This window comes from Streptomyces lancefieldiae (genome assembly GCF_031845825.1).
Classification (GTDB): Bacteria; Actinomycetota; Actinomycetes; order Streptomycetales; family Streptomycetaceae; genus Streptomyces; species Streptomyces lancefieldiae.
The window spans coordinates 1-46,245 of sequence record NZ_JAVRFH010000056.1 but is presented as its reverse complement, the minus strand read 5'-3'; the positions used below and the strand labels follow the sequence as shown (position 1 = coordinate 46,245).

General features: G+C 71.7%; 44 protein-coding genes and 3 pseudogenes. 29 read left to right on the top strand and 18 right to left on the bottom strand.

The features are described from left to right. Window positions 1–254 precede the first annotated feature (254 nt). Window positions 255–461, bottom strand: coding sequence for a hypothetical protein (locus RM812_RS34500; RefSeq protein ID WP_311582178.1), 207 nt, complete (start codon window positions 459–461; stop codon window positions 255–257). Window positions 462–758: 297 nt separating this feature from the next. Here RM812_RS34500 and RM812_RS34495 point away from each other — a divergent pair, with 297 nt between their 5' ends. Continuing rightward, entirely contained in the window at window positions 759–1,349 is a 591-nt protein-coding gene (locus RM812_RS34495; RefSeq protein ID WP_311582175.1) for a hypothetical protein, read from the top strand. 77 nt (window positions 1,350–1,426) lie between these two features. Here RM812_RS34495 and RM812_RS34490 read toward each other — a convergent pair whose 3' ends face one another. Then, entirely contained in the window at window positions 1,427–2,380 is a 954-nt protein-coding gene (locus RM812_RS34490; protein ID WP_311582180.1) for an endonuclease/exonuclease/phosphatase family protein, read from the bottom strand. 179 nt (window positions 2,381–2,559) lie between these two features. Next, window positions 2,560–3,042 (bottom strand): M15 family metallopeptidase domain-containing protein, encoded by a 483-nt coding sequence (locus RM812_RS34485; RefSeq protein WP_311582172.1) that lies wholly within the window; start codon window positions 3,040–3,042, stop codon window positions 2,560–2,562. A 165-nt stretch (window positions 3,043–3,207) separates the two neighbouring features. Between RM812_RS34485 and RM812_RS34480 the strand changes: the two genes are divergently transcribed. Together RM812_RS34480 and RM812_RS34475 are read left to right on the top strand one after the other, a co-directional pair. Continuing rightward, entirely contained in the window at window positions 3,208–3,885 is a 678-nt protein-coding gene (locus RM812_RS34480; RefSeq protein WP_311582168.1) for a response regulator transcription factor, read from the top strand. Between the two features lie 11 nt (window positions 3,886–3,896). Beyond that, window positions 3,897–4,988: a sensor histidine kinase gene (locus RM812_RS34475; RefSeq protein WP_311582165.1), complete on the top strand. Its 1,092-nt coding sequence runs from the start codon at window positions 3,897–3,899 to the stop codon at window positions 4,986–4,988. 201 nt (window positions 4,989–5,189) lie between these two features. Here the strand turns inward: RM812_RS34475 and RM812_RS34470 are convergent, their stop codons facing one another. Continuing rightward, window positions 5,190–5,651: a hypothetical protein gene (locus tag RM812_RS34470; protein ID WP_311582162.1), complete on the bottom strand. Its 462-nt coding sequence runs from the start codon at window positions 5,649–5,651 to the stop codon at window positions 5,190–5,192. 183 nt (window positions 5,652–5,834) lie between these two features. Next, complete coding sequence (locus tag RM812_RS34465; RefSeq protein ID WP_311582159.1) at window positions 5,835–6,599, bottom strand: SDR family oxidoreductase; 765 nt, start codon at window positions 6,597–6,599, stop codon at window positions 5,835–5,837. A gap of 238 nt (window positions 6,600–6,837) precedes the next feature. Between RM812_RS34465 and RM812_RS34460 the strand changes: the two genes are divergently transcribed. Beyond that, window positions 6,838–7,785, top strand: coding sequence for an RNA polymerase sigma-70 factor (locus tag RM812_RS34460; RefSeq protein WP_311582156.1), 948 nt, complete (start codon window positions 6,838–6,840; stop codon window positions 7,783–7,785). 271 nt (window positions 7,786–8,056) lie between these two features. On the opposite strand, the gene RM812_RS34450 is transcribed toward RM812_RS34460, so the two are convergent. Then, complete coding sequence (locus RM812_RS34450) at window positions 8,057–8,701, bottom strand: TetR/AcrR family transcriptional regulator (RefSeq protein WP_311582153.1); 645 nt, start codon at window positions 8,699–8,701, stop codon at window positions 8,057–8,059. Between the two features lie 170 nt (window positions 8,702–8,871). Between RM812_RS34450 and RM812_RS34445 the strand changes: the two genes are divergently transcribed. The 6 genes from RM812_RS34445 to RM812_RS34420 all read left to right on the top strand — a co-directional run bounded on the left by RM812_RS34445 (window position 8,872) and on the right by RM812_RS34420 (window position 14,182). Further along, the gene (locus tag RM812_RS34445) at window positions 8,872–9,834 is read left to right on the top strand and encodes a zinc-dependent alcohol dehydrogenase family protein (RefSeq protein ID WP_311582150.1); all 963 of its coding nucleotides are present in this window, start codon (window positions 8,872–8,874) and stop codon (window positions 9,832–9,834) included. Between the two features lie 826 nt (window positions 9,835–10,660). Beyond that, window positions 10,661–11,671, top strand: coding sequence for an NAD-dependent epimerase/dehydratase family protein (locus tag RM812_RS34440; protein WP_311582147.1), 1,011 nt, complete (start codon window positions 10,661–10,663; stop codon window positions 11,669–11,671). Then, window positions 11,668–12,015: a hypothetical protein gene (locus RM812_RS34435; RefSeq protein ID WP_311582144.1), complete on the top strand. Its 348-nt coding sequence runs from the start codon at window positions 11,668–11,670 to the stop codon at window positions 12,013–12,015. The genes RM812_RS34440 and RM812_RS34435 overlap by 4 nt, the downstream gene beginning before the upstream one ends. A gap of 37 nt (window positions 12,016–12,052) precedes the next feature. After that, window positions 12,053–12,259 carry a hypothetical protein gene (locus RM812_RS34430; RefSeq protein ID WP_311582141.1) on the top strand — a complete coding sequence of 69 codons (207 nt, stop codon included), beginning with the start codon at window positions 12,053–12,055 and terminating at the stop codon, window positions 12,257–12,259. 286 nt (window positions 12,260–12,545) lie between these two features. Continuing rightward, the gene (locus RM812_RS34425; RefSeq protein WP_311582139.1) at window positions 12,546–13,124 is read left to right on the top strand and encodes a TetR/AcrR family transcriptional regulator; all 579 of its coding nucleotides are present in this window, start codon (window positions 12,546–12,548) and stop codon (window positions 13,122–13,124) included. Between the two features lie 176 nt (window positions 13,125–13,300). Beyond that, window positions 13,301–14,182 (top strand): alpha/beta fold hydrolase, encoded by an 882-nt coding sequence (locus RM812_RS34420; RefSeq protein WP_311582136.1) that lies wholly within the window; start codon window positions 13,301–13,303, stop codon window positions 14,180–14,182. 275 nt (window positions 14,183–14,457) lie between these two features. Here RM812_RS34420 and RM812_RS34415 read toward each other — a convergent pair whose 3' ends face one another. Further along, a complete protein-coding gene (locus RM812_RS34415) occupies window positions 14,458–15,150 on the bottom strand; it encodes an SDR family oxidoreductase (protein WP_311582133.1) in 693 nt (230 codons plus the stop codon). Between the two features lie 174 nt (window positions 15,151–15,324). Between RM812_RS34415 and RM812_RS34410 the strand changes: the two genes are divergently transcribed. Beyond that, window positions 15,325–16,245 carry a helix-turn-helix transcriptional regulator gene (locus RM812_RS34410; RefSeq protein WP_311582130.1) on the top strand — a complete coding sequence of 307 codons (921 nt, stop codon included), beginning with the start codon at window positions 15,325–15,327 and terminating at the stop codon, window positions 16,243–16,245. A 26-nt stretch (window positions 16,246–16,271) separates the two neighbouring features. Here the strand turns inward: RM812_RS34410 and RM812_RS34405 are convergent. After that, window positions 16,272–16,572: pseudogene (locus tag RM812_RS34405) on the bottom strand (transposase); the annotation flags it as partial. 138 nt (window positions 16,573–16,710) lie between these two features. Between RM812_RS34405 and RM812_RS34400 the strand changes: the two are divergent. Further along, window positions 16,711–16,843, top strand: a pseudogene (locus tag RM812_RS34400) (transcriptional regulator); the annotation flags it as partial. A 102-nt stretch (window positions 16,844–16,945) separates the two neighbouring features. On the opposite strand, the gene RM812_RS34395 reads toward RM812_RS34400, so the two are convergent. Further along, complete coding sequence (locus RM812_RS34395) at window positions 16,946–17,767, bottom strand: alpha/beta fold hydrolase (RefSeq protein WP_311582127.1); 822 nt, start codon at window positions 17,765–17,767, stop codon at window positions 16,946–16,948. Between the two features lie 1,008 nt (window positions 17,768–18,775). On the opposite strand from RM812_RS34395, the gene RM812_RS34390 reads away from it, so the two are divergent. From RM812_RS34390 to RM812_RS34365, 6 genes are all read left to right on the top strand, one after another. Then, on the top strand, window positions 18,776–19,234 hold the full coding sequence (locus RM812_RS34390; RefSeq protein ID WP_311582125.1) for a hypothetical protein: 459 nt from the start codon (window positions 18,776–18,778) through the stop codon (window positions 19,232–19,234). Window positions 19,235–19,278: 44 nt separating this feature from the next. After that, on the top strand, window positions 19,279–19,677 hold the full coding sequence (locus RM812_RS34385; protein WP_311582122.1) for a hypothetical protein: 399 nt from the start codon (window positions 19,279–19,281) through the stop codon (window positions 19,675–19,677). A 397-nt stretch (window positions 19,678–20,074) separates the two neighbouring features. Further along, window positions 20,075–20,737, top strand: a complete 663-nt coding sequence (locus RM812_RS34380; RefSeq protein ID WP_311582119.1) for an RICIN domain-containing protein — start codon at window positions 20,075–20,077, stop codon at window positions 20,735–20,737. 308 nt (window positions 20,738–21,045) lie between these two features. Then, complete coding sequence (locus RM812_RS34375; RefSeq protein ID WP_311582115.1) at window positions 21,046–22,674, top strand: Hsp70 family protein; 1,629 nt, start codon at window positions 21,046–21,048, stop codon at window positions 22,672–22,674. Between the two features lie 29 nt (window positions 22,675–22,703). Further along, the gene (locus RM812_RS34370) at window positions 22,704–23,840 is read left to right on the top strand and encodes a tetratricopeptide repeat protein (protein WP_311582111.1); all 1,137 of its coding nucleotides are present in this window, start codon (window positions 22,704–22,706) and stop codon (window positions 23,838–23,840) included. Window positions 23,841–23,974: 134 nt separating this feature from the next. Beyond that, window positions 23,975–24,400 (top strand): nucleotide exchange factor GrpE, encoded by a 426-nt coding sequence (locus RM812_RS34365; RefSeq protein ID WP_311582109.1) that lies wholly within the window; start codon window positions 23,975–23,977, stop codon window positions 24,398–24,400. A gap of 281 nt (window positions 24,401–24,681) precedes the next feature. Here the strand turns inward: RM812_RS34365 and RM812_RS34360 are convergent, their stop codons facing one another. From RM812_RS34360 to RM812_RS43140, 3 genes are all read right to left on the bottom strand, one after another. Further along, window positions 24,682–25,062, bottom strand: coding sequence for a GntR family transcriptional regulator (locus tag RM812_RS34360; RefSeq protein WP_311582105.1), 381 nt, complete (start codon window positions 25,060–25,062; stop codon window positions 24,682–24,684). 6 nt (window positions 25,063–25,068) lie between these two features. Beyond that, window positions 25,069–26,013, bottom strand: a complete 945-nt coding sequence (locus tag RM812_RS34355) for a DUF1648 domain-containing protein (RefSeq protein ID WP_311582102.1) — start codon at window positions 26,011–26,013, stop codon at window positions 25,069–25,071. A 533-nt stretch (window positions 26,014–26,546) separates the two neighbouring features. Beyond that, the gene (locus tag RM812_RS43140; RefSeq protein WP_394816559.1) at window positions 26,547–26,750 is read right to left on the bottom strand and encodes a hypothetical protein; all 204 of its coding nucleotides are present in this window, start codon (window positions 26,748–26,750) and stop codon (window positions 26,547–26,549) included. Between the two features lie 38 nt (window positions 26,751–26,788). Here RM812_RS43140 and RM812_RS43390 point away from each other — a divergent pair. After that, window positions 26,789–26,875: pseudogene (locus RM812_RS43390) on the top strand (IS110 family transposase); the annotation flags it as partial. Window positions 26,876–26,941: 66 nt separating this feature from the next. Here RM812_RS43390 and RM812_RS34345 read toward each other — a convergent pair. The 3 genes from RM812_RS34345 to RM812_RS34335 all read right to left on the bottom strand — a co-directional run bounded on the left by RM812_RS34345 (window position 26,942) and on the right by RM812_RS34335 (window position 28,673). After that, window positions 26,942–27,172 (bottom strand): hypothetical protein, encoded by a 231-nt coding sequence (locus tag RM812_RS34345; protein ID WP_311582099.1) that lies wholly within the window; start codon window positions 27,170–27,172, stop codon window positions 26,942–26,944. Window positions 27,173–27,269: 97 nt separating this feature from the next. After that, the gene (locus RM812_RS34340; RefSeq protein ID WP_311582097.1) at window positions 27,270–28,247 is read right to left on the bottom strand and encodes a trypsin-like serine peptidase; all 978 of its coding nucleotides are present in this window, start codon (window positions 28,245–28,247) and stop codon (window positions 27,270–27,272) included. Between the two features lie 219 nt (window positions 28,248–28,466). Beyond that, window positions 28,467–28,673, bottom strand: a complete 207-nt coding sequence (locus tag RM812_RS34335) for a hypothetical protein (RefSeq protein WP_311582095.1) — start codon at window positions 28,671–28,673, stop codon at window positions 28,467–28,469. On the opposite strand from RM812_RS34335, the gene RM812_RS34330 reads away from it, so the two are divergent. Next, window positions 28,666–28,812, top strand: coding sequence for a hypothetical protein (locus tag RM812_RS34330; RefSeq protein WP_311582092.1), 147 nt, complete (start codon window positions 28,666–28,668; stop codon window positions 28,810–28,812). The genes RM812_RS34335 and RM812_RS34330 overlap by 8 nt on opposite strands. A 647-nt stretch (window positions 28,813–29,459) precedes the next feature. Here RM812_RS34330 and RM812_RS34325 read toward each other — a convergent pair. From RM812_RS34325 to RM812_RS34315, 3 genes are all read right to left on the bottom strand, one after another. Continuing rightward, window positions 29,460–32,381 (bottom strand): helix-turn-helix transcriptional regulator, encoded by a 2,922-nt coding sequence (locus tag RM812_RS34325; protein ID WP_311582089.1) that lies wholly within the window; start codon window positions 32,379–32,381, stop codon window positions 29,460–29,462. 192 nt (window positions 32,382–32,573) lie between these two features. Further along, the gene (locus RM812_RS34320) at window positions 32,574–32,807 is read right to left on the bottom strand and encodes a hypothetical protein (protein WP_311582087.1); all 234 of its coding nucleotides are present in this window, start codon (window positions 32,805–32,807) and stop codon (window positions 32,574–32,576) included. Between the two features lie 64 nt (window positions 32,808–32,871). Then, window positions 32,872–36,093 (bottom strand): type 2 lanthipeptide synthetase LanM family protein, encoded by a 3,222-nt coding sequence (locus RM812_RS34315; protein WP_311582084.1) that lies wholly within the window; start codon window positions 36,091–36,093, stop codon window positions 32,872–32,874. A gap of 314 nt (window positions 36,094–36,407) precedes the next feature. On the opposite strand from RM812_RS34315, the gene RM812_RS34310 reads away from it, so the two are divergent. The 9 genes from RM812_RS34310 to RM812_RS34270 all read left to right on the top strand — a co-directional run. Further along, window positions 36,408–37,718, top strand: coding sequence for a helix-turn-helix transcriptional regulator (locus RM812_RS34310; RefSeq protein ID WP_311582081.1), 1,311 nt, complete (start codon window positions 36,408–36,410; stop codon window positions 37,716–37,718). Between the two features lie 324 nt (window positions 37,719–38,042). After that, complete coding sequence (locus tag RM812_RS34305; RefSeq protein WP_394816558.1) at window positions 38,043–38,519, top strand: cobalamin B12-binding domain-containing protein; 477 nt, start codon at window positions 38,043–38,045, stop codon at window positions 38,517–38,519. Further along, entirely contained in the window at window positions 38,516–40,003 is a 1,488-nt protein-coding gene (locus tag RM812_RS34300; RefSeq protein WP_311582075.1) for a methylaspartate mutase, read from the top strand. Before RM812_RS34305 ends, RM812_RS34300 begins: the two co-directional genes overlap by 4 nt. A 7-nt stretch (window positions 40,004–40,010) precedes the next feature. Then, window positions 40,011–41,030 (top strand): asparagine synthetase A, encoded by a 1,020-nt coding sequence (locus RM812_RS34295; RefSeq protein ID WP_311582072.1) that lies wholly within the window; start codon window positions 40,011–40,013, stop codon window positions 41,028–41,030. Further along, a complete protein-coding gene (locus tag RM812_RS34290) occupies window positions 41,027–42,370 on the top strand; it encodes a glutamate synthase-related protein (protein WP_311582069.1) in 1,344 nt (447 codons plus the stop codon). The genes RM812_RS34295 and RM812_RS34290 overlap by 4 nt, the downstream gene beginning before the upstream one ends. After that, the gene (locus RM812_RS34285) at window positions 42,367–43,914 is read left to right on the top strand and encodes an MFS transporter (protein ID WP_311582066.1); all 1,548 of its coding nucleotides are present in this window, start codon (window positions 42,367–42,369) and stop codon (window positions 43,912–43,914) included. Before RM812_RS34290 ends, RM812_RS34285 begins: the two co-directional genes overlap by 4 nt. After that, window positions 43,907–45,385 carry an amidase family protein gene (locus tag RM812_RS34280; RefSeq protein ID WP_311582063.1) on the top strand — a complete coding sequence of 493 codons (1,479 nt, stop codon included), beginning with the start codon at window positions 43,907–43,909 and terminating at the stop codon, window positions 45,383–45,385. Before RM812_RS34285 ends, RM812_RS34280 begins: the two co-directional genes overlap by 8 nt. Before the next feature lie 172 nt (window positions 45,386–45,557). Then, entirely contained in the window at window positions 45,558–45,773 is a 216-nt protein-coding gene (locus tag RM812_RS34275) for an MbtH family protein (RefSeq protein ID WP_311582060.1), read from the top strand. Window positions 45,774–45,845: 72 nt separating this feature from the next. Next, the coding region (locus tag RM812_RS34270; protein WP_311582057.1) for an AMP-binding protein at window positions 45,846–46,245 on the top strand (400 nt) is incomplete at its 3' end.

Below are 46,245 nucleotides of genomic sequence, written 5' to 3'. Positions count from 1 at the left end.
GAGGGCGGGGAGGTCCGGGTCGGGCGGGCGGGTGCTGTGACACGGTCAGGCAGGCGAGCACCGTACTGGCCGTCCCGGCCACGACGAAGGCAGAGACGGTAGGGCGCCGTACCGCGGTGAAGCGGTCGGGCACGAAGGGGGCCGGTTGACGCGTGGGCGGCAGTGCTGAGGCGTTTGCCTGACCCTTGGCGCCGAGCCCGGCTTCTGCTTGGTGGGCGGGTGCGGAACGCGACGCGTCCGTCGTGAACGCCCTCTCAGTGAAAGGCCAGCCAGCCGATACCCAGGGCACAAGTGAGGCCGGCGGCGGCCACGGCGGCGGGCCGATTGCGATGCAGCGCCAACCAGAGCAACGCGGCGGTGACCAGTACGGCGCCCGTGCCGATCGCGGCACGCCACAGCCCCTCGCTGTAGCCGTATTCACCGAAATGCTTCGCCAGCCAGGCGAACCAGGTGATCCTCATGACGCTCCCCGTGTCTCTCGCAGCCGTCCAACGGAGAGCAAATCAAACATGCTGAGTCTCTGCGAGCAGTGTGTGGCCCCTAGTTGGGCCTTTTCTCCCCTGAGACCGCCCCGGCGCGCCCTCCGGCCACGGCCGTGGGCACGGTCTCGTTCGCGCAGGACGACGTGGCGCTCCGCACCGGGCAGAGCGCCGTCCTGGGCGACCATGCGCGCGTCGAGCTCATCGACGGCCGTGATGTCCGGGTGACCGGGGGACACGGGAGGTGCCGCCTCCGCGACTCGCCACTCCGTCGCTTCGGTGGACGGCACCGGGTCCGTGCGGTCCGCAGGGAAGTCCGCGGCGGCCGACCGTTCGGGTGCGAAGCTCCGCCTGACGGCGCGAGCCGAGGACACCCGGGGCGCTCCGACGACGGCGCGCGCCGCCGTGGTGACGTACTCGGTGATCGAGCCGATCAGCACGCATGCCGACGTCCAGTCGAAATCCTTCTACATCTGGGACCGCAGGACCTGGATACCGTACGCCGTCGACAGCGACACCGCCCGGAGCGTCGTCGACCGTGCAGGCCGTCGCCCCGGAGGGATCGGCGTTCCTCGACGTCCCCGCCAAACCGGGGAGACGGTCACCCTCGACAGCCCCGGACGCCTGAAGACCACGGCGGCGGCACCCGCGGACGGCTACGGGCGGTACACCATGGCCGGCCCGTCGACCACCACACCCGTCATCGCCCCGGACGACTGCATCGACGTTCGCCGGCCCGCCTCCTACCGGGCCCCGGCCGAGACTCCGTTTTCGGCCCTTGGCCGAGTGGTGCTCGCCCCAGGCCGTGTTCGAGGGGAAGGCCGGCGGCACCTGGCTCTCGCGCACGCGCACCGGACTCGGCGCCCCTGACCGGAAACCGGGACCGGGGCCGGGGGCCGGGGACCGGTGGACGGGGGCGCCAGGAAGCCATGTACCTGTCCTGGTGTTCACCAACTGATCCCGGCCGCCACCGGCAGGTGATCGCTGCCGGTCTCCGGCAGCAGCCACGAACTCTTCGGCTCGACGCCGCGGACCAGGATCTGGTCGATCCGCACCATCGGGAAGGACGTCGGCCAGCTGAAGCCGAAGCCGTCACCGGCCGTGTCCTGGGCCGAGGTCAATTGCGAGGTGATACCGGCGAACGCGCGGTCGTCCATCGTGCCGTTCAGGTCACCGAGCAGTACGACCCGTTCGTTTCGCTCGGCGGCGAGGGCCTTGCCGAGCGCCTGCGCGTTTCTGTCCCGTGAGTCCGTCCAGAAGCCTGCCCGGGGATTAACCCGTACAGACCCCAGGTGGGCCACATACACCGCCAGCGGCCCCTTGGCCGTGGCCACCGTGGTACGCAGCGCCCGGTTGTCGGCCATCTTGACCTCCGTCGGCTTGGTGTCCCCCAGCGGCCCGACGTCCTGCTTGATGTCGACCGGCTGGGTGTCGGACAGCGGCAGCTTGCTCCACAGCCCGACCGTGCCCTGCACCGTGTGGTGCGGGTACGCCTTCGCCAGCCCCTTCTCGTACGTGCCCCTGGCCTCCGCGGTCAGCTCCTCCAGGGCCAGCACGTCCGCACCGGAGGCAGCCAGGTCGCGGGCGGTGCCGGCCGGGTCCGGATTCTCGGCGCCGACGTTGTGGCTCACCACGGTGAGGTCACCGCCCGACCGGGACTTGTCGTCGAGCAGCCCGCCGAAGAGGCTCAGCCACACCGTGACCGGCAACAGCAGCGCGACCACCGCCGAGGCGGATCGGCGCCACAACGCGGCGGCAAGCAGCACAGGGACGAACAGGCCGAACCACGGCAGGAAGGTCTCCACCAGACTGCCGAGGCCACCACGGTCCGTGATCTGCGCGTGCGACAGCATGAGCAGGCCCAGCACGAGGGCCAGCGCCGCGAGCACCGAGCCGCGCATCCACGGTCCCGGGCCGGACAGGGCGCGGATCGCCGGACGAATGCGTGCAAGCCGGGTCCCGCCGGTCCCGGCCGCCGGGGCACCTGTCCCGGTGCCCGGCGCATCGGTATCCGCCGGGCTGCCCTGCCCGGTCTCCGCCGTGTCCACCTGCGTCATCGTCTCTCCTCGCGCACTGTCGCTCACTGCTGCATCCTCGGGTCCTGGGCGGGGTCGGCGTACATCCGGGGGCAGCCACGGTCGAGTGCCTCGGTGCGCCGTGCGTAGTGCCAGGGTTCGTTCCGGTAGACCTGGCACAGCCCGTACTCGGCACCGTGCCCGGACTGTCGAGCCGTCGCACGGGAGTCCCCGCTGTCGACCGCGTCCCCCGACGCATGAGAAGACGTCGTCGCGGTGGCCACCCGTCGGGCGGCCTCGCGTTCGGCCCCGTACTCGGAGACCGCCTCGCGAAGAGGCTGCTTCTGGTACTCCGGGGAACGCCAACCGCTGTTGACCGCGATGACGATGATCAGGCCGACGACGACCAGCCGGCGAACCCGGCGGGGCCTAGTGCCGCAACAGGCAACGTTCGCCCCGTCGCGACGCCCGGCACGCACTCTCGCCGCACCGGCCGAAAGCCCGAGTACGTCCAGTACGAGGGCTTCCGGCCGGCACGCCGAGAGCACGCACCGGACGCCGCTCCTTACCGGGCAAACGTTGCCTGCCGCGGCACTAGTTCGTGCTGATGCCGGGGTCCGAGTCATGGCGCCAGTGAAGACAACGCGATGTTGTCGGCACGTATGCGGTTTTTGATACGCCGACGATATGTGCGGGCTCGTAGCCTTGAGAGCATGCGTGTCTTGATCGTCGAGGACGAGCCCTATATGGCGGAAGCCATTCGCGATGGCCTGCGCCTGGAAGCGATCGCGGCCGACATCGCGGGTGACGGCGACACCGCTCTGGAACTGCTCCGCATCAACACCTACGACATCACCGTCCTCGACCGCGACATCCCCGGCCCGTCCGGCGACGAGGTCGCCGAACACATCGTCGCCTCCGGCAGTGGCATGCCGATCCTCATGCTCACCGCCGCGGACCGTCTCGACGACAAGGCCTCCGGGTTCGGACTCGGCGCCGACGACTACCTCACGAAACCCTTCGAGCTGCGGGAGCTCGTGCTCCGTCTCAGAGCACTCGACCGCCGGCGTGCGCACACCAGGCCTCCCGTGCGTGAGATCGCAGGCCTGCGCCTGGATCCGTTCCGCCGCGAGGTCTACCGCGACGACCGCTACATCGCGCTCACCCGGAAACAGTTCGCCGTCCTCGAAGTCCTCGTCACCGCCGAAGGCGGTGTCGTCAGCGCCGAAGAACTCCTGGAACGGGCATGGGACGAGAACGCCGACCCGTTCACCAACGCCGTGCGCATCACCGTCTCGGCCCTGCGCAAGCGCCTCGGCGAACCCTGGCTCATCGCCACCGTGCCAGGCGTCGGCTACCGCATCGACACAGCGCCCGGCCACCAGACGTGAGGGAGGGGGCCATGGACAGGCGGCCGGGGCCGAGCGTCCGCCTCAAACTCACCCTCAGCTACACCGGGTTCCTCATGCTGGCCGGCACCCTGATGCTCATCGCCGGGTGGCTGTTCCTGACTCGTGTGAAGCACGTCGGGCTCGTCTTCGTGCCCGACTACCGCCTCTCCGTCGCGCGCGACTTCGCTCCGATGGCGGCCGTCACGATGATGTTCCTACTGGTGTTCGGTCTCGGGGGAGGATGGTTCCTCGCCGGCCGCATGCTCGCCCCGCTGAACCGCATCACGCACGCCACCCGCATGGCCGCGAACGGATCACTCTCCCACCGCGTCCAGCTGCCGGGCCGCAAGGACGAGTTCCGTGAACTCGCCGACGCCTTCGACACGATGCTCGTACGGCTCGAAGCGCACGTCGCCGAACAGCAGAGATTCGCAGCCAACGCCTCTCACGAGCTGCGCACACCGCTGGCGATCTCGAAGTCACTTCTCGACGTGGCCCGCACCGATCCCCACCACGACACAGGCGAACTCATCGACCGCCTCCGCGCCGTCAACACCCGAGCCGTCGACCTCACCGAGGCACTGCTCCTGCTCAGTCGCGCCGAGCAGAGGTCCTTCACCCGAGAACCCGTCGACTTGTCCCTCATGGCGGAAGAAGCCACCGAAACACTCTTCCTCCTCGCGGAAAAGCACGGCGTCACCCTCGAGAACAGTGGCGATGTCGCCCCCACGACCGGATCGCCGGCGCTCCTGCTCCAGCTGACCACGAACCTCGTACAGAACGCGATCGTCCACAACCTGCCCGAACACGGCAACGTATGGGTCCACACAAGCGTCCGCCGCGACACAGTGGTACTCACTGTGGAAAACACCGGCGAGCGGATCACCCCCCAGCTGGTCTCGACCCTCACCGAACCCTTCCAACGCGGCACCGAGCGCGTCCACACCGATCACACAGGCCACGCAGGTGTCGGCCTCGGCCTGGCCATCGTCAAGACCATCACCCAGGCACACGACGGAACACTCATCCTCACCCCGCGTTCTGCCGGCGGGATCCGCATCACGGTGGAACTGCCCGCGATCTCCCCGCACGTCGGCGGGTGAAGCATCGGGGAACTCGCGCATCAGCCGGGCGACGGTGCAGCGGGCCACCGGGGCGCCCTCGTGGTGCAACTGCCGCCAAATGCCGTGGCTGGTCAGGACCCGGCCGATCGGCTCGACTCCGCACACCTGGCGGTGTGCGTCGACGAACGCTACGAGTGCTTCCCGTACCTTCTCCGCCAAACCGACGCCCAGCTCGGCGGTTCAGGCGGGCGTGGCTGGGCTGTCCGCGCGGAGTGCGAGAGCCCGCACGACGAACACCGTCTCCATCGCGCACAACGCCACGCCGAGGGTGACGTGCGCGGCGAGCGAGCTCACCAGACCCAGCGCGGTCTGGGCGAACGTGGCCGCCAGGATGCCGACGGCGGCCTTCAACGGCCACGTCAGCCAGCGGTTGCTGCGCCACAACAGGACGGCTGCCGCGACCTGCAGGAACGCCAGCAGCTCGAAGACGTAGGCGTTGAAGCCGTGCGGGTCGATGGAATCGACGTCGCCGTTCAGCAGCATCCCGGCGAGCAGGCCCTGTACCAGGGTCTCAAGACAGGCGACGGCGGCCACGACCCGCAGCAGCGTGACCGTGCCACGACCGTTCACCACCCGGGCCGTCGTGACCGCAGTGCCCGCCCGGGCCTGGGAAGGCTCACCCCGGGAAGAGCTGTCGTGCATGGAAGACCCCATTTCTTTCGAACAGGTGGCCGTGCGTCACATACGGCGGCCGTCGTGCTGTGAGTGGCTTGCTCCCGGGCGCTCTCGACCTGGTATCCGGCGCCGTCGTGCTCTGGAGAACCCGGACGCCGGCGCGGCGGTCCCGGGCCACGCGCCGAAGGACGCCAGATCCGCCCGGCCTGGTCAGGACCGGGTGTCGAGCCATTCCCGGAACGTGGGGCCGGCGAGCTTGGCGTGCGGGCCGGGCAGGAACCCGCCGGCCGCCGCGATCCCGGCGTCGGGCATGCCGGAGCCGTCGACCGCGACCACCTTGATGCCTCGGCGGGCGCCGAGAAGTTCGGCCGCCTCGGACATGGTCTCCCTGCGCGGGCCGGCGATCTCGGGGATCGGTTCACCGGGACCCGGCTGTGCGGCGTCGGGGTCGACGGCCAGGTCGACCAGCGCTTCTGCCACGGTGCGGCAGGCCACGAGCTGGGTGGGCAGGGCGGGGATGTGGGCGACGTCGCCATGCCGCCAGTCCAGGAGCTGGCCGACGAATTCGTGGAACTGCGCGGCCCGCAGGATGCGGGCGGGCAGGGGGCCGGACAGGTTGGCTTCCTCGTGCACCTGCTGGGCGGCGACGAAACCGGCGGTGGCCTTGTCCGCGCCGATGATCGACACGGCGACGATCCGGTCGACTCCCGCACGTCGGCCGGCCTCGTGCAGGTTACCGGTGGCGGTACGGAAGAACTCCGTGGCGGCCTCCTGCTCGGAGGCGTGCCATGAGGCGACGTCGATGATGACGTCGACACCGGTGAGCGCGTCGGCCAGGCCCGCACCGGTGATGATGTCCACGCCGGTGGCGCGGGACATCGGTACGACCCGGTGCCCCCGTTCGGTGAGGACGTCCACGACGTGGCGTCCCAGCCGTCCGGTTGCTCCCGCCACGGCGAACTTGCTGATGCTCATGTTCCAAGCCCTTTCTCAGGTGCCAGGGTGTCTGAGTGGGGACGCCGGCACACGAAACTCTCGGTGCGTTCGCGCGGCGTCCTGACGTACACCAGACACCGGCCCTCCACCACCCGTAACAGCCGCGGACGCGTGACGTGGGCCACACGTCGCGGGTGTTGCACAACAGCGCCGTCCGGTGTCCAGTGCACGGACCATGGCTGGGCACAGCGGGGAAACGAACAGGTGGGAGCCGGGAATGAGCGAGCGCAGCGGACGAACCACGGACACACCCGAGCCGCCGGACCGTGCCGCCCGGGTGGAGGTACCGGACGGCGCCACCGACGTGTTCGTGGCCCACCGCAACCTGCTGTTCACCGTCGCCTACGAGATCCTCGGTTCGGCCGCCGACGCCGAGGACGTCCTGCAGGAGACCTGGCTGCGGTGGACGGCCGTCGATCCGGCGACGGTGCGCAAGGAACGCGCGTACCTGGTGCAGATCACCACCCGGCAGGCACTCAACCGGGTGCGCGCACTCGGCCGGCGCAAGGAGTCCTACGTGGGACCGTGGCTGCCCGAACCGCTGCTGACCGCGCCGGACGTGGCCGAGGACGTCGCACTGGCCGACAGCGTCTCGATGGCGATGCTGCTGGTGCTGGAGACGCTCGCGCCGGTCGAACGGGCCGTGTTCGTGCTCCGCGAGGTGTTCGACCTCGCGTACGACGAGATCGCCGACGCCGTCGGCAGGAGCCCGGCCGCGGTCCGCCAACTCGCCTATCGGGCCCGGGCACACGTCGCCGCGCGTCGACCACGAGGCACCGTCTCCCCGGCCCAGACCAAGGCCGCGCTCCACGCCTTCCGGAAAGCGGTCGAAACCGGCGAACTGCAGAGCCTGCTCGACATCCTCGCACCCGACGTCGTCGCCCTCAGCGACGGCGGCGGAGTCCGACACGCCCTGCTACGGCCCATCGTGGGCGCGGACAAGGTCGCCCGCCTCCTGGCAGGCGGCTGGTGGAAACGCGACGCCCCGAGGTCGCTCGAACCGGTACAGATCAACGGCGGCCCTGCCCTCCTCGTCCGGGTCGACGGACAGGTCGACGGCGTGCTGGCCGTGCGCGTCGAGGACGGCTGCGTCACCGGCGCCTACCACGTCCGCAACCCCGACAAGCTGTCGTACGTGGTGCACGAGACAGCCATCAGCCGCTGATCTTGGAAGCCGGTGCTGGCGTGCAGAGCACTGGCCAAGCACCGCAACGGGCACACTGCCACCGGGACCGCGGGCCACCAGGGTCCCGCGGCGGGCGTTCGCGGGCACGATGCCGCGATCGACGGATCTGATCGCGGCAGACGCCGTGGTCGTAGCCGCGGTCAGCGAAGAGCGAGTCCGGCTTGCGGCGCGGACGCCGAGGCGGCCACGGGCCGGCTGGACCGCGTCGACCGGCGACGGCGGCAAGGGTTGACGAACTCCCAGGTGACGATCACGGCGTGCCGGGCGAGTGTGTGAGCTGCAGGCGTGGTGCCGGCGGCAGCGGTGTAGGCGCTCCCCTCTCCGGTGCGGCGCGGAACGCCTCGATCACGTAGGCGGCGAAGCGGCGGGACGCCGTGACGCGGGCGTCGTGCGGCGTGTCCTGGAGGCCCCGGTGGGCCATGAGCATGAGGATCAGGTCGTCGACGACGAAGCCGGGGCGCAGCCGGCCGGTCTCCTGGGCGCGGCGAGCCAGTTCGCCGACCGCGCGCAGCGTCTGCTCCCGGTCGGCGGCGAAGTCCATGGCCTCAGGAAAGGCCGTCATGAAGGCGTCGGTGAATCCCCGGCTGTGCGCGTGGAGTTCGCAGATCAGCTCGACCAGGCTCCGGAATCCGTGCCACGGGTCCGAGTCCGCAAGGGCGTCACGGACGGCGGCATGGCAGGCCCGCCGCTGCTCGGCGAAGGTCTCCACGATCAGTGCCTGCTTGGTCGGGAAGTGCCGGTACAGCGTGGCCGGGCCGACGCCTGCATGCCGGGCGACCTCGCGCATGGGCGCGCTCAGCCCCTCCTCGCCGAACACCGCGCGGGCGGCGTCCAGGATGCGGACCCGGTTGTCACGGGCGTCGGAGCGCGCGGTCTGAGGCAAATGGTTGGTCATCGTTTCTCACTTTAGCCAAACGGACGGGGGCGTCCGTTACGGTCCGATGGCGGTGCTGCCGCCCCCCCCCATCCCGGCACTTCGCCGGTGGTGACCCTGCTGTGGGGGCCGGCTCGACACCCACGGCCGGGCCGTTGCGATCCGTCCCCCTACCGACCGGAGGAGCAGATATGAAAGCCGTCGTGATCAGGACGTTCGGAGGCCCCGATGGCCTGGAGGTCGTCGATGTGCCGGCGCCCGTTCCTGCCCCGGGGCAGGTGCAGATCGCCACGGAGGCGATCGGGGTGGGCGGCGTGGACGCCGTGATCCGCCGGGGAACGTTCGCCGCCTACGGCTTCCGGGAGGGCCATCTGCTCGGCAGCGAGGTCGCGGGAAGGGTCACCGCGGTGGGAGAGGGCGTGGACGCCTCGTGGATCGGGCGGCGGGTGTGGGCGTTCACCGGCCTGTCCGGTGGGTACGCCGAGCAGGCCGTCGCCGCGATCGAGGACGTCCTGGCGCTGCCCGACGGCCTGACCGCCGCCGCCGCGGTGACCCTCGGCGGCTCTGGCGTGGTCGCCCACTTCGCCCTGGACCGGGCCCGTTTCACCCCCGGCGACACGGTGCTCGTGCGCGGTGCGGCGGGCAGTATCGGAATCACAGCGGTCCAGCTCGCAGCCAGGGAGGGTGCGAGCGCGGTGGCGGTGACCACCTCGTCGGTGGAGCGCGGCGCCCGCCTGCGAGACCTGGGCGCGACCCATGTCCTTGACCGTTCCGGCGAGGGCGGCCCGGACGCACCCGCGGGGTTCGACGTGGTGATCGATGTAGTGGGGGGCCGACAACTCCCCTTCTTTTTGGACAAGTTGAACTCCAACGGGAGGTACATCGCTGTCGGTGTGGTCGGTGGGCAGCCGCCGGCGGACTTCGGCATGCGGTTGATGGACGCCTTCCGCAGGTCGTTGTCGTTCGCCACTTTCAGCTCTGACACCGTGCCCCGCGCCGACCGTCAGGCCGTGCGGTCGTCCCAGTTCGCCGATGCCGCGCACGGGGACCTGCGCACGGTCGTGCACGAAGTGTTGTCTCTGGACCAGGCGGTGCGGGCCCACCGCGAGATGGACGCGGGGGAGGTGTTCGGCAGGGTGGTGCTGGCACCCTGAGCCGGGCAGCGGCGGAGGCCGTGCTCTTGCTGGAACAGCGGAGCCGTCGGGCCGTCACCAGCCGGCCCTGACCTGCCCGGACACAGCCTTGTGCGACACGCTTTGGGCGCCTGCCTCACCACAAGGCCCTTCGAGTACTCGGGATTTCCTCATGCCGTACTCCGCGCTGGAGAGGTGAAGGGCGATTGCCTGCACCGAGCCATGACCAAGAGACTTTGCCATCACCCTGAGATGAGCCCTTGCCCGGTAGCCGTCCCATGGGCTCTACTTGTCCAGCGTCAAAAGCCGTCGCACCGGGTTGGGGCACGCTTGAGCCGCTCGCCAGCGCGGCGTGAGGGGGCACCTGGATGCAAACTCCACGCCCTGGTCGGGGGACGAGTCCTCGCCCGCATGCCCGGGGAGTGACGGCCGACCTGATCTTCGGAATGGAGCACTCCGGCCGGACCGGCTGCGCGTTCGAGCGGCAGGATCACCGCGAGGTGATCACACTGTCGACGGATGACCAGTTCGGCAACACCGTGCGGTACTTCGCGAATGCGGTGCTGACGAGATCGGACATGCGCGATCAAGCAGCGGCGGGCCGACGCCAGGCCCGACTGGTCGACGACGTGGAACGCCTCGCCGTACGGATCGAGGTCACTCAGCGGCGCCCGTTCGGATCGAAGGGGATGGAGAAAGTGACGCTGGGCTCCGGGAGTAGAACGACATTAAGTTCCCCGAGACGAACGCGTATCCTCGAGCCCTGGACAACGGGCTGCCGAGCGCGATCGTCCTGTCCTCCTCCCGTAGCACGTGACGGTGGCAGCCGGCGCGTTCGGGAGTGGCCATGACCTCGGAGTCCCTCGTCGCGACCCGGCACACCAAAGTCCTCCTGGTCGGTGGCGCCGGATTCCTCGGTCGGCACGTCCTCCACAGGCTGTCCGCGGCGGGCATGGAGGTCACCGTGGTGAGCAGGCGGCCGGCCGCTGTGCCCGCCGGGTGCAGAGTGGTCGCACTGGACGGCAGCGCTCCGCGGCGGCCTCAATTCGCCTCGATGATCAACCGGTTCACCCCGGATGCCGTGGTCAACACCGTCGGTGAGATCTGGCGGAATGACGTTTCCCTACTGGAGGCAGCCAACGCCGAACTGCCGGAGCAACTGGCGCTGGCGATGGCCGACCTGGGCAGCACCGCCCGGTTGGTACACCTCGGCTCATCGTTGGAGTACGGGCCGCTGCCCCACCCCCGTGCGACCGACGAAGGGTGCCCGGAGTCGCCGCGGTCGGAGTACGGGCGGACCAAGTTGCGGGGCACTCGCAGGATCCTCGAAGTCGCCCGGGAGGCGTCGCTGGACATTGTGGTCCTCCGCATCTTCAACGCCGTCGGATCGGGCATGTCGCCGGAGAGCCTGCTCGGCAGGACCCTGCGGACACTCAACCGAGCACGGTGGGACGGACGCCCGGCGAGGCTCGCCCTGTTCGACCTGAAACAGCACCGCGACTACGCCGACGCCCGTGACCTGGCCGAGGCGGTCCTCCGCTCGACCGTGTCGCGGCGACTCGCGGGCGTGCCGGTGCTCAACATCGGCACCGGGCGGGCCAGCAGCGCCTACGAGTTGGTCCGAGGGCTCGCGTCGGCCAGCGGAGTGGAGTTCACGATCGACGTGATCCCGCCGCCCGAGGGCGGCTGGCGGTCTGCGGCTGTCGGCTGGCAGATCGCGGATCCCACTCTGGCTCGGCGTCACCTGGACTGGTCGGCTGCTCGAACGCTACCGGAGACCCTGCGCTGGATCTGGCGGACCGCCGGACAGAGCCAGGCTCCACCCCTCGCGGGCCGCCCCGCGGACGGTATCCGATGAACGAAAGCCTCAAGGACGAGGTCCTCGGACTGGTCGACGAGTACGACCAAACGGCCGGGTCCGCGGCGTACACCTGGGTGGCCGACGAAAGCCGGGTGCTGGCCTCGGGCACCGTACTGACGGCGGAAGACCGGATGGCACTGGTCGAAGCGGCGCTGGACCTGCGGATCGCGTCCGGGCATGATCCGGCTGCTGTCACGCGTCCGGGCCGCAGTGTGACAGGCTGTGCGACAGGGGCCGCGACACTCCGACCGTCACGTTCAGGAGCCCGCGCACGGGTGGCGTTCCAGCACATCCGTGACGGCGTCGACGGACTGACGCGGGACGACTGGGACCGGCCCTGACCGGCACACCTTCGAGCTGCGGGGCCTGCCGCTGTGGATGGACTGCAGCGCCCGCGTCAGCCCGGCCCGGATCCGTTCCCACATCAAGTCCGTCACCCACGCCCCCCGTTGGGCTCCGCTGCTGGTGGACTGCCCCCAGCCCATGCGGACCGGCCAAGGCAACGCCCGCCAGTCGTCCTGTGCGCGGGTCACCGAGATCAGCCGGGGACTCGAGGTCCTGTCGACGACACCTGCCGTCGGCTGACAGAGGACGCGGCCGTCACCCAGCCGCGCGCGGAGAGCCACGCCATCAAGGACGAGGATGTGGCCGGCTCTCCCCGCTCGAGGACCGGCCCGTCGACTTCCTGGGCCGCTACCTGTTCGATGTCAGATCCAGCGGCCGCGGGGCATGGCATACGCCCGCTGCGCGCCCCGGACACCGCCGAGGACGCCGGCGGTGAGTAGCGGTGAGGCCGGCCGGCGAGTCAGCGCACGGTCAGGCCGCAGCCTCCTTTCTTGAGCGAGCGATCCAGATAAGTTATGGTGGAGGCATGGCAAGGACCCGGGAATTCGACACTGAGGCGGCAGTGAGCCGCGCCATGGAACTGTTCTGGGCGCGCGGCTACGAGGCGACCTCGGTGCGCGACCTGACTCAGCACCTGGGGATCGGGCAGGGGTCCCTGTACGCCGCGTTCGGTGACAAGGACGGCCTGTACCGGGCCGCACTGGAGCACTACCGCACCACCCTCGCGGCGGACGCCCTGCGCAGTCTGGAGGAGGGGGCGGACGCCCGCTCGGCGATCCGCACGCTGCTCACGGAGCGGATCCGCATCGCCGTCGGGGACGGCGGCCAGGGCTGTCTGGCCGTCAACGCCGTCTGCGAGCGGCTGCCTCAGGACGCGGCGACCCGGCGCAGTGTGCGCGACATGCAGGACGCGAGCCGGGAGGTGTTGACCGAGGTGCTGCGGGCCGCGATGGAGCGGGGCGAGATCGCGGCGCGGCACGACCCGCACACGGTCGCCGCGTTCCTGGTCACCTTCCTCAACGGGCTGCTGGTCTCCTCGAAGATCACACCGGACGCGTCCGCCCTCGAACCCCTCGTGGAGGTCGCGCTGACCGCTCTCGACTGAGGGCTCCCGCGGCCTCGGTCGGGCGCTTTTCATGCCCCGATTCCGTAACGTTCGATCAAGAAAATGCTTGTCCGTCCCGGCCGCGACGACAGCGGCCCCCATCAGCGCCGCCGGTCCGCGCCGCCTGCCGGCCTCATCGACCCACCACACCCACCCAAGACAGGAAGCACCACGTCATGATGTACGACCACACCACGACGCCCCTGCGCACCGGCCGTGCCACCGTCAACGGAACGAGCCTGCACTACCGGACGGCCGGGTCCGGCCCCGCCGTGGTGCTGCTGCACGGCGTGCCCAAGACCGGCTACCACTGGCGTCACCTCGTCCCGAAGCTGACACCCCACCACACCGTCGTCGTGCCCGACCTGCGCGGTCTCGGCGACTCCGCCCGCCCCGCGGACGGCTATGACTCCGCGACGATGAGTGACGACATCGCCGAGCTGATGGCCCGCCTCGGACACGAGACCTACGCCGTGATCGGCGAGGACTGGGGAGCGGTGATCGGCTATCAGCTCGCCGCCCGCCACCGCGACCACGCCACCGCCCTGGTCTTCGCCGAGGCCCTGTTCCCCGGCTTCGGCTTCGAGGACCACACGGCCCTCACCCCCGAGAACGTCTCCAGTGGCATGCACCTGTGGCACCTGGGCTTCTACTTCCAGCCCGATGTTCCCGAGATGCTGATCGCCGGGCACGAACGCGAACTGATCACCTACATGATCAAGAACGAGCGCAGCCACCCCGACACCGCCACCCCCGACGCGATCGAGGAGTACGTGCGCTGCTACTCCATGCCCGGCGGCATCCGCGCGATGCTCGCCGTCTACCGGGCGATGCTGACCGACGCCGGACAGAACCGGCAGGCCGCCCGGAAGAAGCTGGACATCCCGGTCCTTGCGCTCGGCGGTTCAGCCTTCATCGGCGAACGCAACGAGTCCCAGGCACGGCTCGTGGCCCACCACGTCACCGGACACGTCTTCGACGCGGGCCACGACCTCGCGGAGGAAGTACCCGACGAGATGGCCGACGTCGTCCTGCCGTTCCTGGCTGCGCACCGGTAGCCGACGTCCGTCCGCCGGGGCCCGAGGGCCCCGGCGGACCGAACCGGTCACCGCACGTGGCGGGGAAGTTCGGTGCGACGGTTGGCGCTGAGAGCGATCATGGCCCACGAGTTCGCTCGTATTCCTACGGCCAGGAGTGCGACAGCGAAGGCGAGCATGTCGTCGTCGATGACCTTGGGACGCCCGCCGTGGGTGTCCTTGGCCGCACGGGGAGGACATCTTGCGCAAGGAAAGCTCCGAGAAAGTGAGCGGCGTGGTGTGACAACCGAGCGTGGTCAGACGGGCTGGCCCATGGGCCGGACGGTCAGGGTGTTGAGGTCGACGCCTGCCGGTTGGTCGAGGGCGAAGCAGATGGCCTCGGCGATGGGCTGGGGAGGCAGGGCGAAGGGGGGAACGCCGGCGCCTTGCCAGAACGGGGTGTCGATCATGCCGGGGTTCACAAGAGTGACACCGATGCCGCGGGTCGTGGCGTGCAGGCGCAGGTTCTCGGCGAGTCCGGTGGTAGCCCACTTGGTGGCCGAGTAGAGGTTGGCGGGAGAGTTCTTCAGCCCGGCGACGCTGCCGATGAGCACCAGCCGTCCGGCAGTGGCCTCGAGGTGGGGCAGGGAGGCATGGGCCAGCAGGGCGGGGCCGAGGACGTTGGTGAGAACCATCGGCGCCCACGACGTCGGGTCACCGGCCCCGATGGAGTCACCGGACATGAATCCGGCGTTGGCCACCGCTGCGTCAAGGGCACCGAAATGCTCCACGGTGCGGGTCACGACCGTCTCGGTGGCCTGCCAGTCCGCAGCGTCCGCGACCAGACCCAGCAGCCGGTCGGGGTGACCGGCCTCGTCGAGGAAGGTCTTCAGTTTGCTCTCGTCGCGGCCGGTGATCGCCACACGGTGGCCGCGGTCGAGGAGCAACCGCGCGGTGTGGGCGCCGATACCGCTGGTCGCGCCGGTGATCAGTACGGTCTTGCTGGTCATGGTCATGCTCCTGAGGTGTGGATGGGGGACGGCGGCCGGCGGCCCGCGATGAAGGAGCGCCGTTCAAGTCCGCCGACCTCACGAAACCTGCGCCGTCGAAGGCAGGCAAGGTCGCGTTTATGGGGGGTATAAACACAACCTCCCTATCGGCCGGACCATGGGTACGGTGGACGAATGGAACCTCCGTCCGTACACCACGCCGACGATCCCACCGACAACCGCTCGGACATCCGCGACTTCCTCATCAGCCGACGCGCCAAGCTCGCCCCGGAGCGGGTCGGACTGCCCACCAGCCGACGTCGACGGGTTCCTGGACTACGGCGCGAGGAGGTCGCGGCCCTCGCCGGCGTGAGCACCGAGTGGTATACGCGGCTGGAGAAGGGCCACATCAGCGGCGTCTCCGAGGACGTGCTGGAAGCGGTCGCTCAGGCATTGCTCCTCAACGAGGACGAGCGCGCCTATCTGCTCGATCTGGCCAGAGCGGCTCGCCCCGCCCGCCGCAGGTCGCACCGCTGCAAGGACGTCAGGATCCCGTCTCCCGTCCAATGGATGGTGGACTCCATGACCATGGCCCCCGCCTTCGTGCGCAGCGGCCGTCTGGACATCGTCGCGAGCAACGCGCTGTGCAGGGCCCTGTATGCACCGATGTTCGACAGCGACACCACCAGCGACCGGGGCTGCGCCAATTTCCCCCGTTACTTCTTCCTCGACCCCGGCTCCCCCGACTTCTTCGTCGACTGGGAGGAAGGCGCGAGGGCCACGGTCGCAGTGCTCCGCGCCGAAGCCGGACGGGAACCCCACGACCGGGCCCTGCGTGAGCTCGTCGGCGAACTGTCCACGCTCAGCCCTGACTTCCGTACCATGTGGGCCAGTCACGACGTCCGAATCCGTCACGAAGGCACCAAACGGCTGAACCATCCCGAAGTCGGCCGCCTGGAGATGACCTTCCGCCACCTGAACCTGCCCCTGCCTCAACGGGCCGTCCACGACCTGATCATCTACACGGCCGAGCCGGGCACCCCCTCGGAGGACCGCCTCAAACTCCTCTCCAGTTGGACAGCACCGCAGACCTCACCCACGGAAGGGTCTGTGTAGGGAACGGCGGAACTCGGTCGGTTTGTTCAGCGGTGTACGGCGGTGAGCCGGTCGCCGAAGGTGATGTCGAAGGCTTGGAGTGCGGCCTTCCCGCGCATGGTCCAGCGTTTGCGTCCGGTGCCGGTCGGGTTCAGGCCCATGACCGCCGAGTAGACGCACTTGGGGGCGGCCCGGTCGGTGGGAAGGTGCCCCGGGCCCTCACGGCCTTTCGGTTCCGGGCGTTGATGCTCTCTCGATCGCGTTGGTGGTGCAGACGTTCTTGCGGATCTCCACGTCGAACTGGAGAAAGGGCACGAACTCCGCCCAGGCCGCCTCCCGGAGCCGGACGCGCCCGCAGATTCCACGACGAGATCGACCCGCTCCACGCGGACGACGTGACGGGCCACCGCACCTTCCGTACGGTGCGTCGGCCTCACGGGAGGACGAGCAGGCCGGCCGCGGCGGAGAAGAGGACGAGGGTGTGCACGGACGGCGCCGGGTGAGCAACTCGTCGCCCACCACGCCGAACCGGGCAGCCCGTCTGTCCAGGCCCCTGGCTCTCCTCGGCTCCCTACATGCCAGCGGGAGACGGACCCCGTCCGGCTTTGCCGGACAGTGAGTCTCACGACCGGCCCCGCACAGGGGAGAGCTTTGCACTGGACTGCGTGTGCTTTCGGGACGAACCGCCCGCTCAGCTGAGGACCGCCGCGCGCAGCGCAGCTCAGGCCGAGGGGAAACAGGATGTCAGGCAGGCCAGCAGCTGGCCCGGTGCGTCTTCCTGGAGCAGGTGGCCGGCCTCCTCGATCCAGTGCAACTCCGCGTGCGGAATGCGTTCGTGCAACCACTCGGCGTACTGCGGAGGGAGAATGCGGTCCTCCCGGCCCCAGACGATCCGTACCGGAAGCGACATGCCGCCCAGCAAGTGCTCGTACGCGAGGGTGTCCGCCTGCCTGATCTGGCTGTACTGACGGTAGAACGCTGCTCGCCCTGAGTCCCCCCGCCACGGTGCGAGGAACGCGTCGAGGATTCCCGGCCGGAAACCGACGTGCGTCGCGTGCCGCAGGTGGCTGGCGACCAGCGATTCGTGCGCGTAGCCCGGAAGCCTCTGGAATACGTCCTTGTGCTCCAGGAAGAGCTGGAAGAGCCCTCGTTCCCACTCGCCGCCGCTCACCGCGTCGAAGAGGATCAGGTCCCGGTAGCTCCTCTCCTCCAACAGCAGTGTCCGAAGAGCCACCGCCCCGCCGATGTCGTGGGCGACAACGCTGGGGCCGGACAGCTCCCAGTGGTCGAGGAGCCGGGCGAAGTTCCTCGCGTGAGCCGCCAGGCTGAGGTCCTGGCCCTCATGCTGGTCCGACTGGCCGAAACCGAGATGGTCGAAGAAGTAGACCTTGCGGGTATGGGCGAGCGCCGGAGCGATGTCCCGCCACAGGAAGGAGGAATACGGCGTGCCGTGCAGCAGCACGATCGGGTCTCCGCTCCCCAGGGTCCCCCACCGCACCACCCCTTCAGGCGTCTCGAATTGCTCGCCAAGTGTCCAGTCCATCACTGGCCCTCTCTCCTGTCTGATGAACAACGCCTTCCACTTGGCTTGTCGTTTATGCAGTTCGACGTGGTGTGGTGTCGATTCTGTGGTGGGCAGGACGGCTGAACGTCTCGCCGGTCGCGAGGTCTCCGCCCACGTCGGACGGCAGGTTCCTAAACCCTCAGTGGACGCGGGCGGGTGGCAGTTTGTTCGGCTCCGTCTGCTCCGTCGGCTCCTCCCGGGGCCGTCGAAGACCGGTGGCCGGCGGGTGGGCGAGCCGAATCTGGGCATAGACGGTGATCGCCAACCACCCTCTGGAACAGTCACGCACCTCGGGGCGCGTGAAACCATGGCCCGCAGCTACACCGGAACGTCGTCGGCCGGACCGTAGGCATGGATCATCGACGCCCGGTCGATGCTCTCCAGATCGTTGATCATGGACGGCACTGTGCCGAGGGCACTGGCACCGCCTGAGCGCGGTCGCCTCCCGCGGACAACGCACTCGCCGAGTCCTTCAACGCGACCTGCGCACGAGAGATCCTCCAAGGCCGCCGAGCCTGGGACACCGAGCACAAGGCCCGCCTGGACCTCTTCCGCCGGCCGCACCGCTGTGCCAGTGGCTGGTTCTACGCGCCCGCGCCTGTTCCTCGCAGGTCCCGTGCCACCACTCGCTATTTCCTGGCGCGGCTGTCCCGGACATCGGTCCAGGCGTCGTTCACCCGTTGTCAGTCCGCCGGCGCCCTACGTGGCCGCGTCCGCGCGCCCCGGCATCCGCCGACTGTCCGGGACACGCACCGAAGGAGGCGTTGACCAGGCCGGACAGCACGGACCTGTCCGGGACGGCCCGCCGGTGTTGTGCTCGTCCTCCCCACCCAGCAGCCTCGGTGGTGGTCGGCCGGGCGGCGAGGGCGTCGTGCTGACAGGGGGAAGGCGACCCCGGAACCGCCCGGCCGGTCGATGCAGCGAATGTCTCCCCGCCACTGATGCATGCAGAGGCGCATCCATCCACGCGAACAAGGAGCTCATGACGTGCGAATGCGAACGGCTTGTGCGGGCGCGGTCCTCGGCACGGCACTGGCTGTCGGCACCACCGCGGCGCCCGCCCAGGCAGCGGGAACGGCTCGTGCGGCCGCAGGGTGCGAGACCCTGCGGGCAACCGTCGCCAACTCCCAGGGCCTCAGCGGCGGAACCGTACAGGCGACCGTCTGCATCTACTCCCTCGGCACCGCCGAACTCGACACCTCCTACTACAACTACGTTCAGGACCATCAGGCCGACGGCGTCGCGGCCCGTGCCTACATCCGCGACAGCTGGGGCCTGTACGGGCCGCTGGCCGTGGACGACACCTCCACCTCGGGCGGTCAGGACCTGGGCTACTGGGACTCCACGACCACCGGCAACACCTCCGTCCGCGTCTACGTCTGCCTCGGCACCAAGTACCCCGGCGACTCCGGGGCGCGCTGCGCCTCGGATGTCATGTACGCGTGAACCTGTACCGGCCCGCAGGGGCGGAGCGCTCGAGAGGATGCATCATGAAGACAGGCAGACACCTCGCTGGTGCCGCGGCCACGGCCGCGCTGCTCACCGGGGCCCTGACCGTCGCGCCGGCCGCTCAAGCCGACGCGGGAACGGCTGCGTCCTGCTACGGGAGCGCGATCAACTACTCCAAGCCTGAGGGCGATGTCGATCTCCCGGCGGGCCGGCTGTTCGTGACGTCGGGCAACTGCGCCGACATCAACATCAAGCCCAGGACCAACCGTTACATCATGGTGTGCCTGGAGACGGCCTCCGGAGGCAGCTCCTGCCCCTCGGCCTACACCCTCGCCGAGGGCGGGGTGTGGAACGTGCTCAGGTCCAACGTCCCCGACGGCACGCAGTTCTACTTCAGGTTCCGCTCGGCGGCGTTGTCCAACGGGAGCTGGGCGGCCTGACAGCGCGCGGGCGGTCGGCACGCCGTACGTGAGACGTGCAGTCCGCCGGCTGCGGGATCCGTCCACTCAGTACTCAGCGACGGGCGTGGCGGATCTCGCCGCTGTCCTCCGTGCAACGCCTGGAGCATGACGGCGGGCACGCGGGCCCCGCATATCCCGCCTCACGTACCGCGAGCTGGAGGAGGGGGGGGCGGAACGGCGACGTACTGGCGCGAGCACGGTGGCCCAGGGCCCTGGGGCTTGCCTACCGGCCTGCCGCAGCCCGGCGGGCCGGCTGTGTTCGTGCGCGCCTGCGGGGGCGGAGCAGCGGTCGGCGTCCGGTTGAACACCAGGGAGTGGATCGCCGCCCCGGGGCGCGGCCGTGGACTACCCGGCACCGTCGAATGGAGCACCCGAGGTGACGAGACCAGACAGCGGACCGCGGTCGGAGCCGGCCGGGGAGCCCACCTCCCCGCGGCGACGATGGGGCCGGGGCCTCGTGCTCGCCGCCGTACTCGTCGCCCTCCTGCTGGCCGTCGGCCTCTGGGGGATCCCGGCCGCCGACCCCGACCACTCCAGCCGCTCCGCCCGCCCGGGCACCGCACCGGCCGCGTCGCCGACCGCCCTGCGGGCCCCCACCGACGGCTGGGTCACCATCCGCCCCGCCCGCGGGAGGGACCTCTGCCTCACCGACGGGCGGGACCGCGGTGGCGCCTACGGCAGCGCGGTGGCCGTCCAACTGCCCTGTGCCGGTGCTCCCGTGCCGCGCACCTTCCTCGAGCCGATCGGCGCGGGCCTGTACCGCATCCAGTGGCACCACCCTCAGCAGGGCAAGGGGTGCCTGACCGTCATGCACGGCGGGCCCGTCGACGGCATGCTCGAACCGCGCGACGACTGCACCCAGGCGACCTTGTTCCGCGTGGAGCCCGCCCCGGGCAGCTCCGCCGATGTCCGGTTCCGCCCGGCCGGCGGCGGCCTGTGCCTCGGTATCGCCGACGACGACACCGATGCGGGAGCCGAGGCGGTCCAAGAACCCTGCACAGGTGCCGCAGACCAGAGGTTCGTCGTCCGAGCGGGCTGAACCGGCCGGCTGCCGCGTACCGGTGTGCGGGTTTCTCCCACGCGGACACCTGCCGGTGGCTGTCGTGAGTACGTCGTGGCGGAGCTGCCGCAGGTCCGCCCGGCCGTTGCCCGGCGCTGCGGGACTGGTCACGCGTGCAGGAAGCGGAGCTTCCCGAGCGCTTCCGCCGCCGGCTGCCCAGCCCGTGTGGGAGTTCCGGCGGTACGCCGAAATCCCGAAGGGACAGCTCGCCGGGCGGCTATCAATTCTTCTTGAAATGGGCATGATTGCTGCTGTCGGCGGCTCCGCGTAAAGAGGGGGAATCAGCGGTGACACATGTGGTGGGCATAGACCTGGGGACGACGTACTGCGCGGTGGCGGTCGCCGACCGATCGGGAAGCCCCTCCATCGTCCGCAACCGGGAGGGCGAGAACATCACACCGTCCGTGGTGATGTTCCAAGGCGACACCGTGGTCGTCGGCTCCCAGGCGAAGCGGTCTGCGGCCACGGCTCCCGACCACGTGGTGCAGTTCGTCAAGCGGTACATGGGGGAGACCAAGCCCGTCTACCACTCGGAGACCGGCACGCCGTACCGCCCCGAGGAGATCTCCGCTCTGCTGCTCAAACGCCTCAAGGAAGACGCCGAGATCATGTTGGGCGAGCCCGTCGAGCGGGCGGTGATCACCGTACCGGCGTACTTCGACGACCTCCGGCGCAGAGCGACACAGGACGCCGGGCGGCTCGCCGGGCTCGAGGTGCTGCGTATCGTCAACGAGCCCACCGCCGCTGCGCTCGCCTACGGCCTCGACCAGTCCTTCGCCGACGGCGGGCAGGACGGGGAGGGCGAGGAGGACGGCGCGAGCATCGGCACCGTACTCGTCTACGACCTGGGCGGCGGCACCTTTGACGTCACGGTCATGCGGGTCGAGGACGGCGATTTCACAGTGATCGCCACCGACGGGGACCGCAACCTCGGCGGCTTCGACTGGGACGGCGCGCTGATGAACCACCTCAACGGTGCGTTCATGGCCTCGGGCGGTCCCGACCTCACCGAGGACAGCGGCCTGCAGGCCGAGCTGCGGGACAAGGCGGAGATCGCCAAACGGACTCTCTCCAACGCCCCGCAGGCCGTCGTGGTGCTCTCTGCCGGCGGCCGCCACGAGCAGATACGGGTGACCCGCGAGAAGTTCGAGGAGATCACCGCCGAGCTCCTCGACCGCACACGCATCATCACCGAGGGCGTACTGGCGGAGGCGGGGCTGGGCTGGGACGGCATCGACCGGTTGCTGCTGGTGGGTGGCTCCACCCGCATGCCCATGGTGCAGGAACTGATCCAGCGGCTCTCCGGCAGGGAGCCGGAGCGCGGCATCTCCCAGGACGAGGTGGTCGCGCTCGGCGCCGCGCTGGTCGCGCTGGACGCCGCTGTGCGCGCCGAGGAGGCGGCGGAGAAACGGAAGTACGTCGGCAGCGGGGCGAGCGTCGAATCCTCCTCCGGCGACGGCCTGGCCCGCCTCACCAAGGGGAAGGTGAAGTCCATCAAAGACGTCACCTCTCAGTCCCTCGGCATGGTCGTGACCGACCTGGACAACCACGACCGCCAGTACAACGCGGTGATCATTCCGCACAACACACCGGTGCCGACCAAGAAGAGCGACACGTTCTACACCCTCCTGGACCGGCAGCGGCGGCTCCGGGTACAGGTGACGGAGGGGGACGACGAGGACCTGGCATATGTGAAGCGGGTCGGGGAGGGCACCATCGAGATCCCGCAGTATCCGAAGAGGGCGCCTTTCGAGGTGATCTACTCCTATGACGTCGACGGCATCATCCACGTCGAAGTCAAGGACGGCACCACGGGCAAGTGGCTCGGCGAGTTCGAACTCGAGCGCCCCGACAACCTGAGCCCGGACGAACTGGCCGAGCTCGGTGACCGTGTCGCCCGCATACCGACCCTCTAGGCCAGCCCCTCCAGCCGGAGCCGACAGCGATGACGACCGACGACATACCCGACTACTACGCGGAGTTCGGCATCGACGCTTCCGCGACCGCGGAGCAGATCTCCGGGCAGCTCGACCGGGCCTTCCGTACCTGGTCGAGCCGGGCCAGCCGGGCCCCCGACGCCAAGAAGAGGCGGGAGGCCGAGGACAAGGTCGACCTGATCTCCGAGGCGAGGAAGGAACTGCTCGACCGCACCCGGCGCCACGCCTACGACCGCATGCTGAGCCAGGCACGGCAGCGATCCCGCTCGGCGAAGTCCGCACCCCGGCAACAACCCCAGCCGCAGCCGGGCCCGCACGTTCGGGACTGGGTGGGACACGCGCGCAGACTGATGAGCGAGGGCGACGACGAGGGGGCCCTGTACGAGCTGCGGCAAGCTGTGCACCACGACGAGAACAACGGGGACGCCTGGCGGCTGCTCGGTTCCATTCACGCCAACCAAGGACAGCTGAGCGACGCGCTGCAGGAGTTCCGGCGGGCTCTGGCGCTGTATCCCCGCGACGCGCTCACCCACGTCCTGATCGCCCGGGTCTACGAGTGGCTCGGCAGACCCGTCACCGCGGCCGACTGGTATCTGGCGGCGGTACGCCTCGCCCCCGATGACATCGACTACCGGATCGCCGCTGCCCAGAACCTCCACGAGGCCGGCCGTTACGACGAGGCCCTGAGCAACTACGAGCGGGCCCTGGTCGAGCGGCCCGGTGACGCGGTCATCTGCAACCAGATCGGCCGGATCTGGACGCTGCGCGCCGAGGAGTCGATGTCCTGGCATCCGGACCGACAGCGGTACGTCGTCGCCTCGGAGACCGGCGCTTCCAACGTCACGCACTGCGTGGACCAGGCACTGGCCGTCGGCGTCTCGGACAACGAGCTCCGCGACCTCCTGAACACCTACCGCGAGGACGCGAGCCGGGCACGCGCCAAGACCTGGCGTTGGTACAGAAGCATGGCGGGGGTCATGGCCGGCTGCTTCGCGCTGATGTTCGTGGTGCCGTCGGTGTTCAAGCCACTGGCCCTTGCCGCACTCGTCGGACTGCCGATCGCGATGGGCATCAAGCCGCGATGGCGACACACCTTGAACGACCTGCCCCCCAACCAGAAGCCGCAGACCGGGAGAGCCTCATGACCACTCCGTCCCCTGTGCCACAGCCGGAAGAGCTACCGGGCCCACAGCCCACGGAACCGTCCTGGTCGCCGCCGAGCCCACCGCCCGCCCTGGCGCCGGACCCGTTCGCCGTCGTAGCCGATGCGGTCGACGGCATGCGCGACGAACTCGCCGCACTCGGTGACCAATTCCGTCGGCGGCTGCTCAACGACCGGGAGACCCGACGCAGCATCGATGGCCTGCTCGCCGATCTGGACCACACGCGCAGGGCCGCCGAGGGCCGCATCCTGCAGCCGCTGCTCTACGACCTCGTACTCCTCGTCGACCGGGTCGAGCGGGAGGACGACGCCTTCGCCGATTCAGTCGCGGCGGAGCTGCTGGTTCTCCTGGAGAAGTACGGCATGACGCGGATCCCCGTCACCCGAGGCCCGTTCAATCCCGGCACGCAGGAGGCCGTCGGGGTGATCGCCGCGCTCTCCCCGGAACAGAGCGGCGATGTCGCCGAAGTAGTGCGGCACGGCTACCGCTTGGAGGAGCGCATCGTGCGGCCGCAACAAGTCCGTGTCTACACCGACCGGTGACCGACACCCGGATCCGGCACATCCCCGCGCACTTCCCCGCCGCGGTGGCCGGCGCAGCACTCGCCCAGGGCCGGGGCCGGCGAGGGAGCGCCGTGGGAGGCTACGGCGGGTGATGGCCGGCCATGTGAAGTCCGCGTAGGCAAGGTGCGTACGAGCGCGGCGGGGCGGATGTCGGCCTCCTCCGTGCTCTTTTCGGCCACGGCGTCCAGCCATGCCGCGGCGGCGGTCCGCGCCGCTGGCAGCGACTCTCCCACGGGGAGGCAGAACCAAGGCCGAGGCGTTCAGGTTGACGTGGTGACGGGTGTGCTCGACAGGCAGTTGTGCACCATGGACAGGAGCTCCTGATCGGTGAGGCCCAACTCGCGCGCCTGGGTGATGAGGCCGTGCACGGCCTCGGTGAGCCGGGCCTGGCCCGCGACGCCGGGCGCCGCGGTGATCACCGCGCCCCGGCCGCGGCGCAGCTCGATCAGGCCCTCGTCGCGCAGTCGCTGGTAACCGCGCAGAACCGTGTGCACGTTGACGCCCAGCGACTCGGCGACCTCGCGGGCAGGCGGCAGTCGCTCACCCGGGGCTGCCGTGCCGTTGGCGATTGCTCCCCGTACACAGGCGGCGATCTGCTCGCCCAGCGGCACAGGAGAGCTCGGAAGCACCCGAAACAGCATTCCTACTCACGCTCCCGCCGCGTGGCGCTTCACCAGGCCGTTGAGCAGCGCGGCCGCGGTCGCCGAGTCGTCGACAGTGACCACGTACTCGCGTCCCTCCGCTGTGCGGACCGAGAGCGCCTCCCCCGATCGCAGCACCACGCCCCGCCGGTTCGGTCGTATCCGGTAGCCCCAGCCGCCGAAGTCCCCCATGGCGTTGACCTGGACGCTGCCGGCACTGACGATGCTGCCGAGCGGCAGGGCCAGCCGGGGCCTGGGCAGGACCGTCGAGGCAACAGTAACTCCACGCCGGTCGACGGTGACCCGGACACCGGCGAGCGGTGCGCAGGTAAGACCGAGGACGAGCTGCAGCAGTCCCGCCTGCCAGGGCCCGAATGCCACGGTGAACAGTCCCCAGAGCGTGATGGCACCGGCCGGGAGTAGCAGTGCGCGGGAGGTCAGGGTGCGGCTCCAGGACGCAGCCTCGCCCTCGGCCAGCGGCAGCGAGGGGGCCGTCGGCACGGCCGTGGGACGCGGCCCGGCGCTCATCAGCCACCAGGCCAGCGCGCCGGTGGCCACGCCCGTGAACAGCAGCACGGCCACATGCCACATCGGCAGTTGGACCTCAGCCGGGTCCTGGACGTCCGTGTTGACAAGGACGGTGAGGACCAACGGATAGCCGACGGTGACGGCGGTGCCGGCGCCGACTGCGGCGGTCAGCCGCGCCCCCGAGCTCTCCTTGGAGACCAGGGTCAGGACGGTGAACAGCAGCCCAAGACCAACGAGCAGACCACCGCCGAACCACAGCGCGGCGGTCCGGCTCGTGAAGCCGTCAGCCCCGCCATTCCCGGAGAAGTGGGTGGCGATCCGCTCGGGAAGCCGCTCGTAGCGTGCCAGGAAGACACCGATGTAGGCGGCGGTAGCGATGCCGAACGGAACGGCCGTCAGGGCGCACCTGCGAATGACGGTCATCTGACTCCCCTCGCTTATTGTTCTCATTGAAATAGAACAATAACAGCCCGCGCCCTCGGTTTGATGGACACGATGACCCGCGACGACCTGAAGGGCGACACATGAGCCGCCCCGCGATCTACCTTCGCGGCCATGACGTCACACGATGCACCTGAAGGACCCGTGGTCGCTCCCGGGCCGGACCGTCAGCGCTCTCACAGTGGCGACGACCCGGTCGTCAGGGACTGCGATCGCGACCTTGATCCCGCGTCTGCGCGGGTAGGGCTGGTTTCTGGGGGAGCCGTAGGCTTTGTCGGCCCGCACCCGGTCCGGTCGTTTGCGCGGCCTGCCGGCTCCGGGACGGGGCTCCCGGAACGCTTGCGGGACGGTTCGAATCGCGGGGAGTCGCCCCGCTGCCCGGCCGGCAGTGATCAGCACCGACACGGGCTTCTGCCCCTGCTCGACAGCGAGGTGGATTCTGCTGGTCAGGCCGCCCCGGGACCGCCCGAGCCCGTGGTCGGCCGGCGCGACGAAGACGCCGCCGGGCGGCGTCGTCAGGAGATCCGTCCTTTCGCCGCCCCGGCGGCGTGCTGGCGGGCCCGGCAGGTGGTGGAGTCGACGTTGACGTCCCAGGTGATCAGGCCCTCGGCAACTGCCTCGGCCCGCAGCTGTGTGAGGATCCGGGACCAGGTGCCGTCCCGCTGCCGCCGCCGGAACAGGTCATGGACCCGGTCCCACAGCTCCAATCGTTCGGGCACGTCACGCCAGGGGGCAGCGGTGCGGGTCCGCCAACGAAATCTGGGCCGGAGTGGACATCGGCAAGACACATCACCACGCCGTGGTGGTCAATGCGGAGGGCGAGCGGCTGCTCTCGCGCCGGATCCAGAAAGTCTTGAGTGGCGGGTCAAGCCCCGGTGAACCAGGCAACGGGAGGCCATGGCGGAAGCCGTTACTCCTCGTGCGGCATGGGTGCCGGTTCGGCCTCCTCCATGCGGCGGTCGGTCCAGTACTCCTCTACGTCGCGCTGGTCGTGCTGGACATCGGAGGTCGATGTGTCGCCCCCGGGCTCAGGCGGAGAGGCGGGGGACTCGGCAGTGTCCTGACGGAGTGCGACGATGGTGGCCACAGCCGCAGCGACGCCTGCGGTGACGACGAGGGCGCGGATGCCGGAGCGCTTCATGGGCGACCTCCTTGGCGAGTGCGGAGCCGTACGAGAACGGCGCTCACCCCGCCACGCTACTGGCTGTGCGGCGGGGTGAACACCGATCCGGCGGCTGTCAGGTGACGGAGCCCTGGTCATCGAACATCTGCTTGACGCTGTCGCCGAAGTAGGAACTCTTGTTCACACCGGCGGAGTTGACGGTGCTCGTGACCCCGTTGGTCTGGCCCAGTCCCGAGGACTGGTCGAACACGCGCATCCACGGGCCGCCGCTGGAGCCGCCGCCGAAGTCGCAGCCGAGCGCCAGCTTGCCGCCGGAGTCCGAGGTCCGGCCCTCGCAGTACCACTGGACCTCGCCGTTGTCCTTGTTGCCCGGGTAGCCGTTGATCGTGACGTCCTGCTCCCGCGAGTAGTTCCAGCTCAGCCCGTTGCCGCCGGTGCGGTTGACGAGCTTGTCGCTGCCCTGTGGCCAGGTCGTCACCATGGCGACGTCCCAGTTGAGGTCGCCGTCGTTGATCCAGCCGTTGAAGGTACGCATCTGCTTGGCGGCGAAGGTGCCGTAGGGTCTGTCGCCGTTGCGGTACTGGGGGACATACATCCAGTTCTTCATCCAGTTGCCGCCGTTGCCCTCGTGCACGCAGTGGCCCGCGGTGATCGCCATCTGCTTCGAGTTGCTGTTGAGGGCGCTCGCCGAGCAGACGTAGTTCTTGCCGTCGCTCGGCTTGGTGAAGAAGACTTTGCCGGCGACGGAGGTCTCGGCGATCTTCGTGCGTATCTCGCCCGAGGGAGCCGCGGCCGGGGTGGACCCGGGCGGGCCACTGGGTTGCTCCGCGGTGCCCGACGACCTCTTGGCGCCAGTGTCCTCCGGCGTCAACGGGATGGCGTTCCGCATGCGTTCGGGCGTCCAGTACTCCTCCACGTCCTCGGCGGCGCGTAAGGTGTCGATCCGGGCGCCGTCGACGGTGAGGGCAGGGGAGGCGGTGGTCGAGCCGGCGTCCTGCACCGGCTCCGGCTGGGCGGAGGCGGGCGCGATGGTCGCGAGGACGACCACGGCGGCTGTGGGCAGGGAGAGCAAAACGTGCCGAAATAGGCGCACTTACGTTCACCTTTCGAAGTCAGAGTCACTCTGCGGCGCGCAACACGCTATGTGCGCGGCACCGCTCGCGGAAGAGCGTCCGGTCTGGACACGAGGCAACTACCCCTGTGTGAGGAGCGGTTGGGGCGCCATGTGCACCGGGAACGGCGGCCGGGCGGCCGTGGTGAGACGTAGGACACAGGCGACGAGCTGCCTCCTCCGCGCACGACTGCATCGCGACTACAGGGACGGGGACCCCGTCGGTCCGCAGGGATCGTGCGTAGGCGGCCATGTGTCGACGACCTTCGGGCGTCCGCCGTGCCGGCCGCGCTCGCGGGCGGATGCCTGGCCTTCGACGGACTCCTCCCGGATGTACTCGCGTTCGGACTCGGCCATGCCGGCGAAGAACGCGAAGAGGGGGGCGGTGCCCGGACGGGTCGTGGACACCTTGCACACCTTGGAGGGGGCCGGTGAGGAGTTCGAGCTGGACGTCGTGGTGGCGCAGGTCCTCGGCGGTGGTCAGCAGTTCGCGGCGCCGCGCCCGAGGCGCTTCATCCCATGGACGGTGACGGGGAACCGTTGGTGAGGGGACGGCCTTCTCGATGGTGCGGGCGTTCTTGCTGGGCGGTGCCGCAACAGGCATACCCCACCCTTGTGGCCTCGATGCCCCGCGCGGCCGGGGCCGCGATCGGCAGGGGTCGGGGCAACCTTGCCGCCGCGGGTGCGGCAGGTCCTTCCGGCGGGTACCTCGCACGTGGGGCAGTCGAACTGTCGTGCAGCGGGGCGCGCTGCTGGATGTGGTGGGCGAGCGCGGCGGTGTCCAGGGTGGTCCCGGTGCCGGGGAGGGCCTGGAGCTGTTCGGTCGTGTGGGGAGGTACCGGCCGTCGCCGTCGGCCATGGCGATCAGTGCTTGGCGGGCGTCGTCGTTGAGGGGCGGCCGGTGGTCCGGCCGAACGGGCCGCCGCCCCCCTTCGACCTCCATGGCCCAGGCCGCGTTCCTCACGGAGAAGGGATGCGGCAGCCCGACCACCTCCCGCCGACCGGCGGGGCCGCCCCGACCGCGCGTGCGTGCCCCGGCCGGGCCGGGCGCCCGTCACCTTCCGGGCGCCCGGCCCCGGTGGCGCCGGAGCAGGTCGGGCGGTTGTCCACCGGCACGGCGCGCGGCACGGCCCCGAGCACCGCCGCGCACCGCGTCCTGCGGTACCGCGTGCCGGATCCGTCCCCGGGGTGGTGTCAGCGGCTTCCGGTCGACGAGTCCGACGCGGCCAGGTCGCACAACGCCTCGCGGTCCGGCCGCGCGGTCTTGGTCAGCAGGGCGCCCACGTGCTTCTCGACCGTACGGGGCGAGATGTAGAGACGGCCCGCGATGGCCTTGTTGCTCAAACGTTCCGCCAGCAGCTGGAAGACCTCGTACTCACGGACCGTCACCCCCAGCGCCCGCAGCGGCGCCGGAATGCGGTCCGCGCCGCTGCGCCGCTGCCGGACCGAGACGCCGGACTGGCGGAGCAGGGCCCGGCACGCGCCCGCGACGTCCGGCACGGACGCGGCGTGAAAATGCTCCTCCGCCCGGCGCAGCCACATGGCCGGATCGCCCCAGCCGTTAACCAGGGCCGCCTCGGCCGTCAGCCGCAGCCCCAGGTGGAGCGCGGTCGGATAGGGGGCGGCCAGCAGCTCCACCTCGGCGACCGCCGCGGCCGCCGCCGACGCCTCGCCCGAGCGGCCCAGCAGCACCGCGTGGGCCAGCAGGACGAACTGCCGGTTCCAGCGCATCCGGCTCGCCGAGGTGGCGGCGGTCCGGTGGTAGTCGTCCCAGCCGGCCTCGCCGGCCAGCACGTCCAGCAGCAGCCGCAGCCCGTGCAGACCACTCAGGTGGAACGTCGTCGGGCTGTCCCGTTCGTGGGCGTGTGCCCGGTCCAGCTCCTTGAGAGCCAGCGGCCGGTTCTCCTCGAGCAGCGCGCAGAACGCCCGGGCCAGGCCGATGCACAGCGGCTCCTCCTGCGAGCCCGCCCCGTCCCAGCCGGTGAACTCCCGCAGGGCCGCCTCCATCGCCGCCCGGTCGCCCTGGTGCGCCGCCAGCGTCGCCCGAGTCATCAGCACGTACCGGGCCACCGGCGCGAGCCGCAGCCGGGCCGCCGGTGTCAGCACCTCGTCACCGAGCCGCGCGGCCTCCTCGAACCGGCCACCGAGCACCGCCTCGAGGACGAGGATCGCGTCGATCGAGTACGCGATGGTGACCGCACCGAGCCGCAACGCCTCGTCGCGCGCCAGCTCCAGGGTGCGCGCGTCCCCGTCCGCCAGCCACTGGTTCCCGCCGATGCGTACCAGCGCGTAGATGCGCGGTATCGGCAGCCGGTGCTGTTCGGCGATCCGCCGGGCCCGCTCGAAGCACAGCTGGGCCTCCTCCAGGTCGCGCTCCCGGGCCAGCACTCCGAGCAGTTCCCAGGCCTGGCAGGCCACCACGGGTTGCGGACCGGCCTCGGCGGCCGAGACGGCGGTGCGGGCCAGCTTCTCGGCCGTCTCGGTACGGTCCGGTCCCGGCGTGTCCAGCGCCAGGTACGCGGCCACCACGTCGACGGCGGCCATCTGCGCCGGGTCGCGCACGGTCTCCAGGAGAGCCCTGGCCTCGGCGATCTGCGCGTTGCCGTCGGCCCAGCGGCCCGCCAGGTGGGCCACTTTGGCCAGCCGGGTGTGCAGTTCGACGAGCCTGCGGGCCTCCACCCCCGCGCCGACCAGCTCGTGCAGGCCCTCCGCCAGCTCGAAGGCGCGGTCGAACTCGCCGCTCTCCGCCAGCGCGGGCAGCAGCGACTCCAGCACCTCCGCGCGGGCCACCCACTCCTGGCACTTCGCCAGCAGTTCGTCGGCGCCCAGCAGCAGCGACACTCCCGAGCCCACGGCACCGTCCGCCAGGGCGCGACGGCCCGCCTCCGTGAACAGCCGCGCGGCTCCCACCGGATCACCGGCGTCCCGGCTCAGCGCGGCCACCAGCGGACACCACTCGCCCGGCAGCCCGGGGTGGAGCTCCTTCACCACCTCGGCGGCCCGGCCGGACAGCTTGGCCCGGTCGGTGGGGGTGAGCTGGGCCAGCAGGGCCTCGGCGGTCAGCGGGTGCCGGAACGCGTACCAGTCGGGCGCCGGTTCGTCCGGCACCACCAACTGGGCGGCCACACCGGCGTGCAGATGGCTGAGCAGGCCGTGGTCGTCGATGCCGGACATCCGCTGGAGCACCGACAGCGGAAAGCGGTGGCCGAGCACGGCCGCCGCCGACAGCAGCATCCTGCCCTGCGGCCCCAGCCGGTCGGTGCGGTGCGCGATGCCCCGCACCAGCGTGCTCGGCACCTCGGTGCGCAGTGGGCCGACCACCTCCCAGCAGGCGCCCCGGCGGACCACCGAACCGTTGACGATCATGCTGTGGAGCAGTTCCTCGACGACGAACGGGCTGCCCACACTGGTGTCCCACAGCCGCGCCACGATCTCGGGGGGCACCTGGTCCGCCTCGGTGTCCAGGCAGGAGGCGACCATCCCGGCGACCTCGGACCGGTCCAGTGGTCCCAGGCCGAGCAGGACACCGGAGCGCCGCCGGGTCACCGAGTGAGCCAGGTCCAGGGCGGCGCACGGCTCCGCCCGGGTGGTGGCGAGCAGCACCACCGGCAGGTGCTCCAGGTTGTCCACCAGGTACTCGAGCACCATCAGGGACTCGGTGTCGGCGTCGTGCAGGTCCTCCAGGACCACGAGGGCGCCGCGCTCCCTGGCCACCACTGCGAGCAGCCGCAGGACGGCCTCGGCGAGCACCACCAGTGAGCCGTCATTCTGTGCCTCGCCCGCCCAGTCGGGGACCAGCCGTCCCAACACCGGCCGGTAAGGGCCCAGTTCGGCCTCGTCCAGGGGCTCACCACTGCGGAAGAGCGACATCAGCGCCTCGGTGAGAGGGCGGAACGGCACCATCGGCCCGATCGTGCTGCCCCGGCCACGCAGCACCCGCATGCCGGTGGAGAAGGCACGGCCCGTCGCCTCGGCCGCCAGCCGTGATTTGCCGATGCCTCCGTCGCCGACCAGGAACACCGTGCTGCCGCGCTGCCCGCGTGCGGTGTCGAGGGCGCGCTCCAACTGGGCGATTTCCGCGTCACGTCCGACGAGGAGGGGCGCTTGGGGATGCATACCCGGGAAGTTACCTGTTCATGGCGGGGAACAGACCTTCCTCCGCACAGGTGCCCGTGGCCTCACGAACGATTTGCGCCACCGACGTACGGGAACCGGACCGTGTGCCCGTGCCGTCCGACGACGCTGCCGACGGCCGCCTCCACGAGGGAGGGAGGCGGACGCCGGCGGAGCGGAGGACCGGGGCGGGCGTCAGAGCGGGAGGATGGGGGCGCTCACGCTGGTGTCGATGTCGTTGAGGATCGCGACGAGCCCGGTACCGAGGGCGAGACCCGCGAGGGCACGGAGGCGGGCCGTGGCCCCGCCGCGCCCGGAGAGCGTGATGCGCCCGGCCGGCTCCTCCGCGGGGACGGCCTCCGGGAGCCCGTCGGTGGTCGTGTCGGTGAGGGCGGTGACGGTCTCGTGGGACGGCGTCTGCGGGTTCATGGAGGTCCTTTCGCCGATGCTGCGGACGGATGGTGGTGTGCGTGCCGTACGGGGGTGGCGGGGGTCACCGATCCCTTGGGGTGGGGTCGAGAAGGAGTACGGAGGGGACGGCCTCGGGGAAGCCCAGCCTCAGCAGGGCGTAGCCGATGCCGGACAGTCCGGTGAGGAGTCCGGGGGAGGGAACCGTGTCCGGGGTGGCGCAGCGCGGTCCGTACCGGTCCAGCGCGCCGAGCACCAGCCCGGCCCGGTGGGTGAGCCGGTCGGCGGCTCCGGGGAGTCCGTGCGCGGCGGCGGCGGCCAGGGTCTCCAGCGCTCCGAGTTCGCCGTGGCACAGACTGAGATCGCTCGACAGCGGCCGATCGGCGCCGAGTCGGTCCCAGCGGGTGTCGGCCGCGGCCGTGACGTGGGTCGGCCCCGGTCCGATGCCGGCCACGGTGGCCAGGAGGGCGCCGGAGAGCCCCGAGCACCAGCCGAGGTCCGGTTCCGGACCGGTGTCGGCCGGTGCCGGGCCCAGCAGGGTCCGCCCGGCGGCGGCGTGCGCGCCCTTTGACGAGGCGGTGGCCGCCTCGTAGCGGCACAGTGCCCATCCCGCCCCGGCCCGTCCCCGCAGGAACCCGTCCGGGAGGGCCCCGGCCGCCGGGAGCAGCCGGTCGGCGAACTCCCGGGCCAGCGCGGCGGCCTGCGGCAGCCCGGACTCCCGGTGCACCGCGAGAAGCGTCGCCAGCCCTCCGGCGAGCCCGGTGGCGACGTCCGCCGTGGGGCCGGCCGGGGTGTCCGTGGGAGCCGAGGCGGCCAGCGCCCGCAGCGCGGGCGGCAGACAGTCGCCGAGCCGGTCGTCGTCGAGGAGGGTGGCCAGCCGGGCGAGCGCGTAGCAGAGCCCGCCCAGGCCGTGGAACCCACCGGGCCCGACCGCACGGCTCAGCTCCGGGTCGGCGGCGAGCGCGCGGACCAGCCGCGGCAGCGGCCGCACCGCCCGCGACGCCAGGTCCGTGTAGCGGGCGCCCCCGGTCAGGCGGCCCACCTGGGCCAGGAACAGCGCCACTCCGGTGTAGCCGTCGGCGAGCCCGGCCCCCATCGGGGTCACCGCCCAGCACCTGCCGTCGACCAGCTCCAGGCCGATCCAGTTGGCCCGGGAGCGGTCGTGGACCGCGCGCCCCACGATCTCGTCGGCTATGCCGCAGGCCGCCGCCAGCAGCCGTCGCGGCTCTGGTACCGAGGCGGGCGCGGGGGGCAGCGCCGGGGCGTCGGTGCGGTGCGTGACGCTGCGGGCCCGGCGGGTGGACAGCGCGGCGGAGACCAGCCATTCCTGGGCGTGGCGGTCCACCTCGCCCAGGGTCGTGATCTTCCCCCGGGTGGCGGCCAGCGCGGGCCCGGCGAACAGGCCCGGCAGCCGTACCCCGCGCGACGACCAGGCGTCGGCGCCCGCGGGCCGGTGGAAGAAGACCGGGATGTCACCGTCCCAGAGGTCCGCGATCTCGTGCTCGACCAGCGTCCGCCGTACCGGGTCGCCCGTGGACTCGGCGTACAGCAGGGAGAACAGCACGTCCCGGTCGACGGCGTCGCCGAGCACGTTGGGGTGGACCGACTCGTCCAGCAGCGTCGCGTACAGCCGGGTCGCCCGGCCCACGAAGCGGGCCGGCACGGCGCCGAAGGCGACCGCCGGACCGTCCGGGGCGAGGAGCTCCCCGCGGTGGGCGACCAGGGCGTCGTAGCCCGCCCGGAAACCGGCCAGCAGCGCCGCCTCGTACGCGCCCGGGTCGACCTCCCGGCCCTCCAGCGACGGGCGGTTGGGACTGCCGGCGTGCGGCACCGGGCGGCGCACCAGGTGCATCGTGTCGGTGCCGGCGTCCGCCCAGTCGACGGCGTCGGTGGGGGACAGGGCGGCCTGACCACCGCCGACCGCCGAGATGTCCAGCGCCCCGTGCTCGCCGATCAGCAACTGGGGGAGCAGGCAGGTGCGGTGCACGGAGGAGGAGAGGGCCCGCGCGGCCGGGTCGGGGCCCGCTGTGGCTGCCACCGGCACCGAGGGGTGCAGCAGCGTCTCCACGTCGACCAGCACCGGCTGGTCCCCGCGGGCCACCAGGTTCTCGTAGTGCATGTCCGCGCCGTCCACCGCGTACAGCAGGGCCAGGAGCGCGCCCTGGCGCCGGTAGAACCGGTCGACCTCACCGACCGACCGGCAGGGCCGGTGGTCGACGAACTCCAGCCAGCCGTAGCCGTCGCGGCGCACGACCGTCACCGTACGCAGGCCGAGGCCGGGCAGCCGGTCGTCGAGCCAGGTCACGAGCTGGTCGAAGCAGGCGTGCTGGTCGAGCGGGCGGGGTTTGTAGACCACCGTGCGGCCGTCGGCGAAGCGGAGCAGTGCCACCGCGCGGCCCTGCTGGTGGGTGTCCCCGTGACCGAGGTCCACACCGGTCAGCGCACCGGGGTCGGTGCCGCCGAGGAGCTCCTCCACGAGGGCGGCCCGATCGGCGGCGAACCGTTCCAGCAGTTCGGTGGTGGCGGCAGTGGCGTGCACGCACTCGGTGCCCAGCAGCCGCGCCAGCACCGGGTACCGGTCGAACAGCGCGGCCAAGGAGCGCCGGGTGCCGAGTTCCTCCGCGAAGCGGGCGAAGCGCCGCTCGGGCGTGGCCCCGTTCAGCCGCCCCTCGACGCGGGCGCGGCTCAGTTCGAGGACGAGGGTGCGCGCCGCCGCGACCGCCATCCGGCGGCCGAGCTGCCGCTCGAACCGCGCCCGTACGGCGTCCGGATCGACCTGGCCGGCCGGCCCCGGCAGGTCCCGCAGGCACGCGGCCAGCGCACGGCCGGCCGCCCGCGTCAGGGGGGCCAGCGCACCGGCGAACGCCCGCCGCCACGCGTCGTGCCGCAGGGCCGTGTCCGACTCGGGAGCCGTGTCCGGTGCCGGAACCGTGGCCGCGTGGTGCGCGGCCCCGTCCGGTGCGTACCCGACGCCCGGAAGCGGCCGCAGCGGTGCCGAGGCCACGGCACGCTCCACGAACTGTGCCCACACGGGCCGTTCCGTCCTGGCGGCGAGGCGTTCCCTCGGCTCCGCCGCCAGCGCGGCGACCGTCGGCAGGTCGGTACCGAGCGCGGCCAGCCGCGCCCGGAACGCCTCGTCCTGGCCCAGGGCCGTCATCCGCTCCGTCAGCCGGGCCATCGCCGGGCCGGAGGGGCGGGCGGCCGGAGCACCGGGTGCCGCGAGCCGCTCCCGCAGGTGGAGGGCGGGGGCCCACCAGCCCGGGGCCAGGCACGTCGTGGTCTCCTGCGTGGAGGTGGTGGTGGTCACGTGGACAACGGTGGCAGGGTGCGTCCGGCCCCGCATGGGGGCAACGCCCCCATGTTCTGCTCCGTGTCCCCCACCCACCCGCGCGGCCCCGCCGCACCCCGGCGCGACACCCGGCTCACCGGCCGGCGCGCGCCGCGAGCCCGCACACCCCCGCACGCCCGACGGCCGCCCCGGACACCCGTACCGCCCCCGCAAAGACACGCCCCGGCGCCCCTCCTGGACCGCCGCCCAAATCTGGGGGCGTCCGACCCATGCGGCGCGCACCGAACCGTTCCGACCATGGGTGACGACAGGAGCGACCAGGGGAGGGGACCATGACCACAGCCACCGTGTCGGACCAGTTCGGCGGTCTGCTGCGCGCCCACCGCCGACGCAGCGGCATGACCCAGCAGCAGATGGCCGATCTGGCCACACTCAGCGTCCGGGCGATACGGGACCTGGAGAGCGGCCGCGCCCGCCGCCCCCGGCAGGAGACGGTCCGGCTGCTCGCCGACGTGCTGCGGCTCACCGGTACGACCCGCGACGCGTTCCACGACGCGGCGCGCGCCCATCTCCCGTCCGAGGGCTCCGGCACCGCCGGCTCCGTGGCCGGCCCGCCGCCCGTGCTGCTCGGCACGACCGTCGGACGGGAGCAGGAGATCCACTCGCTGATCGAGCTGCTGACGGCGGATCAGCAGAGACTGGTGAGCGTCGTCGGGCTGGGCGGGGTCGGCAAGACCCGCCTGGTACGGGAGGTGGCGGGAGCCCTGCGGGACGGCCACGGCTGGGACGTACTCTGGGTGCCGGCCGCCGGCCTCTCGCCCGACCTCCGGGAACTGCGCCACCTCGAACCGGCGGTGACCGACGCCGGAGGCGGTCACGGACCCGACGTACTGCTGGTCCTGGACGGTCTCGGGCACAGGGTCGAGGGACCGCTGGCCCACCACCTCCTCGGACGCCGCCCGGGCCTGCGCATCGTCCTCACCGCGCCCACTCCGTCCCGCCTGACCGGTGAACAGGTCGTGCCGGTCGCCCCGCTGCCCGTGCCCGGGCGCGCCCTCGACCACGACGCCGCCGCGCTCGCCGAGTTCGCCGCCGTCCGGCTGTTCCTGTCGCACCTGCGACGGCTGCGCCCGCACGCCACGCGCCCCGCAGCGACCGCCGCCGTCGCCGAGCTGTGCCGCACGCTCGACGGCGTCCCCGGCGCGCTGGAGACCACGGCCGCCTGGGGGCTCGTGCACTCCCCGGAGGAGCTGCTGCGCTCCCTCGTCCGGGACCCCGAGTGCTTCTCGGCCCCTCCCGCCACCTGGGGCCCCGCCTCCGGAAGCGCCGGTGAAGCCGTCCGGCGCAGCCTCGCCGTACTGGAACCTCCGCTGCGGGAGCGGCTGTCCGCGCTGTCCGAGCTGCCCGGAAGCTGGACGCTGGAGGAGGCGGCCCTGCTCACCGGAGCCACCCTCGCCGACACCGTGTACGGACTGCTGGTCCACGGCCTGGCCCGCACCGCCGACGAGGACGGCCCGGACCGCTTCCGTGTCCTGAACCGGGTCCGGTCGGTCCTCGCGGGCCACTCGGCCCCCTTCCCCTGCGGGCACGGGCTTTCGGCGGAACGCGACGCGGTTTCCGAGGCCGTCCGCGCGGTGGCCTGACGCCGGATGCGGCCCGCAGCCGATTCTGCCGGGCACCTGCCGCCCGTACTTCCGCCCGCGCCCCGGGGCGCCCCCTAGGTTGAACACACGCCCCGATCCGAACCACCCCGCCGCTTTGCCACCCGTCCCGGCCGCGAGGTCCCGCGGCCTCGCGGGAACCGCGGGAAACGCGTCAGGAACAGCGCGGGAAGCCACGCCGTGAGAACGCCGTGAGAACGGCGGGAACGCGCCGGACACGGTCCCGCGGAGTGCGACGCCGGGAGAAAGGACGACCGGGAATCGCGGGCGAAGGACGTCATCCGTCATGTCGAGCGAAGGCAGGCTATGGAAGTGGGCACCCCGGTCACTCCGGTACAGACCCCGAGCACGAAGAAACGGCCGGACTCCGGACTCAAGGTGGTCGTCTCCAGCGTCGCGTCGGACGCGCACACCTGGAACCTCGTGTTCCTGCAACTGCTGCTGGAGGAACTGGGGCACCGGGTCGCGAACCTCGGGGCGTGCGTGCCCGACGAGCTCCTGGTCCAGCAGTGCCGGCGCCACCGCCCCGACCTGGTGGTGATCAGCAGCGTCAACGGCCACGGCGCCAACGACGGCCTGCGGGTCGTGCGTGAACTGCGCGGCCATCCCGAGACCGCCGCCATCCCCGTCGTGATCGGCGGCAAGCTCGGCATCGGCGGCGCCGGGAGCACCGAACTCGCCGACCTCCTCGAAGCCGGTTTCGACGCCGTCTTCGAGGACGGCACGGGCCTGGCGTCGTTCGGGTCCTTCCTGAGATCCATCCCGGCGGGCGTGACGACATGACCGTACCCACGCGCCCCACCCCGGCCGTCCCCCCGACCACCGCCGGGACGCTCGCCGAACCCCTCGCCGCCTCGGGCCGGCCGTCGGTCCCCGGCTCGTTCGGGGCCTTCGTCTCCGCCGCGCGGTGCGCCGGCCGCCTGGTGGTCCAGCCCCGCATGGGCATGAGCGACCCGCGTGCCATGCGGGCCGGCCTCGCCGCCACCAGGGCCGCCGACGCCACCACCGTCGGCACCCTCACCCTTGACAGCTACACCCGTGTCGGAGACCTGGCCGCCGCCCGCCGCGCCCTCGCCGACGACGTCCCGCTCAACGGCTACCCCCTCGTCACCCACGGCACCGCCGTCACCCGCTCGGTCCTCGACGGCATCCAGGACCACGCCTTCCCCGTGCAGGTGCGCCACGGCTCCGCCGCCCCGCAGGACATCGTCGCCGCACTGGTCCTCGCCGGGCTCGACGCCACCGAGGGCGGGCCCGTCTCCTACTGCCTGCCCTACGGCCGTACCCCGTTGACCGCCTCGGTCGACAACTGGGCACGCGCCTGCGACCTGCTCTCCCGCACCCGCGACCACGGAGCCGAACCCCACCTGGAGACCTTCGGCGGCTGCATGATGGGCCAGTTGTGCCCACCGAGCCTGCTCGTGGCCCTCAGCGTCCTGGAAGCCCTGTTCTTCGCCCAGCACGGACTGCGCAGCGTCTCCCTCAGCTACGCCCAGCAGACCGACCCCGGCCAGGACGAGGAGGCCGTGCACGCCCTGCGGCGGCTCGCGCGGGGGCTCCTGCCCGACCTCGACTGGCACATCGTCGTGTACACGTACATGGGCGTGTACCCGCGCACCCCCGGCGGCGCCCGGCTCCTCCTCGAGGAATCGGCCCGGCTCGCGGTCCGTACCGGCGCTGCCCGTCTCATCGTGAAGACCGCCGCCGAAGCCCACCGCATCCCGACCGTGCGGGAGAACGTGGCAGCCCTGGAAGCCGCGGCGCGCGCCGCCGAGGCCGAGACGGCGCGCGCGCTGCCGACGACCGCGGGGCCGACACCCGGACCCGCCGCCGGACCGACACCGGCGCCGGCCGCACGGCGCTCCGCCGGGCCCGTCCCCGACACCGGTGTCCACGCCGAGGCGTCCGCCCTCGTCCAGGCGGTCCTGGAGATCTCGCCCGACCTCGGCCGAGCCCTGCCACGGGCCTTCGAGCGCGGCTACCTCGACGTCCCCTACTGCCTGCACCCCGACAACGCCCAGCGGTCCCGCAGCTACCTCGACACCGACGGACGGCTGCGCTGGTCCGCCATCGGCGCCATGCCGCTCGGCGGCATCACCGAACTCGCCCACGCGCCACGCCTGACCTCCGGCGGGCTGCTCACCGCCCTGCGCCACGTGGAACGGCGCTTCGACGCCGCGGCCCTCGACCCCTCGTCCACCCACCGGCCCCTCGACGCCGGGCACCGCCCGCCGGCCCGCGCGGCCCTCCCCGAAGAAGGAAGGTAGACACCCCATGCCGCACACCACGGACCCGACGGCCGACCCCGCCGTCGGGGGCCGCCTGCCCGAGGCCCCCGCACGGCACCTGACCGACCCGACGACCCGCGCCGTCATACGGCTCCAGAACGGCATGCTCACGGCAACCCGCGACTTCCTGCGCGCACACGGCTTCACCGAGATGCTGCCGCCGATGATCGGCCCGGTCACCGACCCCGGCGTACGCGGCTCCAAGCAGGTCGACGTCGACTACTACGGCCACCGCTACAAGCTCATGACGAGCGCCATCCTGTACAAGCAGGCCTCACTGCTCGCCTTCGACAAGATCTTCTGCATCGCCCCCTGCGTCCGCCTGGAACCCCTGGAGACCGCCAACACCAGCCGCCACCTCGCCGAGTTCCACCAGATCGACGTGGAGGTCGCGGGCGCCTCCCGCGAACAGATCACCCGGCTCGGCGAGGACCTCGTACGGCACGTCGTGCGCGAGGTCACCGAGCAGCACGCCGAGGAGTTCGAGCGGCTCGGTCGTGACACCGGCGCCTTCGCCGAACTGCTGGGAGAGCCCTTCGGCCACCGCACCCACGCCGAGGCCGTGGCCGAACTGCGCGCCCTGGGCCACGACCAGAGCGCCGACGCCGAGATCGACTGGCAGGGAGAGGTCCTGCTGTCCGCCAAGTCCGGCGGCCCGTTCTTCGTCACCGACTACCCCAAGGGCTCACGGGGCTTCTACGACCGCGAGAGCCGCGTCGAGCCGGGCGTCCTGCGCAACTTCGACATCATCGCGCCCGAGGGCTACGGCGAACTGTGCAGCGGCGGCGAGCGGGAGTACGAGTACGCCCGGATCGTCACCCGGATGCGGGAGACCGGCGAGAACCCCGCCAAGTACGGCTGGTACCTCCGGATGGTCCGCGACGGCATCCCGGACAGCGCCGGTTTCGGCATCGGACTGGAGCGCTTCACCCGCTACCTCGCGGGACTCGACGCCGTGTGGCAGGCCAGCGCCTACCCGAAGGTTCCCGGAGTGGTCGCCCCGTGACCGCGCGACCCACCGACGGGACCCCCGACGACTCCGGTCTCCGGGCCGACGGCCTCCCCGCCGACGCCGTACGCGACCGGGCCCGCCGCGGCACCGCCGCCCTCTTCCCGCCCGGTCGAGCGTACGGCCGGACCCTGTTCGGCGCCGCGCCGAGGCCCGCGCCCACCGCCCCGGGCAGCGACCTCCTGGACGAACTCCGCCTGGTGCCGCCCGTCTTCATGCCGCGGCGCCTGGAGAAACTGATCGACCTCGCCCGCGAGCCGATGCACCACGACGTGGACCTCGCCACCACCGTCGGTGCCCTCCACTCCCCGCTGCCCGCCTACCTCTCCGCGTTCGGGTCCACCCAGGTGGCCAGCGCCGACCTCGGCACGGCCGCCAGCCGGCAGGCCGGACGGCTCGGCATTCCCATGGTGATCGGCGAGAACATCGTCCCCGTCAACGGCTACGGACGCCTCCAGAGCCCGCCGTCCGGCGACACCGAGCGGTCGCTGCTCGGCCGCATCCGTGCCTACCTCGACGAGGTCCCCGACGGCACCGGCGGCGTCGCCGTGCAGCAGAGCACCGAGGACGCCGACGCCGAGGTGTGGAACCTCGTCTACAGCGACCCCTGCGCGCGACCGCTGCTGGAGTCGGGACGGCTCGCCTTCGAACTGAAGGTGGGTCAGGGGGCCAAACCGGGGCTCGGCGGCATGACCGTCCTGGACCGCGCCGCCGCCGCACGCGTCGCCGAGCAGTACACCGTCGACGACGTCCTCGGCGACGACGGGCGGATCCTGCGCTGCGGCAGCCCCGGAACCTTCACCGAGGAGATCCTGCGCCATCAGATCCGCCAGATGCGCAACAACTTCCCGCGCGCCCGGGTGTGGGTGAAGCTCCATCCCGGCCGGGACGTGCGGGAGGCCGCCGCCGTCGCCTGGTCGGCCGGCGCCGACGCGGTCACCGTCGACGGCGCGGAGGGCGGCACCGGCTGGGCCCCGCTGGGCTTCCTCGACGGGGTCGGGCTGCCGCTGGGCGAATGCCTGCGCCGCATCGGCCGCCCCACCGCCGGACTGCTGGTGTCCGGCCGGATGTGGGAGGGCACCCGCGCGGCCAAGGCACTCGCCCTCGGGGCCACCGCCGTCGGACTCGGACGGGCGGCACTGCTGGCGGTCGAAGAGGACCCCGATCGGGGCCTGGTCCGGCTCGTGGAGGCCCTGGCCCTGGAACTGCGCCTGCTGATCAGCGCGTTGGGCAAGTACCGGGCGGACGCACTCGGGTACGAGGACGTATGGGCGGCCGGTACGGGGCTCCCGCACCCGGACCCCGCACTCCCCGCACCGCTGGGCGCGCAGCCATGAGCGGGGCCACGGCCACCGGGCCCGTCCCCGCCGCCACCCGGACGCGGGACGCGGGCCTCACCGGCGGCGGCTACCTCGGCTTCGCCCTCGCCATGGGCCTGTCCGCGCTCGGCGACGCCGCCTGGTACGTGACCCTCGCCTGGTCGGTCACCGCCGACGCCGGCCCCGCACGGGCGGGCGCGGTCCTCGCCCTCGCCTCGCTGCCGAGGATGGTCACGCTGCTCGGCGCGGGCGCCGTCGTCGACAGCGTCGGCCCACGCCGGGTCATGGCCGGCGCCGACCTGGGCCGCTGCGCGGTCATGCTGCTCGCCGCCGCCGGCGCCCTCGCCCTGGGCCCGGGGATGCCCCTGCTCGTGGTGGCGGCGGCCGGGCTCTCCCTGTTCGGCGCGTTCTTCATCCCTGCCTCCGGTTCGCTGCGTGCCGGGCTCCTGCCCCGGCACCACCTGGTCCGCGGCAACGCGCTCTACCTGGGTGCCCTCCGCGGCGGCCAGGCGGCGGGCGGCCCGGTCGGCGGGATGCTGATGGCCCTCGGCGGCATCCCGCTGGTCGCGGCCGTCAACGCCGTGACGTACGCGGTGGCCGTGGTGGCCGTACTCCGCGTACGGGTACGGGGCACGGCGGACACGGCGCCGGAGGTGAACGGGCCGAAGGCCCGGCCGGAAGCGGGCGGGCACGCTGCCGCGCCGGGCGGCGACGGCGGTTCCGCCGTGCCCGGGGCGGCGGAGTCCGGGCATCCTCCCCTGCGGGAGACGGCGGCGGGCGCGCCACCTGCTGTGCCGGGTACGGCGCCTGCGGGCCCGGCGGTGCCGCCCGGGGCCGGGGCGGGGCGCGCGGGACAGGCCGCCAGGGGCCCGGTCGGCGGTGCGGATGCCGCCGCGCGGGGCGCGGAGGCCGACACGCCGAGCAGCGGCACCGGCCGCCGCACCGGGCCGCGCCCGTCCCTGGGGGCGCGCATCGGCGAAGGGCTGCGGGTCGTGGCCGCCGAGCCACGGCTGCGCGCCGTGATCGCCGTGATCGGACTGACGGAGTTCGCCGGTGCGGGGCCGGTCAACATCGGTGTGGCGCTGATCGCGGACCGGAACGGTTCGGCCGCCGCCGGAGCCGGCCTGCTGCTCACCGCCTTCACCGTCGGGGCCGCCGCCGGGTTCCTGCTGACCCTGGTGTGGCCGGCCCGCCGCCGTGCGGGACGCGTACTGGTCCTGGGCATCACCGGGCAGACCGCGTGCCTGGCGGCCCTGGCCTGGGCACCGTCCACGGTCACCGCGCTGGCCCCCTACGCCGGGCTCGGGCTCCTCTCGGCCCTGGTCGGCACCGTACTGGTGTCGTGCGTGCAGCGCTGGACACCCGAGACCGTACGCGGCCGAGTGCTGTCCATCCAGGCGCTCCTCATCTTCGGCGCAGCCCCCATGGGCAACCTGGTCCTCGGTGTGCTCGTCGAGTCGGTCGGAATGACCTGGGCGACGCTGCTGCACGCGCTGGTCGCACTGACCGCCGTCGTCATGGTGACCGTCACGCCCCTCCTGCGGGAGGCCCGCCTTGACTGACCGCTCCCCGGCCCCGGCCATCGCCGACGCTCCGGCGCGGACATCTCCGGACCCCGGGGACCGCCCCGTCACCGAACTGGCGCGGCTGTTGGGTTCCCGCGCGCTCACCAGCACCGACCTGGTCACCGCCTGCCTGGAACGCGTCACCGCCGTGGACCCCGTGGTCCGTGCCGTGCTCGCGGTCGACGACACCGCCCGGGCGCAGGCCCGCGCCGCCGACCACCGGCACGCCGCGGGGCACCCGTTGAGCCCGCTGGACGGCATCCCCGTGCTCGTCAAGGACAACATCGACACGAGGGGACTCGCCGGCACCGCCGGCTCCCGGCTGCTCGCCGGGGCCCCGCCCGACCGGGACGCGAAGGTCGTCGCCCGGCTGCGCGCTGCCGGGGCTGTGATCCTCGGCAAGACGAACCTCACGGAGTGGGGCAACTTCCGGTCCACGCGCAGTATCGAGGGCTGGTCCGCCGTCGGCGGCCAGACCCGCAATCCGTACGACCCCGAGTACAGCCCGTGGGGCTCTTCCGCGGGCTCGGCCGCCGCCGTCGCGGCCGGGATGGCCCCGCTCGCGCTCGGCACCGAGACCGACGGCTCGCTCGTCTGCCCCGCCGGCGTCTGCGGAGTGGCCGCCATCAAACCCGCCTTCGGCACCCTGCCGTCCGCCGGGGTCGTGCCGATCTCCGTGGTCCAGGACACCGTCGGGCCGCTGGCGTCGCGGCTCGGGGACGCGGCGCTGTGCCTCGCGGTCCTGACCGGACGTCCCCTCCCCACCGCCCCGGCCCCGCCGGAGACCGTGCGGATGGGCCTGTGGCACGTTCCGGGCATGTCACCCGTCGCCCAGGACGTCGCCGAACGCGCCGCCGAACGGCTCCGGGACGCGGGCGCGGTCGTCGTACCCGTCGCACTCACCCTGCCCAGGGACATGCTCGTCGACGGGCTCGACGCGCTCTGCGCGGAGTTCCGGCCCTCCCTCGAACGGTATCTGAGCAGTCGCCGCGGCGCCCCTGCCACTCTCGAGGAGATCGTCGCGGCGAACCGTCAGGACCCGGTGGAACTGGGCCTCTTCGGCCAGGAGCTCTTCGAGCGGTGCGCCGCGCTGACCGACGAGGACCGGGCGCTCGCCCCCGACCGGCGGCGACGCTCACGGCAGCGGGCCCGGGAACTGCTCGCCGCGGTCCTGGCCGACCACGGCGTGGACGTCCTGATGGCCGCGACCGGCGGCCCGGCCTGGCGCATCGACGACGGACCCGACCCGTTCACGAGGACCAGTTCCACCCTCCCCGCCCTGGCCGGCCACCCCAACGTCGCCGTGCCGGCCGGTTACACCGGCGAACTGCCCCTGGGGATATCGCTGTTCGGCCCACCCCTCCTGGAAACGTTGCTGCCTTACGCGCTGCTCGCCGAACGCTGCTGCGGCGAACGCCGCACCCCGGTCGTTCTACGAAACGCTTCCCTCCCTCGAAACCCCCGATAGCCGCGCGTGCCGGTCGCAGCGGCGCGAGAACGCGAAAGACCGGGAAAGTACGGATTCGACTGCCGCCGCGCGACTGCCGCCGAGCTGCCCCGGTTACTGCCTTTTCTGAATTCGCCGCGGCGATAACTTCTCCACGTGTCCGAAGAATTACTTCACGAACAGGGGAATTCCGATGACCACCAATCCCTTTGAGAACGCGGACGCCGCGTACCTGGTGCTGGTCAATCACGAGAACCAGCACTCGCTGTGGCCGGCCGACATCGAGGTCCCGGAGGGCTGGAACGTCGTCCACGGAGCCGCCTCCCGGCAGAGCTGCCTCGACTACGTCGACGCCCAGTGGACCGACATGCGCCCGGCGAGCCTGATCGCCGAGACCGCCGCGGGCTGACCGACCGAGCCGACCACCGCACACCACACCGCGCCGGACCACCCGAAACGCCCCCCGACCGACCGCCCAGTGATGGAGATGATGAAGGTGTCCATGGACTGCGTCCACCAGATCTTCGAGGGGCAGGCGGCCCGGACCCCCCGTGCCACCGCCGTGGTCTTCGAGGGACAGGGCACCGCGTACGGCGAGTTGAACGCGCGGGCGAACCGGCTCGCCCGTCATCTGGTCGCGCACGGAGTGCGGCGCGGCGAGACCGTGGGTGTGCTGTTGGAGCGTGACACCGAGTTGGTGGTGGCCGTTCTGGCTGTCCTCAAGGCGGGCGCGGGGTACACCCTCCTCGACCCTGGCCTCCCGGTGGAGCGGGTCCGTGCCGTCGCCTCTCTGGCCGGTGTCTCCCGGGTCGTCACCCTGGCCCGGTTCGCCGGTCACTGGGACGGCACGAGGGTGCGGTCGGTTGCCGTGGATGCCGAGG

Coding starts and splice junctions, on each gene's coding strand:
- RM812_RS34500 (WP_311582178.1), bottom strand. CDS start 461: ATGAGGATCACCTGGTTCGCCTGGCTGGCGAAGCATTTCGGTGAATAC.
- RM812_RS34490 (WP_311582180.1), bottom strand. CDS start 2,380: ATGCGCGGCTCGGTGCTCGCGGCGCTGGCCCTCGTGCTGGGCCTGCTC.
- RM812_RS34480 (WP_311582168.1), top strand. CDS start 3,208: ATGCGTGTCTTGATCGTCGAGGACGAGCCCTATATGGCGGAAGCCATT.
- RM812_RS34475 (WP_311582165.1), top strand. CDS start 3,897: ATGGACAGGCGGCCGGGGCCGAGCGTCCGCCTCAAACTCACCCTCAGC.
- RM812_RS34470 (WP_311582162.1), bottom strand. CDS start 5,651: ATGCACGACAGCTCTTCCCGGGGTGAGCCTTCCCAGGCCCGGGCGGGC.
- RM812_RS34465 (WP_311582159.1), bottom strand. CDS start 6,599: ATGAGCATCAGCAAGTTCGCCGTGGCGGGAGCAACCGGACGGCTGGGA.
- RM812_RS34460 (WP_311582156.1), top strand. CDS start 6,838: ATGAGCGAGCGCAGCGGACGAACCACGGACACACCCGAGCCGCCGGAC.
- RM812_RS34450 (WP_311582153.1), bottom strand. CDS start 8,701: ATGACCAACCATTTGCCTCAGACCGCGCGCTCCGACGCCCGTGACAAC.
- RM812_RS34445 (WP_311582150.1), top strand. CDS start 8,872: ATGAAAGCCGTCGTGATCAGGACGTTCGGAGGCCCCGATGGCCTGGAG.
- RM812_RS34440 (WP_311582147.1), top strand. CDS start 10,661: ATGACCTCGGAGTCCCTCGTCGCGACCCGGCACACCAAAGTCCTCCTG.
- RM812_RS34435 (WP_311582144.1), top strand. CDS start 11,668: ATGAACGAAAGCCTCAAGGACGAGGTCCTCGGACTGGTCGACGAGTAC.
- RM812_RS34430 (WP_311582141.1), top strand. CDS start 12,053: ATGGACTGCAGCGCCCGCGTCAGCCCGGCCCGGATCCGTTCCCACATC.
- RM812_RS34425 (WP_311582139.1), top strand. CDS start 12,546: ATGGCAAGGACCCGGGAATTCGACACTGAGGCGGCAGTGAGCCGCGCC.
- RM812_RS34420 (WP_311582136.1), top strand. CDS start 13,301: ATGATGTACGACCACACCACGACGCCCCTGCGCACCGGCCGTGCCACC.
- RM812_RS34415 (WP_311582133.1), bottom strand. CDS start 15,150: ATGACCAGCAAGACCGTACTGATCACCGGCGCGACCAGCGGTATCGGC.
- RM812_RS34410 (WP_311582130.1), top strand. CDS start 15,325: ATGGAACCTCCGTCCGTACACCACGCCGACGATCCCACCGACAACCGC.
- RM812_RS34395 (WP_311582127.1), bottom strand. CDS start 17,767: ATGGACTGGACACTTGGCGAGCAATTCGAGACGCCTGAAGGGGTGGTG.
- RM812_RS34385 (WP_311582122.1), top strand. CDS start 19,279: ATGAAGACAGGCAGACACCTCGCTGGTGCCGCGGCCACGGCCGCGCTG.
- RM812_RS34370 (WP_311582111.1), top strand. CDS start 22,704: ATGACGACCGACGACATACCCGACTACTACGCGGAGTTCGGCATCGAC.
- RM812_RS34365 (WP_311582109.1), top strand. CDS start 23,975: ATGCGCGACGAACTCGCCGCACTCGGTGACCAATTCCGTCGGCGGCTG.
- RM812_RS34360 (WP_311582105.1), bottom strand. CDS start 25,062: ATGCTGTTTCGGGTGCTTCCGAGCTCTCCTGTGCCGCTGGGCGAGCAG.
- RM812_RS34355 (WP_311582102.1), bottom strand. CDS start 26,013: ATGACCGTCATTCGCAGGTGCGCCCTGACGGCCGTTCCGTTCGGCATC.
- RM812_RS34345 (WP_311582099.1), bottom strand. CDS start 27,172: ATGAAGCGCTCCGGCATCCGCGCCCTCGTCGTCACCGCAGGCGTCGCT.
- RM812_RS34325 (WP_311582089.1), bottom strand. CDS start 32,381: ATGCATCCCCAAGCGCCCCTCCTCGTCGGACGTGACGCGGAAATCGCC.
- RM812_RS34320 (WP_311582087.1), bottom strand. CDS start 32,807: ATGAACCCGCAGACGCCGTCCCACGAGACCGTCACCGCCCTCACCGAC.
- RM812_RS34310 (WP_311582081.1), top strand. CDS start 36,408: ATGACCACAGCCACCGTGTCGGACCAGTTCGGCGGTCTGCTGCGCGCC.
- RM812_RS34305 (WP_394816558.1), top strand. CDS start 38,043: ATGGAAGTGGGCACCCCGGTCACTCCGGTACAGACCCCGAGCACGAAG.
- RM812_RS34300 (WP_311582075.1), top strand. CDS start 38,516: ATGACCGTACCCACGCGCCCCACCCCGGCCGTCCCCCCGACCACCGCC.
- RM812_RS34295 (WP_311582072.1), top strand. CDS start 40,011: ATGCCGCACACCACGGACCCGACGGCCGACCCCGCCGTCGGGGGCCGC.
- RM812_RS34285 (WP_311582066.1), top strand. CDS start 42,367: ATGAGCGGGGCCACGGCCACCGGGCCCGTCCCCGCCGCCACCCGGACG.
- RM812_RS34275 (WP_311582060.1), top strand. CDS start 45,558: ATGACCACCAATCCCTTTGAGAACGCGGACGCCGCGTACCTGGTGCTG.